This is a genomic window from Sulfurospirillum sp. MES, from assembly GCF_000789415.1.
In the GTDB taxonomy this organism is placed as follows: Bacteria; Campylobacterota; Campylobacteria; order Campylobacterales; family Sulfurospirillaceae; genus Sulfurospirillum; species Sulfurospirillum cavolei.
The window spans coordinates 1-44,417 of the sequence record NZ_JSEC01000012.1 but is presented as its reverse complement, the minus strand read 5'-3'; the positions used below and the strand labels follow the sequence as shown (position 1 = coordinate 44,417).

Here is a 44,417-nt window from a genome sequence, read left to right as displayed (position 1 = left end):
GTATGCGCCCCGACCGGACAAATGGCGACACAGGCAGGATTTTCACAGTGATTGCACGCCAACGAAAAGTAAAATCGCTCGATCGGCATCGACACTTTAGGTGCTTTTTGATATGAAGTGAGTGTCGGTAAAATATTGTTATTGTCGATCAGATAATCTTCCGCACCGATCTCACGGACTTTTCGCCACGTGACGCCTTGGTCTTGATGGTATTGGTTTTTACACGCCATAGCACAAGTATTGCATCCAAGACAGATGCTTCCGTCGACTAAAAATGCTTTTTGCATCGTCCTCTCCTCTTATAGTTTTTTGAAGTTAACAAACGTATCGTGTAACGCAACGCCCGGCGCACCCGTTTTAAACGCACCCATATCCGAACTGGTGTCATCGACGAGTTCGTTGACGTTGTAGATAGTGTTATGATAGTACTGCTCGTACATCATAAGCGTTCCTTTTTGAACGTTATCCGTTACTTTTGCACGCGAACGTAAAATGCCTTGGCGGTTGAAAACGGCAACCATATCGTCGGTGAAGACCATCTTTTCTTCCGCATCGTCGGGATTGACGTACACGTAAGGCTCCGGATGAAAATCCTCCATCCATTCCAAATTTTGGAACTGAGAGTGCAAGCTCCACCTGCTATGCGGCGAGGTCATACGGAAGCGATCGTAGGGTTTACGCACTTCAAGATACGCCGGCAATGCGCTACCGAAAAGCTCCAACGCTTTTTCGGAGTAAAACTCAAACTTACCGCTAGGGGTTTTAAACTTACCGTCGGCATACGGAATGACCGCTTTGGCTTTAACCGGACCCTTTTTAAGCTCTTCCCATGATTGGATACCGAATTGCTCGTAAATCGCCGGATTGAACTCTTTGATCGTCATCTCTTTGCTGTCCACGCTTTGCGGGAACGTACACGAACCTTTGGAGAGCTGATTCATACGTTTGGAGAGCATCGCGGCAATTTCAAGGTCGGATTTGATCTCAAAAAGCGGTTTAATCGCTTGTTCGTTGATGCTCAACCAATAATGCCAGTAAGAGACGTTGACGTCGTACTCTTCAAACTGCGTCGTAACGGGAAGAACGATGTTCGCCCATTTGGCGGTTTCGTTAAAAAATTGATCGGCGACGACCACGAGATCGAGTTGCTGAAACGCGCGAATCAACTGGTTACGATCAAAATCTTGCGCGAAAACGTTTTTACATGCGACCCAAAGAAGTCTTACTTTTGGCTCTTTGGCACTCATCAGTTCACGCGCGGTTTTATTGATGTTTAAAAAACGATCGGTATACGCCGCTTTTTCGCCGCCCACTTGGGCAAACTCGCCTTTAGCACCTTCAGGTCCCGTGTATCCCACGCTACCTTCTGGTTTGGCTTGAGAAAGTGCCGCATAATTAAAACCCCATGTATTGAGATGACCGTAGCGTGCGCCGCCCGCGTATTTGCCGATGTTGCCGCTTACTGCCACCAACGCGTCGATCGCACGGATCATTGAACCGCCGTTGGTGTGGCGTTGCATACCGTATCCCATCCAAACGGTTGCAGGTTTCGCTTTGGCGAACGATAAAGCCAACTCTTTAATCATCGCTAAAGGAATACCCGTCACTTTGGAGACGTCGTCTAATTTCACCTCTTTATCGAGGTACGCTTTGTACTCTTTATACCCTTTGGAATGAGCGTCCAACCATTTTTGATCGTGCAATTTTGCATCGATGATGATTTTTGCCATTCCCAAAGCCAACAAGCCGTCCGTTCCCGTTTTGATTTGAAGGTATTGGCTCGCTTTGGATGCCGTTTCCGTAAAAATCGGATCGATCACGACGACCTTCGCCCCTTTGCTTTTGGCTTCATAAATGTACTTCATGGAGTGTACGGAGTTTGCGGCAGGATTGACGCCCCACAGAATGATGAATTTGCTCTCTTTCATCTCTTCAGGATCGTTACACCACATATCGCCCATGTCGAGGTTTTGCGCATCGATACCCGCAGGCCAGCACGGCGTTCCCGCAAGGCGCGTCGTATAGCCAATGGAGTTAAACATACCCTCGATACCGTAATGCGTAATGCCGAAATTACCGGAATATTTGGTCAATGCCGCACCCAGTAAGGTACCGTCTTCTTTTTTCATGTCCAAAAGTTTTTTAGCAATGATGTCGATGGCTTGATCCCACGAAATACGTTTCCACGTTCCGCTTCCCTTGCCGCCGACTTGCATCATCGGATACTTAAGACGTCGTGCCGAATAGACGCGCTTGACGTACGAGTTACCTTTAACGCAACATCCGCCTCGGGTATACGTCGATTCTTGCGCACCTTCGATAAACTGCATCACGCCGTCTTTGACGTACGTTTTGATGCTACAGGTATCGTAGCAGTTTCTTGGACACGCATTACGGAAAGTTTGATAACTTTTTTCGCCTGAATAGGGGATTTTCGTATTCAAATCTTCGTTTGCCTCCAAAACGCCTCCGGGCAATGCGGATAAAACACCGCTTGCGGCAAGCCCTTTGAGAAAGCTCCTTCTGCTGATCGTGTTGTTGAGTATCTCCTCAACCTTTGCTTTGGAATAACTCATTCGTGACTCCTTGTTGTCGTTGTTTCTCTTATCAAGAATGATTTGAGCTCGTTTAAAATAAAGTGAATCGCATTGTCTCCTTCGCTTCGTCCATGCATCGCGCGTTCGATCAATTGCGGCATCCAAACCGCGATATGCTCGTGAAAAAAGTAGTAACGAAGTTCGCTTAAGTAAGCGACGTTTTTGACCTCTTCTAAATAAATCAATTGGTAATACGCATCCAGCTCCACGCCGATATGATCTTCGGGGACGATGTTTTTTAAGGGATAAAAAAAGCCCATCGTTTCGTAAAGCGATCTTACATGTAAGGTGCTTTGCGTCATCACGCTTTGAGGATCGTCGATATAGACCGAGGCAAAAGGATCGGCAATCGGTTCCATGGGACCCACGAAATAACGATTAAACAAAATTTCCAGTTCGTCCTCGTCGATCGAATGCTCGAGCGAAAACGCATCGTAAGCCTCTTTGAGCGTTTGAGAAGTGTGCGCGTTGAAAAAATCGCGCAAACGTTTGAGCGTCTCCAAACGCTCCGATCGAGGAAGAAGGTGATTTTGCATTTTAAACTCTTTATGTAATCTGTTTTATTTAGAAACGTACAAGAATGGTAAACGAAAAAAAGAGCAAAAAAATCGCAAAACAAGCAGAGAACGACGTAAAAAGTTAAATGTAGGGAAACGTTACATGTTAAGAAAAGTAGAGGAGTTTTGCCGCATACGCTATGCGGCAAAACGATAAAAGTAGAACTTAAACGTTAAATCTAAAGTGCATGACGTCGCCGTCTTGGACGACGTATTCTTTGCCTTCCAAGCGCATTTTACCCGCTTCTTTAGCGCCGGTTTCGCCCTGACATGCGATATAGTCGTCATAGCCGATCACTTCGGCGCGGATAAAACCTTTTTCAAAGTCGTTGTGAATGACCGAAGCGGCTTTGGGGGCGCGCCATCCTTTACGAATCGTCCATGCGCGTACCTCTTTGACGCCCGCGGTAAAGTACGACGCAAGCCCCAATTTTTCGAATGCCAAACGAATAATCTGTTTTAAGCCGGACTCTTGCACGCCCAACTCTTTTAAGAACTCTTCGGCCTCTTCTTCTTCGAGTGCGACCATCTCTTCTTCGACTTTTGCACACAACACGACCACGTCCGCACCGACGGTGCTAGCATGGGCTTTGACTGCTTTGACAAAATCATTTTCCTCTAAAAGTCCCGCTTCATCGACGTTTGCGCCGTAAATGACGGTTTTGTTAGAGAGGAAACGAAGCTCTTTATCCAAAGCTTCAAAGTGCGCATCGTCTTGTTTGGCAAACGTACTCACCGGTTTGAGCTCGTCTAAATGCGCTCTTAACGCTTCTGCGATCTCTAAGACTCCTTGCGCGCTTTTATCGGCTTTGGCTTGACGACGCAAACGATCGAGTTTTTTATCGAGCTGCTGCACGTCGGCTAAAATCAGTTCCGTTTCGATAATTTCGATGTCGCGTAGCGGATTGACGCTGTTTTCCACATGCGTGATGTTTTCGTCTTCAAAACAACGTACCATGTGCAAGATGACTTCGACTTCACGAATATTGGAGAGAAACTGATTGCCGAGTCCCTCGCCCGCACTCGCACCCTTAACCAAGCCCGCAATATCCACGAAATCAACGGTAGAGTGTTGAATACGCTCGGGATTGACAATTTTTGCAAGCTCTTCAAGCCGCGGATCGGGTACGGGTACGATGGCTTTATTGGGCTCGATCGTACAAAAAGGATAATTCGCTGATTCTGCATTTTGCGCTTTGGTGAGCGCATTAAACGTGGTAGATTTTCCGACATTGGGGAGTCCTACGATACCGACACCTAAACCCATAGATTGACCTTTTTAATTAACTTTTAAGGGCGATTTTACCCAAAAGCGTCTTAAAAACGCTCAAACAGGTACGAAAGAGCTTCGCCTTTCGTACCTACGGGATTCAAGCGTTTACTCTTGAACGCAGATCTCGCCTCGTTTTATATGTAAAACCGTCTGATACGCCACAACGGCTATCACGACGCTCGTTACCGCAACCATCGCATAAGAGAGTCCCCGTAAAACGAAGTCTTTGGTCTCGTGGTACATCAACATCGTGCTAATCGCCATGGCCGCCAAAGGAAACACGAATGCCCACCATGAGATAAAGAATTTGATTTTGACGAAATTTTTGTACATAAACGCCAGTAAAAGCGTAAAGAAAAGAGCAAGATTAAACAAAATCGTCGAAAAAGCGTCGATCGTTCCGTACATCTTAAAGTACGCGATAAATCCTACCGCCGGCGGCGCGATGAGAATAAACATCGTCGGCATAAATTTGACGACCAATTGATGGTGGAAAATAATGCGGTTGAGTAAAATCGCGAACAAAACGATCCAAAAGAAAAGCCCGCAACTAAAGAAGTACATCAAAATACCGTGGCTCGCAAAACCGACGCCGCCCACGGGAACCAACAAATTTCCGACGATCGGGATAAACCACGCGGGATTGGAGTGTTCCAACTCTTGATTGCGGTTGATCCAAAACGAAACGGTGTACATCGTCAAGTAAAAATGAAGCACCGTTCCGGGATACCAAAACAGTGCGGCAACCGGAGGATACACTTCTTTATACACGATGGCTAACATCAACATCGAAATCGAAATCGCCGCAAAAAAGTTAAGCCGAATCGGATGTGAAAACTCTTTTTGAACCGCGGGCGCGTATTTAAGGTATTTGAGGGCATAAATCAACGTAATAACGCAAAAAAGTAAGGTCGAAATTCCCATAAGCACCGTACCGATCCACGCACTCATCGATAACCACAATGCCGCTTTTTGGTACATAATCGTAAGACCGCTCATACCCATCACGATCGCATACATCATAATCGGAAAAAACTTGATCCTATTTTGCTCGCATGCACTTTTTTCTTCCATTTATTTCACTCCTAACTATAATATTTATTAAATATAATTATAAGAATAAACTCTTATCGATTAGAAAGCTCTAAATAAAATAATCTAGCTTTGCGAATTAATAGTCTGCTCGTAAAATCCATGGAGCGTGAAGCGTTAGAAAGGCGTCTTTTGCTTAACATGTAAAGCAAAAAAAGAGAGGGGTTTGATGAAAACCCCTGAGAAGAAGCCGTATCGAAACGGACAAAAGCGGTTTTAGTGAATCTTCTTTTTCAAGTCGCCGCGGTAGACGATATCTTTTAAAGCGACCGTGTCGTCGTTTAAAATAGGCGGTACGACGTCAGAACGCTCCAGCTTCGCTTTTTCCGCGTCCAACTCGTCTTCGCTGTACGCCATCATCATATCGGCGCAGATGACGTGCGGCAAACTTTCGATTTTTTTCATTTTCGCCATCTCTTCGTCGATATTTTCACCCTCGACCGTCACGATGATTTTACCCTTTTGGGTGTCGTGAAAATGGTATTCGCAAAAATCGCTCTTTTGGCATAAAGCGATAATCTCTTCCACATACTCGGGTTTGGCTTGAATCACAATGCTTGAAATATTCACGGTAAACTCCATATCATAATATAAGGATCGTCGCTACTGCTCACCACGCGATGATCGTCGATAAACATGATCGTATTCAGCGTACTTTTTTGACCGACGAGCGTGTGTAAACGGCTCTTTTTCGTCACGTCGAAAATCACGATGTGATTTTGTTCGTTAAACGCGAATGCCGCCAAGGTTTCATCCGCGCTTAACGCGCCCGCATACATCAAAAAATCGCCGTCAAATCGCTCAAAACTTCCGCTCAAAAGATCGTACACCACACCGCGCCTGTCTTGCCCCGCACCTAAGATTTTTTGTCGGTGAAAATCGACGTCGTACACGTTATCGACGTTGCCGCCTTTAAAGACTTTAACGATTTTTCCGCTTGCGACTTCCAAAAGACTCAACTCTCCCGACTCACACGAGCTTGCCGCTTGCGTTCGTGTTTGATTTAAAGCGATGTCGCTAAAATGCGAAGGATTGGCCTGAACGCGATAGACTTCTTTGGCGTTTTGAATATCCCATAACACGATCTCGTTACTTAAAAGTGCTATCAAAAGATGTCCTTTGTCGACAAACTTCGCTTTTGAAACAAACCAATTGCGCGAAGCATCGATCACGACTTTCGTTTGGCCGTTTTGCACCGTATAAACGCTTCGCGCTCCGTTTTCGGCTTGCACGACCGCAACATAACGTCCCTCTAACGCATCGATGGAAAACACTTTGGGAGCGACTTCTTCGCCCGTAAAATCTTTGATTTTAGGAAAAACGATTTGCGACGTTTTAACGCCGTCATTGAGGCGAAACGTCTCGATCGTTCCGACACTTGTCGCGGTAACGATCTGTTCGTTCTCAACAATCAACGCTTGCACGTTTCCGCTTGCTTGTATCTGTAATTTAGGATTGAGCGTCGCGGCACATACCAGACTCGCAACCATGATTAAACACCCGACGATACGCATTTACGCCTCCTCTTTTGTATGCATGACGATCGCCTCGCAAGGGCACACCTTAACGCATCCGCCGCACCCGTTGCACGCGTCGGCATCGATCGTCGGTCTAAACAACCCTAAAAAGCGAATAGCCCGAACGTCGCACCCGTCCAAACAACTGTTGCACAAGCTTTGATGCCATGCCATACAGGCTAGTATATCGATTTTGGCGCGTATCGGCAATACGTTAGTGCCGGTTTGTGCATTTAAAACATCCTTCGGACACGCCTGAGCGCAGGCCTCGCAAAAGCTACAACCCCCTTTTGCGAAGTCTAAGCAAGGCGTATGTGCGGCATCGAGGAGGATAATCTCCGTAGGACATGCGTTCACGCAGGGCGTATCCTGACATGTAACGCATTTTCCTTCGAACAAGGTACTATCATTGCAATAAGGCGGGCGAACACACAACGTTTTTAAATTTTTTTCGCCTTTCTTACCCAATAAAGCACCGAGTATCCCTCCTCTGCCGCTCATCATTACTTCACACCTTCATTCAAGCTGTCCAAAAGATGTGAGCGCGATTGCGCGTCTTTTGCGCGAAAATCCGGTTTGAACTCGTTTTTGACCAACGGTTCGTTGTTCGATTGCGGCGCATGACACTGAGAGCAGTTAAAACGCGCTTGCGAAAGTTCATTCAAGACCTTTTGCGTTCGCATATCGAAAAAGTGCGATTTGGGAATCGGCGTTGCTTTAACCGCTTCGGCGACTTCGGGAAGGTGACATCCAAGACACGCATTATTGTCTTTACTCATGTCTAACATTCCCTCGACGTCGTGAGGAATCATCGGAGGCGCATTCTCGTAAGAGCGCTCAAACACTTTAGATTCTCCTGCCGCCGCCGTCGAATATGCCGTATTGTCCGCAACAACGTTTTTTTCGCTGTAGAGATCGACTTTTCGTAGTCCCAATTCTTCCTCGCTGTAAGTTTGAGACACCGCACATCCGCTACCGATAACTATGCCCGCTACTAAAAGGGCAATGACTTTTTTTTGCGTTATCATTCTTTTTCTCCAACATTGATGTAATTTCTCACGCCAAACGAAAGGGCATTGCCTTCACATACGTCGATACATCTGCCGCAATTGGTACACTCTCCGAAAAGAATCGCTCCGCTTTGCTTAGAGACGATACCCAAAACGTGCTTTTCGGGGCACACCGTTTTGCATGCCATACAAGACGTACATTTCGTATGATCGTGTTTGACGCGAATGAGGCTTAAACGCCCCACCACCGAGTAAAACCCGCCTAAAGGACACACATGTCCGCACCAACCGTTTTTAACGGCGAAAAGGTCAAATAAAAAGAGTGCCAGTATCGCGGCAACGCCCATACCCATACCGAAAATGATGCCTCGATGCAACATCCCGATCGGGCTTACGATCTCAAATGCGGCAACGCCGGTAAGGAAACTTAGGACTAAACTGAGCCCTAAAAGCCAGTAACGCACACCTCTTCCCAACCAAATTTTACGCTCCGTTTGCTCTAAAAAGAGCTTTCTTCGCGTCCAATTCGCCGCATCGGTCACGATATTGACCGGACAGACCCACGAACAAAAAGCGCGTCCGCCGAAGATCGTATAAAAAAGCCAAACGAGCACGCCGCCGACAAGCACGTTAATGCTCACCGTCGCACCCGCCGCGAAAATTTGCAACAGTGCAAAAGGGTCCGCCAAAGGAATCACGCCCATTATCAGCGACGCACTGAGGTTTCCCGTTAACACACGAAAACCGTAGACGTTACCGAGCGTAAAAAGCACCAACAAAGAGAGTTGTACCAAACGTCGTGCGATTAAAAAGCGGTGTGTTTTGATCCATGATTTCATTTGAATAAATCCTCCCCGCTGTTGAGATAATCTTCAACCTTCTTTTCGCTACGTTTCGTATGCGTGGTCACCTCTTGGCTGACGTTTTCCAGACGTTTTTCGTCCGCTTTTTCCCATCCTTTGATGTAGTGTGCGCCGAGTTTTCCCTGCGCTACTTCATTCGGCAAAACGTGAATCGCCGCTTTTTCGGTAACGCAAGCGCGTTCGCATAAACCGCATCCGGTACACGTATCGGAACTCACGATCGGAATTAAGTATGCATGCTTTCCCGTACGCGTATTGCGTCGGTATTCCAGCTTAATCGCACTGTCCATAACGGGACAGGCACGATAACACGCATCGCACTGAATTCCCCAAAACGCGATACACGACTCCGTATCCACAACGGCAAGTCCCATTTTCGCTTTAAAGATGTCCAGCTTCTCTTTACCTTCTTTAATACTCGATACACTGCTCTTATTCAACGCGCCCGTCGGACATACCGGCACACACGGTATATCCGTACACATATGACACGGTATCTCTCGGGGTATGAAAAACGGCGTTCCCAAAGGCTTATTTTCTCCGGGCACCGCTAAACGCAACGTATCGTAAGGACACGCTTCGACACACTGACCGCATTTGATACACAAGCGCATAAAATCGTTCTCGTAAAGGGCTCCGGGCGGTCGTAGAATCAAGGGCGACGCTTTGGCTTCTTCAATGTAACCCGTCCATACCAAACCGCCTAAAGCACTGAGTCCTACGCTTTGCGCCATCAACGAAAGAAATCTTCGTCTCTCCGTGATCGTGGCTTTTTCATGGTTTAACTGGCTCACGACAATCCTTTTAGATCTATTTTTACACGCCGTTTGGGCAAAGCCCAACCGACTACGCTGCGCTATGCGCTAAAGCTTACCTCTTCGAGGTAGAATCTTTACATGTAACTTTTTGACGCTTTCCCTATTTCCGTTTGGGCAAAGCCCAACCGACTACGCTGCGCTATGCACAAAACAAGAACATTCATGTTCGATGTTTCTGTGAAAAGCTTACCTCTTCGAGGTAGAATCTTTACATGTAACTTTTTGACGCTTTCCCTATTTCCGTTTGGGCAAAGCCCAACCGACTACGCTTTATAAAGCTTAACGGCACACTTTTTATAATCGGTTTGCTTTGAAAGCGGACATGTCGCATCCAAGCAGACTTTATTGATAAAGACTTTTTCATCAAACCACGGAACAAACACCAAGCCTCTTGGCGTTCGGTTACGTCCACGCGTTTCGACACGCGCTTTTACGCTTCCGCGACGGCTTTCGACCCAAATCAAATCGCCTTGTTTAAAACCTTTGGCTTCGGCGTCGCTTGGGTGCATGTAGCATAACGCTTCGGGAACCGCACGGTAAAGCTCTGGAACCCGCATCGTCATCGTTCCGCTGTGCCAGTGCTCGAGTACGCGTCCGGTACACAACCACGTGTCGTATTCTTTATCGGGCATTTCGCACGGATCCATGTACGGTCTGAAGAAAATTTTTGCTTTGTTTTTAAGCGGGAACGTCTCTTCGGTGGTCGGTTTTTGCAAGTTACCTTTTTTCAAGGCTTTGGCAAACGTGCCGTAAAATGCGAAATCGCCGTTGTTCTCTTTTGCCGCATACGGATCGTATTTGGCATTGAAACGCCATTGCGTCTCTTTACCGTCCACGACCGGCCATTTTAGACCTCTTACTTTGTGGTACGTATCAAAATCCGCCAAATCGTGTCCGTGACCGAGACCGAATTTTCGATACTCTTCCCAAATCGCTTTTTGGATAAAAAATCCGTATCCCTTCCACTCTTTACCGTCGCTTCCGGCAACGCCTCGGCTATCGCCGAATACTTCGGTATTGTCAAAACCTTCGCCGATAGCGTCTTTGGCTTTGAACGATTTGAAGTAATCATTGGCAAATAAAACGTCGAAAAGCGTGTCGGTCTCTTTATACCCCATCGCTTTTGCCGCTTCGATGACGTTTGGTAGTTTACCGCCCTTAATCGTTTGTTCGCCCCAGACGTCTGCGATCGTAAAGCGTTTGGAAAGCTCGATCCATTGCCACGTATCGCTCATCGCGTCGCCTACAGGGAGGACTTGTTGTCGCCAGTGTTGCGTTCTTCGCTCGGCGTTACCGTATGAACCCCATTTCTCGTAAATCATCGCCGAAGGTAAGATAAGATCGGAAACCTTCGCAGAAATTCCCGGATACGCATCGGAACAAACGATGAAGTTATCCAGTTCGCGCGCCGCTTTGATCCAATGGTTCGCGTTGGCACTGTCTTGGTAAGGATTGCACACGTTGACCCATGCGAATTTAATCTTACCGCTTTCGATTTGGCGGTGGATATTCATAATGTGTTGGTATCCCATCGGATTGAGCGTGCCGGCAGGTAAATTCCAAATTTTTTCACTGATTTCCCTATGTTTTGGAATGGAAACGTCCATATCCGCCGGTAGACGATGCGTAAACGTTCCGACTTCACGCGCCGTACCGCACGCACTCGGCTGTCCCGTCAACGAAAATGCGCCCTCGCCCGGTTTGGCTTGTTTGCCTAAAAGGAAGTGAACCATGTAAGATTGTTCGTTGACCCACGTACCTCGTTGGTGTTGGTTAAAGCCCATCGTCCAGAAACTAACGACTTTGCGATTTTTTTCGATGTACAAGTCGGCCAATTGTTTTAATTTAGCTTTATATGCGTCAAGCGACTCGTTTGGATCGCCTTTAGCGATTTTTGCGACGTAATCTAACGTATACGGCTCTAATGCCTTTTTAAAATCTTCAAAGCTAATTTCCCAATGCAAGATCGCTTTGTCCGCGTTTTTCATCTCCATAAGATCGCCCGCTTTAACGCCTAAATGCGCTAATCCCGGAGCTTCTTTTTCGCTGATGACTTTGGCGTCTTCTTTTTTAATAATCTCCAACTCTTTGGCACTGTAGCCGAGTTTTTTTGCTTCGGCTTCGGTTCGCATCCCGTAACCGATGTTTGCAAAACCCGTTGCGAAAACAATGTTTTTCTTCACAAAATCCCAATCGATCGCTTCGGGGTGATTGTAAACGATTTCGCGTGCAATATAGTTCCAAATGGCAAGATCGGTACTCGGAGAAAAAATAATCTCAAGGTCGGCTAAATCCGAACAGCGGTGCGTGTAGGTGGAAAGGTTGACGACTTTAACGCGATCGGGCGCGGTTAATTTGCGATCGCTGACGCGTGACCATAAAATCGGGTGCATTTCCGCCATATTGGCGCCCCACGTAATAATCGTATCGGTCAACTCGATGTCGTCGTAGCAGCCCGCAGGTTCGTCGATACCGAACGTTTGCATAAAGCCGACGACCGCCGAAGCCATACAGTGGCGTGCGTTGGGGTCGATGCCGTTGGCACGGAAGCCCGCTTTCATCAATTTTGCGGCGGCATAGCCTTCTTGAATCGTGTATTGACCCGATCCGAAAACGCCGATTGCCTCAGGTCCGCCCGCTTTAAAGGCGGCTTTGATGTGTTTTTCCATCTCGTCAAACGCGCGCTTCCATGAAACGGGTTTGAATTGACCTTTTTTATCGAATTCGCCTTTATCGTTGACGCGAAGTAGCGGTTGTTTCAATCGATCCGCACCGTACATGATTTTGGCGTTAAAATAACCTTTGATACAGTTCAGTCCGCGATTGACCGGAGCGGCAGGATCGCCTTTAACGGCGACGATTTTTCCCTCTTTCGTCGCAACCATAATACCGCAACCGGTACCGCAGAAACGACAAACGGCTTTGTCCCATCGCCAACCGGCCTCTGCTTGCTCGCTCGCCGCTTTAAGCTCGCTTGGCACGCTAATGCCCACCGCGGCGGCGGCACTCGCGGCAGCCGTTGTTTTTAAAAAGTCCCTTCGTGAAAGTGACATCGTGATACCTCCTGATTTGAGTTTCGGAGTCATTCTATCACTAAGCAAAAATCCAATCTATGACTTAAGTCAATACGTTAATTGTATAAATTTAATTTTTGAGGAGAAGGCGGCTTTACATGTAAGGAAAATTTTGATAGGAATTTAGATGCTAAAGGTAGAAACGACGGCATTTCTGCCGCCGTTTTAAAGATGCAAACGCGTGCAAATTAGAATTTATAGTTAGCTCTAAAGCGCATCTCGTTAGAGTTTACGGTTACCGTATCATCTTTTTTAGCATCTTCGTACTCTAAAGACAAGGTCAAGCCTTTGAGGGAAGGAATGTCGTAAGCGATTTGACCGCTCCAAAATTTTGATTCCGTATCAACAGTAACACTGTTCAACACGGCTCCCGTAATCGTTTTGGCGTCTTGGTTAACTTTGGTGTATTGACCCAAAACTTTAAGTCCCGTAACGCCGATTTTTGAGAAATCGTAACCGACTTCGATTTTATAGGCATCCGTATCGGCACCGGAAGTGACTTCCGCACCTTTGATGAGCGGAGCCGTATACGTGGTAGGACCGTTACCCGCACCTAAGAGGACGGATTGGTTGCTAGAGACGGTACTGTAAGCAAAAGAAGCGTTAAAACCTGCTAGCTCGCTAAATCCGATACGTCCTTGGTACATATCACCCTCAACGTGGAAACTATCAAACGTAGGATTGGACGTTCTTGAACCGCGATACGTTGCATCAAGAAGTACTTTCATCGCACTAAGAGGTACGACGTAATTACCTTCGGCATAGAATACGTTGGCATCACCGCCTTGTGTTAATTCAACATCGTTAACAAACAAGTATTGACCCGTTAACGTCAAGTTGGTGATCGACTTGTTAATCGCAGCCGCCGTGTAAGCTCCGTCAAATCCGAAAACATTTGAGCCCCCGTTTGCCGCACCCGTTCCGTAAAATACCGCTTCTTTTTTAAAGCTAGGCATCTCGGAATCTCCACCGGCTACGGTTTTGTCATAATCGGATGTTCGACCTTGAAATTTGTCGGAGTAACCGGCAACCAATGTCGTATCTGGAAGATCCGTATTGACAAGAACTGCCGCTTGAAACGCTTCTTTGAACATACGTGAGCCGGAACTGTTAACCAATGGACTCGAGATGAATTGGCGACCTACTTTTGCCGTTGTTTTACCAAGCGTATACGTTACGTATGCTTCAGAAAGTACCGCGCCCGAGCCGTACATATCCGTTGCATAAAGATTTTTTGCGTCTTTATCGGCAAAAGGAGAATAGCTTCCCTGAAATGTCGCTCCAAAACCGAAGCCGAATAACGGATCCGTGATATAACCAAGTACGACGCCCGTGGTAAAGATATCGGCATCGCCTTTACCGAGTGTTCCCGATGCACCCGGTGTCGAAACGGTCGGATTCGCAGCACCCGTATCTCTATCAAAATACCAGGCGCGTAATTCACCGCTGACTTTACCGTTTTTAAACGCATCGGCAAGTGTATCCGCCGCAAATGAACCGGACGCGAGTCCGGCAACAACCATAGCCACCAAGCTAAGTTTAGCTAACTTCATAATTCCTCCTTTTAAAAAGTGTGAAGCTTCTTACCTAATTTAACATGCCCTATCCGTTAAGTTATGAAAGAAGCTCAGTAGCATCTTACATTAGTTGTATAGCATGAAAATAGCATAAATTTTTAAGATTATTTTAAAATAAACGAGAAAAAACACCGGTTGGTCGTTTACGCTTTATCCTTACATGTAAAGATAAAAGTTTCTTTTTGCGACAGCAATACCATTGTCTTTTTGGGTAAATACGTAACAGTAGAAATTGATTGGCAGAAGCAAAGAGAGGAGTGAAAGGCATTTGAACGCATCAACACTAAAAAAGAGTCTTATGATGCTTTACATGTAAAGTATTTTCATCCTCTCTTGCGACTTCACTAAAACACTTTAACGACTCTTCTTAAGCAAAAACTCCCGCCCTACTTTTACCCTTGGCACACCGCCGTAAGCGATGATGTCGGCAGTCGCATTGGTTTCACTCCATTTATCGGGTAGAAATGAACCAGTCCCGATGATATCGATGGGCGCTTTTGCCCATGCCATTGAGCGGCACTTTTGCGGTGTAAAGCCTGAAGAGGCGATGATGCGCACTTTTGAAAATCCTGCGTTGTCGAGAGATTCCCTCATACTCCATATCGCTGCGGCTGAAACGCCTGTGCCGATGAGATCATGCAGTTCCGCTTCGGTGCGATAATCTCTCACGGCATCAGGAGCGTGGCGTCCGAGCACGTCATAGCTTTTTTGGGTATCAAGCCCCTCTAAAAAGCGTCCGCCGTGGGTGTCGAGACGCACGGCGATCTTGCCCTCGTGCGCTAACGCAGGAAAAGCGTTACAGACTTCTAAGGTATCGGTGATTTCACGTCCGAAATAGTCCGCCAAGATAGGGATGTTTTCATCGGGAAAACATTCATGGAACATTTGAGCCGCTTTTAACGTTGAGCCGGCATAACCGATGAGCGCGTGAGGAACGGTGCCCAACCCTTTTTCACGCCCAAAAAAATGCGCCGTCGCATCGGTCGCGTTGCCGATAAATCCTACCGCTCCAAGTTTGCGTTGCGCCGCTTTTGAGCCGACCGATGCTCCATACGCCATGATCTCCGCCATTTGCGTCCCAGCGCAATGCCTTGCATCCATCGCTAAAAAGGCAACATGCGGAAGGATTTGGCACATCTCGTAAGCATTGTACGCCGCAACGCACGCCGAGCCCAATTTTTGCAAGATGAGCGTTTCATGTTCTGCTAAAAATGCAAACGAACCCGACAGGTAAAACAGCGGCTCGCCCGCACCCACCCATTCGCCCTCCTCGTGCAGCACTTCAATGCCGATCGTTTGCCACGCTTTCTTGGCTTGCTCTTTGATATACACCGTGGAAAGGCGCACCGCTGAGAGAACGGGACGGCGTAAGAAGAAAGCGTACGTGACTTCCGTGTCGCCGAAACGTTCGACGATCGTTTTGGTGTTGGAAAAATATTTATCGGTCCATGCCGATACGTCATTGCATGCATATTGATTACGTGGCATACGATTCCTTTATCGTTTCATAGCGACCTTATAGTCTTCTTTTGCTATACAATCGCTTAGAAAACTTTTTAAACAAGGCATCTTTTGAGAGGATTGCCTTTAAATTTATCGCCTACATGTTATACTTTTCGAAAGGATTTTACGATGCGATATTTGCTTTTAACCACCTTTATTTGGGCGTTTTCGTTTAGTTTTATCGGTGAAATTTTAGCCGGTCGGGTCGATAGCTATTTTGCGGTGCTGGTACGCATCGGTCTTGCATCGCTGGTCTTTTTACCTTTTACGAAATTTCGAGGCATAGATAAGGCGTTAAAAGTTAAAATCATGCTCATCGGCAGTGTGCAAATCGGTTTTATGTATATCTTCTTCTATCAATCGTTTTTATTTCTCAGCGTTCCGGAAGTCATTCTTTTTACGATTTTTACGCCTATTTACGTGACGTTGATTTACGATGGACTGAAAGGACAATTCAACCCGTTGTATCTTGTCAGTACGGGAATGGCAGTTTTGGGGGCGTATATTATCCGTTACCAAAACGTCGATTCCGAATTTATTACGGGTTTTTTGATGGTACAAGGAGCCAATATCTGTTTTGCCCTCGGACAAAGTGCTTATAAAAAAGTAATGGAATCCAACCCAAATATCATACATAGTGATGTATTCGGGTACTTTTACTTCGGTGCATTGCTTGTCGGTATCGTCGCTTTCGCTTTATTGGCCGATCATAGCAAACTCTCGCCCACGCTTTTACAGTGGAGCGTCTTGCTTTGGCTAGGAATCGTCGCTTCGGGGATCGGCTATTTTTTATGGAACAAGGGTGCTTGCGATGTCGATGCGGGAGTTTTAGGTATCATGAACAACGCATTGGTTCCGGCAGGGTTGGTGATGAACCTTCTGCTTTGGAAAACACCCGTCGATTACGTTTCACTGTCGATCGGAAGCGGCATTATCCTCTTTTCGTTAGTTTTGCATTACCGCTTGATCAACCGCAAGCACGCCCTATAGCAGTCTTTTTTTCCTCACGTTTTCATTCGTAAAGAAATTCGTGCTAAACTACTACTAAGGTCAGAAAAAACCGATCTTTTGATTGAAAAACCTTTTATCTTTTGTTAGTTTTTAATTAAGATTTTGAATTAGTTTATTTACTCAGCTATTTTCATGCTATGAACTTAATGTAAGATTTCTTCGAGGGAAGATTTAGGCATTTAAGGTCTTGGTAGGTCTAAATCAATCTATCATAACGAAGTCATTCGAGTATGATATATTGGTTTAAGAAGTATAGTTAGTCTATACATAGAGCTCTTTGATAATCCATATAAATACTAAAGAGTTTGCTTAAGAGTTGATGCACTTTTAAGGCAACGGCCAAAAGCAATACTCTTTAATTTCAACAGGTTATCAAAGAGTTTTATTAAAAATTACACAAATCATAGAGGAACGTCTATGTCCAAAGTTCATAAATTTGTTATTACAAATCCGGATATCTGCATTGCATGTAACGCCTGCATGAAAGCTTGCGTGAAACATGCTTATATACGTGGGAAGCTCTCCAAAGCAAGGCTCGACGTGCTCAGCTTAGAGAGCGGTAAAATGCCCAATCAATGCCGTCAATGCGACGATGCGCCGTGTGCCAACGTTTGTCCGACGGGTGCGCTTCGCATTGACAATGCATGCGTTGAGCTGTGCGAGGAGATTTGCATCGGCTGTAAACTCTGTACGATTGCCTGTCCTTACGGAGCTATTCACGTCGATGCGGAATGCCCGCCTTCCGTTCGAGACGAATGGGAAAGCAACTTGGAAGCCGGTTGCGTCAGCGGGCTCAAAAGCATCGCAATTAAATGCGATTTGTGCGCGGGTATCGAAACCGGCCCTGCATGTGTCGGCGTTTGCCCGACGGGCGCGCTCGTTATGATCGACCCCGTGCTTGAAGAGTGCAAATTCGGCAAAAAAATCAAAGGCGATATGGCTCCGTTTTTAAAAGCCGTCGTTCCGAATGCGAATATTGAAAATATCCCGGCACCCGAAATCAAAAAGCCCAAAGAGCCCAAACCCGCACCGGCTCCGGAAACATCCGAATCCACTAAAGAGGAAGCCTAATGCAAACGATATACACTCTTTTTTTATTAACCTCGCTTGTCTCTCTCGCGCTGTATAAAAAACCGCTTCTTGCGCAAAAAATAGGATTTGGTTGTGCCGGTCTTATTTCGCTTTACGCAGCGGTTTTTTTCTTTTCCAACCTCGATGAAACGATGTTGTGGAAATTGCCGGGCAGTTTTATCAGCTTGCCGCTTTTTAAGCTCGATTCACTCGGAATGTTCTTTAGCTTCTTGGTCAGTTTCATCGCCTTTGCGGTTTCGCTTTTCAGTTTCGATTATGCAAAGTTTTACGAGAAAAAAGCCAATTTAGCGGTTTTTGCCTCCTTGTTTAACGCATTTATCCTCTCCATGCTTTTAGTCATCGCGAGCGATAACGTCTTTTCGTTTATGCTTTTATGGGAAGTGATGACGCTCCTTTCGGCACTCTTGATTCTCATCAACGACGAAGAGGGTGCGGGCAAACGCGTCATGATTTATCTCGGTATCGCACAAATAGGAGCTTCGTGTTTGATGGTCGCGCTGATTATTATGGCAAGCCTTGCCGGTACGTTTGAGTTTAGTCAATTTGAACATCTCGACATCGGTATGGGTATGAGCATAACGCTCTTTTCGCTTCTTCTTTTGGGACTCGGCTCCAAAGCGGGTATGTTTCCGTTTCACGTTTGGTTACCCGTTGCCTACTGCCAATGCCCCTCAAACGCTTCGGCTCTCATGAGCGGCGTTATGATTAAAGTTGCCCTTTTTGCGTTTATCAAATTTTCGCTTCTTTTACCTCAAGTCGTTTATTTCGGTTATATCCTGCTTGCAATCGGAGCACTAAGCTGTATCTTCGGTATTATCTATGCGTTAATTTCCAACGATTATAAAGCCTCTATCGCTTACAGTTCGTGCGAAAACGTCGGTATCATCTTTTTAGGACTCGGCGGTGCGTTTTACGGTTTGGGAACCGACTCGCCGATCATTGCGTTAATGGGATTTATCGCAGGGTTTTACCATATTTTAAACCATGCGGTTTTCAAATCGCTTCTATTTATGCTCAGCGGTAACATTTTTACCGAAACCCAAACACGCGATATGGACGCGCTTGGCGGATTGCATAAAAAGATGCCGATCACGTCCGTTATCTTTTTTGTCGCAGCACTTTCCATTTGTGCGCTTCCGCCGCTTAACGGCTTTGCAAGCGAATGGCTCATCTATAAAACATCCGTCATAGGCGGTATGGCAGAAGGCGGAAGTTCTCGCTTTTTCTTCTCGCTCGCCGTTATTGCGCTTTCCATTACCGGAGCAATGGCGATTATGGCATTTTCCAAAGTTTACGGCGCGATTTTCTTAGGTGTCGCACGGGATAGCAAAAGCATTGAAAACGCTAAAGAGGTTTCCGTCGGTAGACTCGCTCCGCTAGCCTTACTCGCAAGTCTTTGCGTCGGTTTCGGTCTCTTTATGAACGACATCGTAGGCATGCTCACGAAAATCGTTCTAACGATCATACCGCAAACCAGCGCCGGCGTCTCAGGGCTGATCTCCATGCCGCTTATCGTGGCAATCATGCTCTTATGTTCCGTATTGCCTTTTGTCTTCCTCTATTTCCTCAAAGCCAACAACAAAGAAGTACGCGTAAGCGACCCTTGGGCATGCGGCTTTTTATACAATAAAAACATGCAAATCGGCTCCAACTCTTTTACCGGAGACGTGAGGAAGGCGTTAAGTTTTCTGATCAAACACGAGCAAGAGATCAAATTGGACGGCTATTTTTCCAAAGCGGTCTATATCAAGAAAACACACGACTTTTTTTGGGAAAAACTTTACAAACCCGTCATTGATCTTGTGATGAACATTGCCGAAGAAATCGGTATTTTTCAAAACGGACGAACCAACCTTTACGCGGGTTATATTTTGATTTATCTTTGTTTGATACTCATTTTTGGGTACTACTACTTATAAGGAGAGGGCACGATGGATTTTATTTACCTACTATTACAACTGGTGTCAGCGATCATAGTGGCTCCTCTTTTTGACGGTATTTCACGAAAATTAAGAGCCAAATTTCAATCGCGTATAGGACCGAGCATTTTTCAAACCTATTACGACATTTTTAAACTCTTAAAAAGAGGACGCACCAAATCAAGCAGTACGAGTTACGTTTACCAAATCGCACCCTACTTGCTTTTTATCAGCGCGGCGGCGATGTTTTGTACCTTACCGATTACGTACGGGGCGAATTCAAGTGCCTTGACACACTTTTCGGACATTTTCGTATTGCTCTATTTTGGAGCATTGTTCCGCTTTATCTTTATCGTTGCGGGTATCGATACCGCCAATCCTTATGCGGGTATTAGTGCCAGCAGGGAAGGAACCATCGGTTTTTACACCGAAGAAGTTGCCGTCATTTGTCTGATCGTCGTGATGATGGGTACGGGAAGTACCGGTTTGCCTTTTATCTCTTCTTTGGTACAAACGGGAGAGTACGGTTATGCGATTCCTTCTTTTGCCATCGCTTCTACGGCTTTCTTGTGGGTCATGTACGTTGAGACGGGTCGAAAACCTTACGATTTGGCAGAAGCCGAACAAGAGTTGCAAGAGGGAGTGCTCGGAGAATTTTGCGGCAAAGATTTTGCGATCATCGATATAGCGATTTTATTGAAGCAAATTACGGTATTAGGCTTTTTCCTTGTCGTGTTTATGCCTTGGGCGGGACTTGTCGATAATCCGATTTTATCGTTGGTGCTTTTCTTGGTCGAAGTAGGCTTTTTATATGTGATGGGCGTTTTTATCGATAACTTCGGACCGAGATTTACGATCAACAAAGGAATGAAACGCACGATGCTCTTTGCGCTTGCGATTTCGTGTACTTCGTTAGTACTCTATATTATGGGGATTTAACTATGGCAACTATTAACCTAATCGATATTATCGCCGTCTTAATGATGGGAACGAGTTTTGCGGTCTTTAGTTTAAGACAATACCGACACAGCGTTTTGGCGTATGCCCTGCAAACGCTTTTATTGGTTGCGATCTTTTTGGCGTTGTACGACAAATACGATTCGCACGAACTGTTGGTTTGGTCCGTTACCGCTTTTATCATTAAAGTGGTCTGCGTACCGCTTTACCTCTTGCGATTGATCAAAAAACTAGGCGTTGTCGTCGAGGACGAACCCGTGGGCGGCTTTTTTATCTCGCCCGTCGTAGCACTTAGCTTTTCGCTGGCGGTTGCGATGATGTTTTACAAAGTGTTTGTTCACTTTTCGATTTTTAAAGACGTCTTACCGCTTTTTGCCGCTTCATTTATCTTTATGATGGGCATTTTCGGCTTTATTTTACGAACTTCTTTTCTTAAACAGATCCTTTCGTATTGTCTGCTTGAAAACGGCATTCACTTAAGTTTGGCGTTGATGGCATACACTTCACATGAATTGGTCGAAGTGGGCATTTTAACCGACGCCGTTTTTGCGGTCATTATTATGAGTATTTTGGCAAAGCGATTTTACGCCTCTTACGGAAGTCTCAATACATCTAAAGCGGTCAATTTAAGGGGATAACATGGATCTTTTATTATTAATACTCACCGTACCTTTTGCTTTTGGCGTTATCATGTTCTTGATGCCGCTTCATTTTAAGTTTTTGCAGACGTTTCATATCCTCTTGAGCGTGATTGTTTCGTCGCTTTTATTGTGTGCCGTAGGCAAGGTCGTCAATAAAGAGGTGCTCTCCTTATTTCACGACTTTATCTTTTTAGATTCGATGGGGGCTATCTTTTTGTCGCTCATCGCCATTACGGGACTTCTTGCCAACGTTTACGCCACGACCTATATGAAATGGGAACTAGAGGGCGGACATATTAGCTTGCGTGAAGTCAAAAACTACTTTGCGCTCAGTTTTATCTTTACGTGGACGATGAGTTTAAGCGTCTTATGCAACAACATCGCGTTTATGTGGGCGGCTATCGAAGCTACGACGCTTGCGTCCGTATTTCTCGTCGCGGTTCACAACGATAAAAAATCGACCGAAAGCGGTTACAAATACATCGTATTGTGCAGTATCGGTTTGGCGTTTGCACTGTATGCAACCATTTTACTTTACTCTGCCGCCAACGGTAAAATCGACGGCGAAGCGATGCTCTATACCAACTTGCTTGCCAATGCGGCAAGTCTAGACCCTATGGCGTTAAAACTGGTCTTTATCTTTGCGTTAATCGGTTTTGGAACCAAAGCCGGATTGGCACCGACGCATACGTGGCTTCCCGACGTTCATGCCGAAGGACCCGCACCGACATCCGCATTGCTCTCGGGCGTACTTTTAAAATGTGCGATGTTAGGATTGATTCGCTATTACGCGGTCGTTGCTAACGGCGTCGGATTTGATTTTGTCGAAACGGTTATGGTAGTGAGCGGTACGTTAACGCTTTTCGTCTCCGCCTTTTTCTTGATTCGCCAACATAACGTCAAACGTATGTTTGCGTATCACTCAATCGCGCATATGGGCGTTATCGCGTTTGGTTTGGGCGTGGGCGGTGCTATCGGATTGTTCGCGGCCTTGTTTCACTGTGCGGCGCACTCGTTTACCAAAGCCTTAGCCTTTTGTTCAACCGGCAATATCGCCAGAATTTACGGTACGAAAGATATGACCAAAATGGGTAGCATGATCCGCATCGCGCCTCTAACGGCGGTACTCTTCGGTATTGCGATCTGTTCATTGGTCGGTGTTCCGGGATTTGCCATTTTCGTCAGCGAATTTTTAATCTTTAAAGCCGCTGCCATTGACGGTAAATACATTTTAATGGGTATCTTTGCGGTTGCCTTAGCGATTATTTTTATCGCCGATTTTTCACACTTCTTTTTAGCATCCTTCGGTAAAGTGGAAGGTAAAGTAGAGCATAACGGCGAAATGAAGCTCAGCGAAAATTTACCGTTGATTGCTTTAGCCGTTTTGATCGTAAGCTTCGGTGTTTGGCAGTTCGATTCCTTTACGTTCTTACTTGATCAGAGCGTTAAAACCATACTAAAACAATAGGACTTTCTAATGAAATGCGATAAATTTATAGAAGCGCTAGGACAAAGAGTTAAAATTTTAGAAGTCACGAGGCAGTACGAAGATCAAGTGACCGCTTTAGTGGAGCTAAACGACCTTCCCGAAGCGGTACGTTTCTTGTATTACGATATGGGCGGTTATCTCTCCACGATGATTCCCAACGACGAGCGAAGCATCAACAAACATTATGCGCTTTACTACGCGCTTTCGATGGAAGGCGGCAAAATGTTTGAGGGAGACGAAATCGCACAAGACGAAAAATGTTTCGTTACCGTTAAAGTGCTTATCTCTCCCGAATCATTGGTTTTCCCGTCCGTGACGCCGTTGGTGCCGGCTTGCGTCTGGTATGAAAGAGAAGCTTACGATATGTTCGGTTTGATCGCCGAGGGCTTGCCCGATAAAAGACGCTTGGTCTTAAGCGACGACTGGCCGGACAATCTCTTCCCGCTTCGAAAAGACGCGATGGATTACCGCTATCGTCCCGATATGAAAGAGCATTATATGGAGCCCGAATACGACTTTTTACGTCCTGAGGGTTCGGGGATGATCGACGTACCTTTGGGACCTTTGCATATTACGGCGGACGAACCGGGACACTTTAGACTCTATTGCGACGGCGATACCATTATCGATGCGGATTACCGACTCTTTTACCAACACCGCGGTATGGAAAAACTTGCCGAGAATCGTATGAACTACGATCAAATGGGCTATTTAGCGGAACGCGTATGCGGTATTTGCGGTTACGCCCATGCGATTGCGTGTATCGAGGCGGCGGAAAAAGCGATTAACTTGGAAATTCCAGCTCGTGCGCAAGCCATTCGTATCGTCTGTTCGGAGATCGAAAGACTTCACAGTCACCTTTTAAATATCGGTTTGGCATGCGAAGTGACGGGTAACTACAACGCGTTTATGCACATTTTTAGAATTCGCGAATACTCGATGAAACTTGCCGAACTGGTCACCGGCGGACGTAAAACTTACGGTAACGTCGTTATGGGCGGACTAAGACGCGATATGACGGGTCATGAGATAAAAGAGAGTTTACGCATCTTGCATATCATCGAAACGCAAGTCGAAGAGGTTTGGGATGCCGTGATGGACGATCAACGCCAAATGAAACGTTGGAAAGGTGTGGGAATTCTTGATAAACAAGTCGCACGCGACTTTTCGCCCGTCGGTCCGAACATCAGAGGTAGCGGTATTAAACGCGACACCCGTTACGACCACCCGTACGACTTTTTCAAACAAGTCAAATTCGATGTTGCGGTTGTCGAAGGCGGCGACGTATTTGCCAGAGAGATGGTGCGTTATATGGAACTCAAAAGCTCCGTTTCCATCATTCGCCAATGCTTCGAGTTGATGCCTCAAACCGCGATCATCGTCGATCCGAAATTTCACGTTAAACCCGAGAACTACTCTTTGGCGTACGTCGAAGCACCCAGAGGCGAGAACGTTCACTGGATCATGCAAGGCAGCGCGCAAAAAGTGTATCGCTGGAGATGCCGTGCCGCAACGTACAACAATTGGCCGAGCCTTCGTTTTCAATTCCGCGGTAATACGATTGCCGACGCCGCCCTCATCGTGTGTAGCTTAGATCCGTGCTATTCATGTACGGAGCGTGTAACCGTCGTGGACGTTCGAAGCAAAAAAAGCAAAATTTTGACGCACAACGATTTGAAAGCGTTTTCGCAAACCCTTAAAAACAGTCCTATGAAGGATCTCAAATGATGAAACTTCTCGATATTAGTAAAAAATACGGCGAAATTACCCATAAGTACCCGTTTGAGCCTTATAAAGTCGCCGAAAATTTTCGCGGCAAACCCGCTTATATTTACGATCTTTGTATCGGTTGCGCGGCATGCGGCGTTGCCTGCCCGTCCAATGCGATTACGGTACAATTGAACGAGAATAAAAGCAAATTAATATGGGAATTCGACTGCGGACGCTGTATCTTTTGCGGAAGGTGCGACGAAGTGTGCCCGACCGGTGCGATTAAGCTAAGTGAAGAGTTTGAACTGGCGGTTAAATTCGATAAATCCGCGATGATTCAAAGGGGAGAACTGGAAGTACAATGTTGCAGCGAATGCGGCAAACCTTTCAGTGCCAAACGCTTGGTCAAATACAGTTTAGAGTGTTTAAGTAAAGCCAATTTGGGCGAAAAACGATTGGAAGAGGCAAAAAGTTACGTCAGCGTTTGCCCTACATGTAAAAAAACGGCTACGGTAGCAAACTTTACCGCCGGCAAAGAGATGGTGATAGAATGAAAACGTATGAAGTTCCTCAAAATATTCAAGACGCCAACGACTTAGAGCAAAAACTGGAATTGCTCAAACACATCGGACGTAGTTTTAGCGTTTATCGCATCGACTGTGGAAGCTGTAACGGCTGTGAAATCGAAATTTTTGCCGCCATTACGCCGCTTTGGGATCCCGAACGCTTCGGTTTCAAACTCGTCGCCAACCCTCGTCATGCCGACATTTTACTCTGCACGGGTCCCGTGACGCGCCAAATGTACTATCCGCTACTTCGCGCCTACGAAGCCACGCCCGATCCTAAAATCGTCGTAGCACTTGGAGCATGCGGTGCTACCGGAGGCATTTTTTACGATGCCTATAGCGTGCTCAGCGGCATCGATAAGATTATTCCGGTCGACGTTTACATTCCGGGGTGCCCTCCGCATCCGGCGAGCATCATCTACGGGCTGACCACCGCTCTTGGCGTTATGGATCAAAGACTGCAAAAAACAAGCTTTGAACACGATAACGAAATGCCGCCCGCGGTCGAAGATTCCGTTTTAGGCAATACCCTTTTCGAGAGGGATTTGTTGGTGCACTCCAAACGTCTTATGAGCTATATTTTCGGACGCAAACTGTACGACAAATACCTTGCGGCACTCGTCAAAAGCGGCAATATCAAAGACACGAAAGCGACCAAAGCCGCGATTACCGAAGCGATGAAAAAAGAAGACGACCCGCGCTATGCGGAGTGTTTGGGTATTTTGCATAACGAGATTTATACCCAATACGTTCCGTGTCAAGAAGAGGATAAAATCAGCCTTCATCGCGTGAAGTGGGGACGCTAATGGTTGAAGTCTATAAACTGATGCAACGGCATCTCGACGGCGCAAAATCGGGCGACGCCAAACTCGACCAGATCAAAATCTTTTCGACATGTATCGGTCATGGCGTCGGAACGATTGATTTTAGTGAGAAAGTGTTGGAAATACCCGAATGTGAATTCGACGAGATCGTGGCACACGGCGGAGAATATCTCAAATTCAAAATCGGTAATCTAAGTCGGTATTTTGAAATCGAAATTTTCCCCGAACATGCCGCGCAATTGGTTCCTCAAATGCTCGAATGCCCTTTAAAAGAGATTCTTGCAAACTTAAAAGAGGGCTATTTGGTGTTGCGTAAAGATTTTCAAACATCCAGAGCATAGGAAGCGACGTGAAAAAAGCACTATTATGCATCGGAAACGAACTCAGAGGCGACGACGGCGTCGCCATTGCTCTTGGGAGGCTTGTCGAACAACGCCTCCCCTCGTGGACGGTCTTCTTCGGCTACGATACGCCCGAAAACGAATTTGCCGCTTTGCGCGAATTTCAACCCGACGTGATCGTCGTAGTCGATGCGATGAGCGGATTTAAAGAGGATAAAATCGAATTTATCGACCTCAGCGACGAGCGTACCTACGTCTACTCGACGCATAATCTGCCCACGCCGATTTTGATGAGTTATCTTCGAGAGATTTGCATTCAAACCATTTTTTTAGGTATTTGCGTGTTACTCGAAAACGTCTTGCATTTTAGCGAAGGGTTAAGCCAAAGTGCCCAGACGTCCGTTACCAAAGCGTTCGACAAACTTCAAGAACTCGACGCGATGCTTGAGGCTTAAAGCCTAGAGGGCTTTAGCCTCTTTCAAACGTCCCAAAATCGTTTCGTAAAGATGCTTGATTTTTAAGGAAGCGTTACGTTGTTCCTTGGGCGTTTGCGGCGTCACAACCTCTAAAATACGACCGGGTCGTCCGTGCATCAGCACCACTCTATCACCCAATAACAAAGCTTCGCGAAGCGAGTGCGTCACCAAAACCGCGCTAATGCGATTTTCGCTAAAAAAGCGCTGCATCGCTTCGTCCATCATCTCTCGTCCCACCTCGTCAAGCGCGGAAAAAGGCTCATCCATCAAAATGAGTTTAGACTCCATCGCAAGGGCACGTGCAAGTGCGGCTCGTTGTTTCATACCGCCCGAAATCTCTCGCGGATAGGCTTTCGCAAACGAAGCAATGCCCGTTTTTTCCATACATTCTTGGGCTTTTTCTCGCTTTTGATTTTTGGAAAGCGCGGTACGATGCAACGGTAAAATCACGTTTTCTTCGATGCTTAACCATACAAAAAGCCCCGAATCTTGCGGAATGAAACTGCGCGAATGATGCGGTGCGACAACGGCTTCGTCGCGGTGCAATACCGTACCGCTATTAGGCGTCTCAAACCCCGTAAACAGACGAAGCAAGGTCGATTTGCCGCAACCGCTCTCGCCTACGATAGAGATGCATTCTCCTACATGTAACGTCAGATCGATCTTTTGAACGGCAACGACGCAACGGTTTTCATGGGCTAAAAAATAGGCTTTGCTTAAACCTTCGGCTAAGAGTTCAACCATTGCCTACCCGCTGTAAAATTTTCTTTTCCAAAACCCTAAATCCCCATTTTTCCGCAACGATTCCCACCGCACAGATCAAGCCGATGGAGATAAACACGACTTCAAAATCAAGCGACCAACGCGATGGGATAATGGCATAGCCCAGCCCCACGCTACTGCCGACGACCATCTCCGCCGCGATCAATACGCGCCAACCGATAGCCAGTCCCAAACGAAGTCCCGTTAAGATCGGCAAAGCGCATAAGGGCAGGATGAGCGTAAAAAAAAGTCGAAACGAAGAGAGGTTCATCATCTTTGCCATGGAAAACGTTTGAGCGGGAATCGAATGAAGTGCTAATGCCGTGTGCATAAAAATCAGGGGAAACGCGCTCATCGCGATCATAAAAAGCGTCGCTCTCTCGCCGATACCGAACAAGAGCATCGCGAAAGGAATCCATACGCGCTACGCCATCTTAACCCACAATTATCCTAAAATATCGGGCACTTTTTGCCGTAGCAATACGCATTAAATTTCTTCTGGTCACACTTCGTCTGCTCTTCCGCCAAAAGCCTGACATGTAAGAAATTTTCCGACAAGGAAGAGGCGATCGTGAGTGCCGTCCAGACTTCTCGGTTGCAGCAGCGCGCCGCTTCGTATTCGGCAATTTTGCCCAAAACCGCATGCGTTACTTTTTGCGCTTGAGAACGTGCCGTTTTTGCCACGGGCGAGGCTTCCAGCAAAATCGCAAATCCGATTCCCACACCCGCCGCCGCGCCGCACATTCCTAAAAATCCGCACGCGCCTCCGATCACGCTTGAACCCCTCGAAAGAGCCGTTTTGAGCGCATTTTCGGGAAGTTTACCGCCGCTATTGCGATAAGCGGTCACAATGATGGCAGGTACCATCGCATGGTGTTCTGGACCGTGTTTGGGAATGCTCGGATGCGCCCTGATCTGCTTAAAAAGCTTTAACATGTCGCGTTCTTGAGAGCTTCGGCACAAATGCTCGATAACCGCAAGTGCGTCTTTAGCGTGGCAAGCGTCGCACACGTAGTGCCCGTTTTCACATGTCACGCTACTTAGATGTACGCTATGACAATAATGGCACGCGAGCTCTTGCTCCGTCGTTTCATAGTGCAAAGGTGCTTTACAGACCATACAATCGTGCGCGGCTTTAGGTGCTATGAGCCCAAAACTTTCCGCAGCAAGGCTTTCTAAAGGTCGTTTCGATTCCGGAGGGAGCGCACAGTTGCAAGCACCGCCTTCTTGATTGACGATGTTACCCTCTGCGTCGAAACAAAATAAAACGCTTTGCAATGCCTTTGCCGTACGGGCTCGAACTTTGGTTTTAACGCCTTTGTAAAGGACGATACCCTCTTCGAGGATCAAACGCTCTCCCTCACCCTTGTACATCACGTCGACGTACGTTTCATGCGAGGGTTTGTACGCTTCAAAACTCAACGAATAAAAAGGATGCCCTTGCACTTCGCGGTAAAAAAAGCGTTTCACTAAACGAACGTTCGTAAAACCGCTCTCGGCAAGTAAACCCGTTAAATGCGTTTGGCTCAAAGCGCCCGCGATGCACTCGCCGCCGAGTGTGGCGTCGTTTTTAATACCCGCACTCGCTTCTTCGTCGCACACGACGTCCGAAACGACGAGCCTTCCGCCCTCTTTTAAAACGCGAAAGATTTGTGCGAAGAGTTTGCGTTTGTGCGTAGAGAGATTGAGCACGCAATTGGAAGTTACGACGTCGACGCTGGCATCTTCTAAGGGTAAGGCTTCCAAATAGCCTTGATAAAACGATAGATTGTCGTATCCGAGGTTTTGGGCGACCGCTTTTGCGCCCTCTTGGGCGATACGCAACATCGAGGGAAGCATATCGACGCCGATAACGCGTCCGTTTTTTCCCACGAGTTTGGAAGCGATGAAGCACTCCACGCCTCGACCCGAACCTAGATCGAGCATCGTCTCGCCCTCTTTTAAATCGGCTTCGAGAATCGGACTGCCGCAACCGTAGCCTCGAAAGCGCAACGCCTCGGGAATATGTGAGAGTAACGCCGCATCGTAGCATACGGGATTTAAAATATCCTCTTTATCTTCCAACGCCGCATCATGGTAAAACGCTTTAACGATGCGAAGCGATTCGCTTTCTCCGGTGGCGATCATACAATTCGCATGCGTGTGCGCCACCCCCTCATGCGCGCCGCAAGTGTACAAAATGTCGCCCATTTCCAAACACAAACCGGCTTTTTTCGGTTCGTACGAAGCCGCCTCGGCAAGCATCATTTCCATCGCCAAAGCACGCATTAAAGGCTCATAAGGATCATCGCCCATCAAAGTTCGGGCATGATTGAAACTATGATCCAAATCGCCGCCTCCCAATAAAAACCGTAACGGCGTTTTCAAATCGACGACGGAACTTCGGGCGATGCGTTCGGCCGTCTCGCTTTTCAAAGCTTCGGCAATCGTATCGCCTCGCATCACCAATTCGCATTCCCCAACGGTTGCCGCACTCGGATAAAACCGTCCGTCATAGCCTAAAGCCACGGAACTGCGTCCGGAACTCGAACCGTCGTGAACCGTGCCTTTGGGGGCAAAAATTTGGGTTTTTAACGCTTCAAAATTGTCGATCGTAACGCCGTGTTCGCATGCGTACATGTAAGCTTTGAGTAACGCTTCCAACAGTACGTCCGTCGGCACGATAGGAGTGTCACTCCCGCGTCCGTGCACAAAATACCATAACAGATGCAGATGCGTCGCTCCCGCATTTTTCGTCGTATCGATCAGGCCTAAAAGCGTATGAAGGTTTTGGGGATGAACGCAAAAAGAGAACGAAAACGCATACGCGTTGTCTCGAAGCCATGCCGCGTTACGCAAGACCTTGGCAAACGTACCTTTACCTCGAAGCGCGTCGTGTTCGGCTTCCAGTCCGTCTACGCTGATTTGAAACAAAAGACGTTTGGAATCATACGAAGCGGCTGAAAAAACTTTTTGCACCAAAACGCCGTTTGTAAGGACAACGACGTTCGTCGCTTCGTAGTTCAAAATCGTCTCGATCAGCTCTAAAAAGCGCGGATGCACCAAAGGTTCGCCGCCGGTAACGATAAACAAACGACACCCGAGCGCATACGCTTCTTGCAGATGTTTTTGAATCGTTTCAAAGGCTAACATGTCACTCTCTTCGGGCGAAGAACTAAACAGACAATGCTTACATGTCAGATTGCATCGGTTGGTCAGGTGAATCCAAAATTCCGCTAGAGCGGGGGCTTTCGTTTCGTACTTAGGACGATAAACGCGCGGATTGGGTAGGGCGATACGTTTTTGAAAATGCACGTCGCCTTGTTGCAGTAAAAAGTCGGCTTCGGCATTGGGAATAAACCAATCGGCACCGTGCTCGTAGACGTAGATCGCACGGTTTTTATACGCAATTTTTTGCCATGAAGCCTTAAAATCGTTCATCTCTTCACGGATCGTTTCAGTGTAACTCACGGGTCTCATACCTCTTCACTCGTTTTTGAACATAGCCTCGAAGGAGCATCGAGACAATGACTAAAAGAACCATCAACGCGATACTCATCCAAAAATCCGTCGTACCGAACGCTAAAGTTTTTGCGCCGATATTGGCATAGACGAATACGCCGGGCATCATACCTAAAAATGTCGCAAAGAAAAAATCGCGGTAGCGAATCGTCGAAAAACCCGCCGAATAGCTGATGATGTTAAACGGAACCAATGGCACCAAGCGCAACAGTAAAATCATCAAAAAACCGTGAGACTGTACACTGCGATGAAAATGAATCAGCTTCTCGTTCGAGAGCTTTTCATGCATCTTTTTGCCGTACCAACGGGCAAGGAAAAACGACAACGACCCGCCGCAAAGCGCACCGACGATAATGTAAACGCTGCCTATCGTAAAGCCGAAAATGAGTCCGCCCGCCAACGCTAAAATCCCGTCGGGAAAAAATACGAGCGGCGCTAACGTAAAGAGTACAATAAAAATCAGCGGCGCATACATACCGAAGCTCAAAACGAACGCCTTAATCGCTTCGACTTGTTCAAACGAGAGAATACCGCTTCGGTAGAAAAAAAACATTAAAAGCCCGAACGCCAAAAAAAGAAGTGCTTTTTTCATGGAAAATCCTTTTCAAAACGCGCTTACAAGCGTTCGATCATACGACGTGAACGGTAACGGTTGTACCACTTTTTAAGAACGCCTTGCTTGGCTTGACGCTTGAGGCGATGCGGCATAAAGATAAAGTCCAACAGATGAAGCCCGTTTTTGCCGCCTTTGCTCATCGACTCGGCGCAACTTTGGCAGTAGCTCACGATGCTTTCGCATTGCGTTTGAGCGGCTCTGCTTTGCATCTGCGCTTGGGCAAGATGCGGCGCGCTCAGTTCCATCATACCTCCGCTTCCGCAACACTGCGTTTTATCGCGGTTAAATTTGAACTCTTCAAACGAAAGACCGATCGTATGCATTAAAGCCCTCACGTCCTCTTGTAATGCGCTCTCAAAGCGCGTGGGACAAGGATCGTGCAGAGCAACCGCATCGTACGAACGGTAGCGATCGATCGCGGTTTTGGGAACGCCGATCTCGTTTAAAAGCGAATAGAGCGATACGATCGTGATATGCGGCGAATGGTTTTTGATACTCATATAGCAATTTTCGCATGCCGTGACGACCGTCGTCGCTCCCATTGCGGCAAGGTCGCTCTCCAAGCGCGATCGGTAGATGTGAAACTGTGCCGTATCGCCCATCATCCGCGTGGGCGTACCGCAACACTGTTGAATGATGCCGATACCGGGCAATTGTGAACGCAAATAATCGAAAACCGTATAAATCAGCGAAGGCGAGTACGAAGCAAGGGCGCATCCGGGCATAAACGCCATATGCCTATACGCTCCAGCCGTAAACGATTTGAGCGTTGAAAAACGTTTTGAAAAACTCTGTTTTTGGTGAAACATGACCGCACCGTAACCGTATTTTTTCAAAACCTTTTGATCGGCGGCGTAGTGTTCTTTCGTGCCTTGAAAGAGTGCCCCAAAATCAATATCTTTCGGGCACACGTGCGCGCACAAACCGCACGACGCACACGAAAATGCCGTTGCTGAGCTCGGTTTTTCGCGCGTAAAGCGAAGCAGTAAATTTTTAGGCGAATCGGTGTGCGCGTACAGCATCGGACACCCTTTCATGCACGCCTTACAGTCCAAGCACGTTTCAAGATACTGCGCAATCTTAGCGTCCACGATACACCCGTTGGATGAGATAGACCAAAATCGTCACGGAAAAAAGAATCAACAAGCCGTACACGAACGTTCTCGCCCCGCCCGTTAACATCTCTCCGGCATACGAATACACGAGCGTCGCCGGTAATTGCCCGATGCCCGTAGCGATCACAAACGAGCTAAGGCGCATCGACGTCAACCCCGCGGCGTAACTGACCACGTCAAAAGAGATAAACGGAAGCAATCGCGCAATCAAAATCGCGTACACGCCGTGTTTTTCAAAAAAAGCGTCCACGCTTTCCAACGCCATCTTCGAGGTTAGTTTTTCGACGACTTCGCGCCCTAAAAATCGAGCGATGTAAAAACACAAAAGCGCGCCCGCCATCGCACTCGTCCACGAAAGTGCCGCACCCCAAAGCCAACCGAACAACGCCGCATTGGCAAAGGTAATGAGAAACGCCGGCAAAGGTGCCATGACCGATTGAAACACCATCAGCGCAAACGAAATCAACGGTGCCCAAACCCCGAACGATAAAATATACGCCTTAATCACTTCCAAATCGAGCCCTTGAAAAAGCGCGATCCAGCCTAAAAACAGTGCACGAGAGCTGGGAAGCACTATTAAGGCGATGAGAACGATACCGCTTAAAAGCAGTACCGCCCGTTTGTGCATTCGCGTCATTATTTGTCTAACACGTCTTTAATTTTATCTCTCGGCCATTCGTATTGACCGCCTTTAAGCGTAAAGAGTTGCTCTTTTTTGAGCCCTTTTTCCAAGTAAAAATCATACGCTCTATCGGCTCCTCCGCCGCCTCTTGGGCAGACGATGACCACTTTTTGATCGGGTTTAATGTTCGGCAAAAGCTCCGCTAAACGTGCTTTTTCCGCATCGGTTTTAACCGGATAGGCATACGTTGAAATAGCACCTTTGAGATGTTCCTCTTCAAAATCGGGTTTTTCTTGAATGTCGACTAACACGAGTTTGGAAGCGTCCTCACGCATCAACTTTGCCGTTTCGTCGGCGGTAATGTAGTTGTATTTGGCATTTTCTTTGACTTTACCGCCGCAACCAAGCGTCAACAAAGCCGTCAATACCACTGCGCTTATCGCGAGTATTTTCATGGATTACTCCTTTAGGAAATGACATGTAACGAACCTAAAGTGGGAAGTATGACAAAGAAGAGCACAAAGGAGGTCATGTCTTTTTTGATGTACGCTTAAGCCTTAAGCCGTTACATGATGTGGTACAATGATAAACTTTTGTAACTTACAACGAGGTTAAATCGGTCAACGTTTCTTGACTGATTTAAAAAGTGCCGTTGTTTTAAAAGGAGCGTTCTCTCGTATGACAGTTGAAGATATTGCGCGTTACGTAGCCGCGCAAAGCGTTTTAGGGAAAGTATTAAAGCACGATCGTTACGATGTTTATGAAATCGGCGGAGGTAATTTAAATTTTATCTTTCGTGTACAAGGCGTATCCGGAAATTCGTTGATTATCAAGCATGCGCCGCCTTACCTTCGTATGCTAGGAGAGACGTTTGCCTTGACGCAAGAACGTATCTGCGCGGAGATGCATACGATGCGTTATTTTCAAACCGTCGCGCCTTCGTACGTACCGCACGTTTACCTGTGCGACGAGGAGCGTTTCTGCTTTGCCATGGAAGATTTGCGGGAGTTTCGTTTGATGCAAAACCGCTCCGACGTGCCGCTTTGCATTTACGAAAAACTGGGCGATTTTTTAGCTTTGCTTTTTTTAAATACGCCGCCGCCTCGTTTGGAGGGTTATTACGAGAACGCGGCGTTGAAGCGTATCAGCGACGAGTATATTTTTTGCTTTCCCCACATCGCCGATCATCCCGCCCTCGTTCGCGTTCCCTACTTCACGCCGCGCCCGAAAAGTCGGCATTTCGAGGCGACGATCGCTTGGCTTAGGACGCGTTTTTTAGAAGCCAAAGAGCACCTTTTACACGGTGATTTGCATACGGGATCGGTCATGAGTGATGGCTGCGATCTCAAAATCATCGATGCGGAGTTCGCCTTTTTCGGTCCTTTGGGATTTGACGCGGGTGTTTTGATCGCACACATTCTTTTTGACGAGATTCATGCCTATTGTAGCGATCAAGCAGTGCACTACACAAAACGCATACAAGCCTTGTTTCGCGGTTTTGAGGCGCGTGCGCACACCGTCTCGTTAGCGTTTTTACGCGAAAGCGTCGGTTTTTGCGGTGCGGAACTGTACCGTCGCTTGCTCGTTCCGGCGAAAGCCAAGCCGCTCGAAGCCTTACCGAACGTATCGCAAAAAGCCCAAGCGTATGCGTTAAGCGAAACCTTGGCGATCGATTTGGTCGAAGCATGCTTACATGTAGAATCGCTTGAAGATTTTCTCGCACGCGTGGAGCGTCGTTTATGCCCAAAAACGCGCTAATTTATTTTCTCAAAGCCCCCAAGGAAGGCGACGTCAAAACGCGCCTTGCGAAAAGCATCGGCACCCAAGCGGCGACTCGATGCTACACGCTTTTGTGCGAACGGCTTTTAAGGCTTGAAGTCGACGGAACCGTCGATCGTTTCATCGCTTACGGCGACGCACAGCACACTATGCCTCCGTTTGAAGGCTCTTTCGGTCTTTTTTTTCAAGAAGGCGAAGGCTTGGGAGCACGCATGCAAAACGCGTTTCGGCACTGTTTTGCGCAAGGCTACGAGCGCGTCGTTTTGGTCGGAGCGGATATTCCCGACGTCGACGCGCCGCTTTTAAACGAAGCGTTTGATGCGCTTTCTTTACACGATGCGATTTGCTCACCGACGTATGACGGCGGCTATTACCTCATCGGCTTTCACGCAACGACCTTCACGCCCAAAGCATTTAAGCATATCGTCTATTCGCAAAGCGACGTTTTTGCCAAAACGCTCGATGCGCTTTTTCCTCTTGTGGTCGCTCAAGGCAAAACGCTTCACGACCTCGATACCTTGGACGACCTCAGAGCCCTTGCCTTTAAAGCCTCTTTTGCGTTTCATACCTACGCGCAAACGCTCTTAAAAACACTCCCGCGTATCAGCGTCGTCTTGCCCGTGTATCGCGAAGATGAGCGGTTACGAAAGATTATTGCTCAAACGCGTCAACGAGCGCAAACGGCTTCCGTCGAAATCATCGTCGTCGACACCGATGAGAGAACCACCGTCGATGCCGTGGCATTGGAAAACGTTCGCATCGGACTTAGCCGACAAGGGCGTGCCGCGCAGATGAACGAAGGGCTTTTAATGGCACAAGGAGAAATCGTGCTGTTTTTACACGCGGACACGCTGCTTCCCGACGCTTGGGATCGTTTGGTCGAAGAAACCTTACATGTCGTTTGCGCGGGAGCGTTTTCATTGGCGATCGACGATGCGCATCCGTGGTTTCGTTTCATCGAAAACGCCGCCAATCTCCGCGCAAAGCTGACACGCGTTCCCTACGGCGACCAAGCCCTCTTTTTTTCGACGCCGTTTCTACGCGAACAAGGCGGTTTTGCCGACATTGCGTTGATGGAAGACGTGGAGATCATGCGACGCCTCAAAAGGCAACATGTACCGATCGTCATACGAAGCGAAACGGTGTTGACCTCTTCGCGAAGATGGCATCAAGAAGGCTTTGTGTACACGACGCTTCGCAACCGCGTTTTAAGCTTTTTATTTTGGCTAGGCGTCTCTCCGAAGCGTTTCATCAAACGCTATCAAGCACATCGGGACTAAATTTTGTATAATAATCTTTTTTCATACCACCCTTTAGGAACGCCATGTTACACGGTATCTTGACCCTTTTGCTCTTTCAATTTACGGGAGAGTGCATCAGCAAACTTTTTGAGCTTAAAATCCCAGGCCCTATCATCGGTATGGTCTTACTCTTGCTTTTTTTAGTCATCCGCAAGGGAAGCTTTCACGCGCTTGACAATGCCGTATTTTGGTTGTTGCGCTATTTGCCGTTGTTTATTATCCCAGCCGCGGCGGGCATCATCACACAGGTCGAGACGATTTCAAACGAACTGTTTGCCATTCTGGCTTCCTTGATTGTAGGCACGTTTTTATCGCTCGCTTTTAGCGTGAAACTGATGGATATGTTAATTTCAAAAAAGGAAGAGCGATGAATGTCGATGCGCTCATGGCGTATATCACGAGTACGCCTTTAACGTGGATTATCGTCACGATGAGTGCGTATAAAGTGGGGATTTTGATTTACGAAAAAACGGGTAAACATGCGTTATTACAGCCTATTGTGATCGCGTATGTCATTATGCTTCCCATTCTGATTATCGCGCACATTCCTTACAAACAGTATTTTGAATCGGTCAGCATTTTGCACTTTTTTCTAGGACCTGCTACGGTGGCACTTGCGCTTCCCTTGTACAAAAATCTCAAACTGATTCATGCATACCTTTTGCCTATTTTCATCACGCTTTTTGTCGGTGGGATTTTTACGATTTTAAGTGCTGTGGGTATTTTATGGCTTTTGGGTGCTTCCAAAATTACGATGCTCTCGATGACCACCAAGTCCGTCACCGCTCCCATTACGCTCATCACCGCGCACGACATCGGAGCCAATGCCTCTTTAGCCATCGGATTTGTCGTCATCACGGGACTTTTGGGAGCCCTTTTTGGCACGTTTATTTTTAAGCTGTTGCGCATCAAACATGACGCCGCCAAAGGCTTCGCGCTCGGACTCATCTCCCACGCCGTAGGAACGGCTAGAGCCTTTGAGATCAGCGAAAACGCCGCCGCCTTTTCCGCCTTGGCGATGGGACTCGTGGGCGTTTTTATCGCTGTTTTCTTGCCGATCGTGACCCAGTTTTTATAGCTTACATGTAAGCATTAAGCTTACTCGCTTTTTTTGCCCTCCGTCGTGCCGTTTTCGACCATTTGGTTGAGGCTACGTTTGAGCTTTTGAAGCATTTTATTGACGTGAATGAGGTTTTCCGCCGATTGGATCGCGATGTCTTCGGTGGCGTTGACGTTTTTATCGAATGTCTTTTTTTCGTTTTCGTCGATGCCCATACCCTCAATTGCATCTTCGACCTCTTCGGCGATTTGCTGGAGTTGCGACACGGCGTTTTCGGCTTTTTTAAGCGCGTCTTCGCTCTCTTGCATCGCGAGGTTGACCTTTTGCACGAATTGGGAGATGTGCGTGGAAGCTTCTTGAAGCTCGTCTTCGCTGTTGGAAGAGAGGTTGAGATGGTGTTTCGTGACGACGTTAACGTCGCCTTGCGCCAACTCTTTGGCTTTTTGCACAAAACCTTCCAGATGCTCGATGACCTCTTTGGTCATCACGAACGCATAGAGGATAATCACCAAACCGATCAACAAGCCGATGTATTGGAACTTTAAGAAAAGATCGTTTTTATGTTCGCTATGGTCGGTATAGAGCCATACCGCCTCGTCCATCGCGTTTAAAAGCTGAATATTTTTTTCGTAAATATACGCAAGGTGTCGGTTGATCTGTGTCTCTTTTTCGATCAAACGATCTAAAAAGACGACGTACTCTTCCCAATACGCGTTCGTCTCTTTCACGACTCCGTAGACTTTCGGATCGTTTTGCACGGCAGGATCGTTCAAAAAGCCTTTGATCGTCTTATCGTACAAGGCTTTGGCGTCGGCGTAAATAACCAAGTCTTGCGCGTTTGCCATTCGCAAATAGCGGTTGGCGTACAGTCCCATACGTTGAGAGAGCATACGTTGGCGACCCGAAAGATCGATATGCACGTTACTCAAATTGGCAGCGACCATACGTTGCACGACCGCATCGGAGAGAAACAAAAGTTTTTCGATGCGCGGCGTTAAAACCTCGGTATCCAAACGAATCGACTCAATGCCGCTTTTCAAGGCTTCGACCTCTTGTTTAAAAGGCTTCCAATACGCCATCACCTCTTCGAGTTTGGCTTGGATTTTCTCGTTTTGCGGCGCGTAAATGCCTTTGGCGTCGTTGCCGTAAAGCAGATCGTTCAGACTGTTTTCAAAAAGCCCGACCGCGGTGTTGAGTTCACGAAAATCATTCCCTTGACGATGCACGATAAAGAAGACTTCTTTGCTCATTTTTTGCGAAAGCATACGCTGTTTGCCGGCGATGTTGATGATATAAGAGTCTTTTTTGCTCATCTGATTCATCATCACGGTTAACGAGATAATGGCGATAATGACGAACGAGAGCAGGCCTCCGGCGAGCTTCATTTTGGTGCTGATGGTTTTAGGTTTGATCATCGTTTTGCCTATTCGTAAATGTCTTTAAGTTCTTGAGCGTTCAAAATAACGACGTTGTTTTTGTCGATTTCGATCACACCGTTACGCGTCAGTTTGTTTAAAATACGCGAAAGCGTTTCGGGTTGAATGTGCAACATGTAAGCGATTTCATGCTTTTTGAGGGCATTGAACGTCTCTAGATCGTTGATCAACATGTGCGCGACTTTCGCCGTTCCGTCAAACACGACGTCGCGGCTAATAATACACTGCATTTGCTGAATCATCTTAAAGGACTCTTCGAGGATTTTGGTCATAAGGCGATGGTTCGTGTAGATCATCTCGCGAAACGGCGCGCTTTGAATGCTTAAAACCGTGCTGTTTTCTAAAAATTCGGCATTGGCGTAACAACTGATAAAAAAGCTATCGATGAGTTTTGAGACGTTGAAAATCAACGATTTGGAGAAAAGTTTGTACAAGAAAATCTCGTTTTCGAAACGATCGACTTTGTAAAATTTAACCGACCCGTCGATAATATAATACACCGCGTCTTTACTGTCTTTCTCGTAAAAAAGAACGTCGCCTTTTTGGTACTGCTTGACCCCGCTAAACTGCGCGATTTTTTCGATGTCGCCCTCTTCGAGCGACTGAAAAATCGGCAAATGAGCGATTAAGGCGGCATGTTCGGTTAATGCCATCTGCGACTCTTTGGGTGTTATTTTGTAAACGTTGCGTTTTCAACGATTATCTTATAAATATACCCCGAACCGAAATTTTTGTCAACGGCAACCATACCCGTCGCGGTCACGATATCACCGACTTTGGGCAATTCTTGAGACGTAAAAACGATGCGTCCGACTTCACGGTTCACGCCCGTACCGTCTTGGATGTGAATCCAATTGCGTCCTAAAATCGCGGAAGAGGCTTTGACGACTTTGCCACGAATCGTAACGCTTTTACCGCTCAATTGCGTTCGTTGTTCCCACGCCTCTTTCACGCTGAGCGTACCGTTTTGCCGATAAGGCGATACTTCGACGTACGCATTGATCAACGCAAGATTCCCCGCTTCTTGAACGTGGGTGCGGTATTGAAGATTGGAAGCGAAGACCAACTCGTCAAACGTTCGACCCAACGCCTTACTTTCAAAATTTTTAGCCTTCATCTCCTCTTGGAAACGGACTTCCGTACCTCTCTCGAGCGAAACGCCCTCAACCGCGATCCAATACCGTTTTTTCGTATCGTCGATCTGCAAGTAGGTGTAACCGCCGCCTTGCATCACGTCGACGACGACGCCTTCGTAAATATCGCCCGCGTGGAGTCCGACGCAACAGGCAAGTGCGGCTAAAATGCTATACAATAGTTTCATGATCTTCCTTCTTTAAAGTTTTATGAGGATACGACGCGACGATCAACGCTAAAATTCCCGCAAGGCAGGCGTACACCCAAAAGGGCACGGGAACCGGATCGCCCGAAGCGTACGAATGTTTGCCCGCCAAATAAAAATTGACGCCGAAATACGTCATCACGATCGCGCTAAATCCTAAAAGCGATAAGACGGCAAAGAGATACGGTGAGTAGAGCTTGGGAAGAAGCCTGACATGTAAGATGATCGTATAGACGATAATCGAAATATACGCCCACGTCTCTTTAGGGTCCCAACCCCAATACCGACCCCACGATTCGTTCGCCCATACGCCGCCTAAGAAATTGCCGATAACCAAAAGGCTCAACCCGATAATCAAGGTAATTTCGTTGATCAGCGTGAGGTGTTTGATGTGGCGAACAATCGATTCGGAAGGCTTACATGTAAAGAGAATGAGCGTGAAAAAACCCAGCGCGCATCCCAAAGCCAAAAAGCCGTAACTAGCGGTAATGATCGACACGTGAACGGAGAGCCAAAAGGATTTTAGCACCGGAACCAAGTTCGTAATTTCCGGGTCGATGTGCCCCAAATGCGCCGTAAACATAAAAATCGCCGCCATCATTACCGATCCGGCAAGCGCGAACATAAAGCGGCGCAAAAAGAGCATGCAAAACAGCAGACACGACCACGCGATGTAAACGATGGATTCGTACGTATCGCTAAAGGGCGCGTGCGCACTGACGTACCAGCGCAACGCCAAGCCGAGCGTATGCAAGACAAAGAGCGCGACAACGACGCCAAAAAGCACGCGATCAAACCGACATGTAAAGAATTTCGGCGCAAAAACGCGACCGAACGCAACGCATAACAACAAACATCCCACCGCCATATACGCAAGCGTTAAACGCTCGAAAAGCATCAGTTTATTGTAAAAAATTTCCACGTTGATGTGCGTCTTTGAGGGCATGACGTCCGCGCCGTATCGGTTTTGAAACCGCGTAAACGTGTCGACATGTAAAAGTGCTTTGTCGTAATCGCGCGCAAACAACGCTTCGATAAAGGCGGTCGAACTCTCCTGCAAAGCCTGTGATTCTTCGACGTTAATTTGCGCAAACATCTGCTCAAAAGCAACCCACGTACGGTGTGCGTCGTTTGGAATCGGGAAAATCTTAAACAAAACGCCTTGGTAAAGCATAAAAGCGATGCTCAAACGCTCGTCCGTTTTAATCAAATCGTTCTCGTAAACGCCCCGATGCGAAGGTTTCATCTCCAACGCTTTTTGAAGTTCGGTTTCGAGTTTGTAGCGGTATCCGTCAAAAAAATCGTCAAAAGACGCCAGTTTTTGATCGCTCGCAATCCCGATCAATGCACGAAGTTTAGGCGTTTTTGTTTGAATCATCGCCTGTTTTTTCCATAAACTCGGATGCGAGAGCATGCCTAACGAAATTTGCGTCGGGCTCATACCCTCAAGCGTACTTTTACCGCTTAGTTTGTAGAGCACTTCTTGTGCCAAAGTATCAAACGGTTTCATGCGTCCCATGCGCGACTGCACGACGACTTTCCCAAAAGCGTTCGCGACCTCAAGGCTCTTTTCTCGATGCTCGTTCAAATAGTTTTGCACGTAGTCGCTTTGCGAAAAAAGCGGTATTTGAGTGCTTAGAAGCAGCAAAACGAGGCTTAACATACTTTTTTGGGCGTGTGCGATGAGGATTCTAAAACGCGATTTGGGATCGAACAAATTTAAAATCAAACCCAAAAACAACAAAGCGTATCCGATGTAAGTCACTTCCGTGCCGGGGTCTTTGGTCACCGAGAGGATCGTTCCTTTTTCGTCGGGATCGTAAAAAGTTTGAAAAAATTTGTAGCCTTTATAGACCAACGTACGGTTCATCGCAATCGTATCGTCGAAGCGTCGATCGCCGTCGATTACCGTGACGTTGCTCTCATACGACGAGGGCGCGGAGCTTCCGTAGTAACGTTCCAAAACGAAATCGTTGAGTTTTAAAGCAAAAGGAAGTTGGATGATGTCGCTTTTTTCATTCGAGACGATAAAATCGACCGTGGCGTTTTCACGAATTTTCATCACCCCCTCAACGCCGAAATAGCGCGTCAATCCCGCACCGAGGAGAATCACGATCAACGCAACGTGAAAGAGAAATTTGGCACGATGCACAAGGTACATTCGCGTACGCGCTAAGACCGACGCGAGGTTTAAACACGCCGCGGCAAGCAACGCTTCGTACCACCACGTATTGTAGACGTACATGCGTGCGCTTGCCGTACCGAAATCGTTTTCGATAAACGTCGCCGCCGCCGCTCCCAACGCAAGAAAGCTTAAAAGAAAAAGCATGGTTTTGTACGAGCCTAATATCTTCATCAACACGAATTTGCCTTTATGGGATACGAAAATAGCTTCGACGTAAGCGGCTTTAGTATAACATAAAAGACGAAGGGGAAGACCCCCTTCGTTTCAAAAGTCGAGTTCATTAAGAACTCTCTCATACGCTCTGAAAGCAAAGCTTCCAGAACTACGTTAACACTGGGTAATCCTTGGCGGAAAGCCCTCGCACCTACGGTGCTTTTCTGTTGATGCTAACAGAGTATTACTTCTTATTCCACGAAGATTTACCGTTATCGATCGTATCGACATCTTTGTAAAGCTCAGGGTTGGCTCTACCTTTGGCTTTCGCCTCTTTTTTCCACTCTTGTTCCAACGTTTGTTTGAACTTCATTTTTTCGGCTGAAAGTGCTGCCATATCGACTTTTGCTAAAGATTGCGCTTTGGCTTTGGTATCGAAATCCGGAGCGATATAGTCCATCACGCCGTGTTTAGCAAGTACGCCGACCAATTTGATGCGCGCTTTTTGAGCATCGTCGCTACCTGCGGCAAGTAAACGTAAGGTCTCTTCGGGAGCGTGGAAGAAGTTTCCGTGACCCGCGATCGCCATATCGACTTTAAATTGACCGTGGCGAATGAGTTTACGAATCTCTTTAAGCTCGTCGTCATTAGCACCCGCTTCGATCGCTTTTGCCGTTTCAAGGTGTGCTTTTGCCAAGTTGTCCAATGCGACTTTATTGAGGAACTCTTTACGCTCGTATTTTTGATGAACGATGCCTTTAAGTTTCTCTTCGCTCTCTCTATGGCAGTTCATACATGTACGATCCATCGCTTTAAGCGGGTTCATCAAGACTTGGTGATCGGAGTATTTAACCGCACCTTCTTGCGTATAAGGCATATGACAGTCTGCACATGAAACGCCTTTTTGTCCGTGAATTCCGGTTTTCCAGAACTCGTAATCGGGGTGTTGCGCTTTGAGCATCGGTGTTTTAGAAAGGCTATTCGTCCAGTCGGAGAAGCCGATTTTGTCGTAGTATTCGATCATCCCTTCAACGCCGGCATTTCCCTCTTTACCGATACCGTTATGCCATGGATAAGTCACGACCATCGCCGTTTTTGCATCGCCTTTAGCGTCTTTCCACTCTGTTTTTTGGAAGTAATACTCAACGTGGCATTGCGCACAAACGAGTGAGCGTTTTTCTTGATGCGTTGACTCTTCAAAAGTTTTTAACCCAGCGGCTTGAAGTGCACGATTGAGTTGAGGAACACGGACTTTGAGTTGCGCCGTTTTGTCGTCATGGCAGTTGGCACAACCAATCGTGTTGACGATTTGTGAACCGTATTTTGCCCATTTACCCGTAAAGAACTCCAATTCGCCGTCTTCTTCGATCAAACGAGGAACGTCCGGAGATTTACATGTCCAACATGCCGTAGGAAGCGGTCCTGTTTTAGCATCCACAGGAGCACCCGTACGAAGGGTATTGATATTGTCTTGCAACGCGTAATAGTGACCGCGCGGTGAATTATAGTCTTGTGAGCCACTTGCAGATTCCCACAAACAACCCATAATTTAAGCTAATTTAAATTTTAAAAAGCCTTTTGAAATCATGTAAATGTTATAATTTTTTACCACAAAAATAATACAAAACATCAATCAAATAG

41 protein-coding genes are annotated in these 44,417 nt (G+C 46.9%); 15 read left to right on the top strand and 26 right to left on the bottom strand.

The annotated features are described in order from the left end of the window. The 14 genes from OA34_RS11630 to OA34_RS11565 all read right to left on the bottom strand — a co-directional run. The coding region (locus OA34_RS11630; RefSeq protein ID WP_039675533.1) for a 4Fe-4S dicluster domain-containing protein at positions 1–287 on the bottom strand (287 nt) is incomplete at its 3' end. 12 nt (positions 288–299) lie between these two features. Next, positions 300–2,576 (bottom strand): molybdopterin-dependent oxidoreductase, encoded by a 2,277-nt coding sequence (locus OA34_RS11625; protein ID WP_286683019.1) that lies wholly within the window; start codon positions 2,574–2,576, stop codon positions 300–302. Continuing rightward, entirely contained in the window at positions 2,573–3,133 is a 561-nt protein-coding gene (locus OA34_RS13800; RefSeq protein ID WP_286683018.1) for a molecular chaperone TorD family protein, read from the bottom strand. Before OA34_RS13800 ends, OA34_RS11625 begins: the two co-directional genes overlap by 4 nt. A gap of 187 nt (positions 3,134–3,320) precedes the next feature. Then, positions 3,321–4,421, bottom strand: coding sequence for a redox-regulated ATPase YchF (ychF, locus tag OA34_RS11615; protein ID WP_039675532.1), 1,101 nt, complete (start codon positions 4,419–4,421; stop codon positions 3,321–3,323). A gap of 111 nt (positions 4,422–4,532) precedes the next feature. Then, on the bottom strand, positions 4,533–5,501 hold the full coding sequence (locus tag OA34_RS11610) for an SLAC1 anion channel family protein (protein ID WP_039675530.1): 969 nt from the start codon (positions 5,499–5,501) through the stop codon (positions 4,533–4,535). A gap of 234 nt (positions 5,502–5,735) precedes the next feature. Continuing rightward, positions 5,736–6,089: a chaperone NapD gene (locus OA34_RS11605; RefSeq protein ID WP_039675528.1), complete on the bottom strand. Its 354-nt coding sequence runs from the start codon at positions 6,087–6,089 to the stop codon at positions 5,736–5,738. After that, positions 6,086–7,033, bottom strand: coding sequence for a WD40 repeat domain-containing protein (locus tag OA34_RS11600; protein WP_039675526.1), 948 nt, complete (start codon positions 7,031–7,033; stop codon positions 6,086–6,088). Before OA34_RS11600 ends, OA34_RS11605 begins: the two co-directional genes overlap by 4 nt. Further along, entirely contained in the window at positions 7,034–7,540 is a 507-nt protein-coding gene (locus OA34_RS11595; protein WP_286683017.1) for a ferredoxin-type protein NapF, read from the bottom strand. Beyond that, the gene (locus OA34_RS11590; RefSeq protein WP_039675524.1) at positions 7,540–8,064 is read right to left on the bottom strand and encodes a nitrate reductase cytochrome c-type subunit; all 525 of its coding nucleotides are present in this window, start codon (positions 8,062–8,064) and stop codon (positions 7,540–7,542) included. Before OA34_RS11590 ends, OA34_RS11595 begins: the two co-directional genes overlap by 1 nt. Then, positions 8,061–8,885, bottom strand: coding sequence for a quinol dehydrogenase ferredoxin subunit NapH (gene napH, locus OA34_RS11585; protein ID WP_039675522.1), 825 nt, complete (start codon positions 8,883–8,885; stop codon positions 8,061–8,063). Before napH ends, OA34_RS11590 begins: the two co-directional genes overlap by 4 nt. Then, positions 8,882–9,703, bottom strand: coding sequence for a ferredoxin-type protein NapG (napG, locus tag OA34_RS11580; protein ID WP_039675520.1), 822 nt, complete (start codon positions 9,701–9,703; stop codon positions 8,882–8,884). The genes napH and napG overlap by 4 nt, the downstream gene beginning before the upstream one ends. Before the next feature lie 287 nt (positions 9,704–9,990). Continuing rightward, positions 9,991–12,780, bottom strand: coding sequence for a nitrate reductase catalytic subunit NapA (gene napA, locus OA34_RS11575; RefSeq protein ID WP_039675518.1), 2,790 nt, complete (start codon positions 12,778–12,780; stop codon positions 9,991–9,993). A 209-nt stretch (positions 12,781–12,989) separates the two neighbouring features. After that, on the bottom strand, positions 12,990–14,354 hold the full coding sequence (locus OA34_RS11570; RefSeq protein WP_039675516.1) for an OprD family outer membrane porin: 1,365 nt from the start codon (positions 14,352–14,354) through the stop codon (positions 12,990–12,992). Positions 14,355–14,732: 378 nt separating this feature from the next. Further along, a complete protein-coding gene (locus tag OA34_RS11565) occupies positions 14,733–15,866 on the bottom strand; it encodes a nicotinate phosphoribosyltransferase (protein WP_039675514.1) in 1,134 nt (377 codons plus the stop codon). Between the two features lie 144 nt (positions 15,867–16,010). Here OA34_RS11565 and OA34_RS11560 point away from each other — a divergent pair, with 144 nt between their 5' ends. From OA34_RS11560 to OA34_RS11510, 11 genes are all read left to right on the top strand, one after another. Next, a complete protein-coding gene (locus OA34_RS11560; RefSeq protein WP_039675512.1) occupies positions 16,011–16,871 on the top strand; it encodes an EamA family transporter in 861 nt (286 codons plus the stop codon). A gap of 438 nt (positions 16,872–17,309) precedes the next feature. Then, positions 17,310–17,963, top strand: a complete 654-nt coding sequence (locus OA34_RS11555) for a 4Fe-4S dicluster domain-containing protein (RefSeq protein WP_039675510.1) — start codon at positions 17,310–17,312, stop codon at positions 17,961–17,963. Beyond that, a complete protein-coding gene (locus OA34_RS11550) occupies positions 17,963–19,903 on the top strand; it encodes a proton-conducting transporter transmembrane domain-containing protein (protein ID WP_039675508.1) in 1,941 nt (646 codons plus the stop codon). The genes OA34_RS11555 and OA34_RS11550 overlap by 1 nt, the downstream gene beginning before the upstream one ends. Before the next feature lie 12 nt (positions 19,904–19,915). Continuing rightward, complete coding sequence (locus OA34_RS11545; RefSeq protein WP_039675507.1) at positions 19,916–20,842, top strand: respiratory chain complex I subunit 1 family protein; 927 nt, start codon at positions 19,916–19,918, stop codon at positions 20,840–20,842. A 2-nt stretch (positions 20,843–20,844) separates the two neighbouring features. Continuing rightward, a complete protein-coding gene (gene hyfE / locus OA34_RS11540) occupies positions 20,845–21,498 on the top strand; it encodes a hydrogenase 4 membrane subunit (RefSeq protein ID WP_039675505.1) in 654 nt (217 codons plus the stop codon). Position 21,499: 1 nt separating this feature from the next. Next, on the top strand, positions 21,500–22,969 hold the full coding sequence (locus OA34_RS11535; protein ID WP_039675503.1) for a hydrogenase 4 subunit F: 1,470 nt from the start codon (positions 21,500–21,502) through the stop codon (positions 22,967–22,969). Between the two features lie 9 nt (positions 22,970–22,978). Beyond that, positions 22,979–24,718 carry a hydrogenase large subunit gene (locus tag OA34_RS11530; protein ID WP_039675502.1) on the top strand — a complete coding sequence of 580 codons (1,740 nt, stop codon included), beginning with the start codon at positions 22,979–22,981 and terminating at the stop codon, positions 24,716–24,718. Next, positions 24,715–25,254, top strand: coding sequence for a formate hydrogenlyase complex iron-sulfur subunit (locus OA34_RS11525; protein WP_039675500.1), 540 nt, complete (start codon positions 24,715–24,717; stop codon positions 25,252–25,254). The genes OA34_RS11530 and OA34_RS11525 overlap by 4 nt, the downstream gene beginning before the upstream one ends. Continuing rightward, positions 25,251–26,072: an NADH-quinone oxidoreductase subunit B family protein gene (locus OA34_RS11520; RefSeq protein WP_039675498.1), complete on the top strand. Its 822-nt coding sequence runs from the start codon at positions 25,251–25,253 to the stop codon at positions 26,070–26,072. The genes OA34_RS11525 and OA34_RS11520 overlap by 4 nt, the downstream gene beginning before the upstream one ends. Next, complete coding sequence (locus tag OA34_RS11515; RefSeq protein ID WP_039675496.1) at positions 26,072–26,431, top strand: formate hydrogenlyase maturation HycH family protein; 360 nt, start codon at positions 26,072–26,074, stop codon at positions 26,429–26,431. Before OA34_RS11520 ends, OA34_RS11515 begins: the two co-directional genes overlap by 1 nt. Positions 26,432–26,439: 8 nt before the next feature. Next, positions 26,440–26,886, top strand: coding sequence for a hydrogenase 3 maturation endopeptidase HyCI (locus tag OA34_RS11510; protein ID WP_039675494.1), 447 nt, complete (start codon positions 26,440–26,442; stop codon positions 26,884–26,886). A 3-nt stretch (positions 26,887–26,889) separates the two neighbouring features. On the opposite strand, the gene OA34_RS11505 is transcribed toward OA34_RS11510, so the two are convergent. From OA34_RS11505 to OA34_RS11475, 7 genes are read right to left on the bottom strand one after another with little or no spacing between them, the layout of a single operon-like run. Continuing rightward, positions 26,890–27,651, bottom strand: a complete 762-nt coding sequence (locus OA34_RS11505; RefSeq protein ID WP_039675492.1) for an ABC transporter ATP-binding protein — start codon at positions 27,649–27,651, stop codon at positions 26,890–26,892. Further along, on the bottom strand, positions 27,644–28,072 hold the full coding sequence (locus OA34_RS11500; RefSeq protein ID WP_254376495.1) for an ABC transporter permease: 429 nt from the start codon (positions 28,070–28,072) through the stop codon (positions 27,644–27,646). Before OA34_RS11500 ends, OA34_RS11505 begins: the two co-directional genes overlap by 8 nt. A gap of 47 nt (positions 28,073–28,119) precedes the next feature. Then, positions 28,120–31,128, bottom strand: a complete 3,009-nt coding sequence (locus OA34_RS11495; protein WP_286683016.1) for a DUF5714 domain-containing protein — start codon at positions 31,126–31,128, stop codon at positions 28,120–28,122. Further along, complete coding sequence (locus tag OA34_RS11490; protein ID WP_039675490.1) at positions 31,106–31,762, bottom strand: TVP38/TMEM64 family protein; 657 nt, start codon at positions 31,760–31,762, stop codon at positions 31,106–31,108. Before OA34_RS11490 ends, OA34_RS11495 begins: the two co-directional genes overlap by 23 nt. A gap of 23 nt (positions 31,763–31,785) precedes the next feature. Continuing rightward, complete coding sequence (locus OA34_RS11485; RefSeq protein ID WP_286683015.1) at positions 31,786–32,877, bottom strand: (Fe-S)-binding protein; 1,092 nt, start codon at positions 32,875–32,877, stop codon at positions 31,786–31,788. Further along, positions 32,867–33,538, bottom strand: coding sequence for a TVP38/TMEM64 family protein (locus OA34_RS11480; RefSeq protein ID WP_039675486.1), 672 nt, complete (start codon positions 33,536–33,538; stop codon positions 32,867–32,869). The genes OA34_RS11485 and OA34_RS11480 overlap by 11 nt, the downstream gene beginning before the upstream one ends. Beyond that, entirely contained in the window at positions 33,538–33,978 is a 441-nt protein-coding gene (locus OA34_RS11475; protein WP_052435265.1) for a rhodanese-like domain-containing protein, read from the bottom strand. The genes OA34_RS11480 and OA34_RS11475 overlap by 1 nt, the downstream gene beginning before the upstream one ends. A gap of 223 nt (positions 33,979–34,201) precedes the next feature. On the opposite strand from OA34_RS11475, the gene OA34_RS11470 reads away from it, so the two are divergent. From OA34_RS11470 to OA34_RS11455, 4 genes are read left to right on the top strand one after another with little or no spacing between them, the layout of a single operon-like run. Next, a complete protein-coding gene (locus tag OA34_RS11470; RefSeq protein ID WP_039675484.1) occupies positions 34,202–35,281 on the top strand; it encodes a phosphotransferase in 1,080 nt (359 codons plus the stop codon). After that, positions 35,263–36,582: a TIGR04283 family arsenosugar biosynthesis glycosyltransferase gene (locus tag OA34_RS13795; RefSeq protein ID WP_286683014.1), complete on the top strand. Its 1,320-nt coding sequence runs from the start codon at positions 35,263–35,265 to the stop codon at positions 36,580–36,582. The genes OA34_RS11470 and OA34_RS13795 overlap by 19 nt, the downstream gene beginning before the upstream one ends. 44 nt (positions 36,583–36,626) lie before the next feature. Continuing rightward, positions 36,627–36,974: a CidA/LrgA family protein gene (locus OA34_RS11460; protein WP_039675482.1), complete on the top strand. Its 348-nt coding sequence runs from the start codon at positions 36,627–36,629 to the stop codon at positions 36,972–36,974. Further along, positions 36,971–37,681: an LrgB family protein gene (locus OA34_RS11455; protein ID WP_039675480.1), complete on the top strand. Its 711-nt coding sequence runs from the start codon at positions 36,971–36,973 to the stop codon at positions 37,679–37,681. Before OA34_RS11460 ends, OA34_RS11455 begins: the two co-directional genes overlap by 4 nt. 20 nt (positions 37,682–37,701) lie before the next feature. Here the strand turns inward: OA34_RS11455 and OA34_RS11450 are convergent, their stop codons facing one another. From OA34_RS11450 to OA34_RS11430, 5 genes are all read right to left on the bottom strand, one after another. Then, positions 37,702–39,078: a type IV pili methyl-accepting chemotaxis transducer N-terminal domain-containing protein gene (locus OA34_RS11450; RefSeq protein WP_039675478.1), complete on the bottom strand. Its 1,377-nt coding sequence runs from the start codon at positions 39,076–39,078 to the stop codon at positions 37,702–37,704. A gap of 8 nt (positions 39,079–39,086) precedes the next feature. After that, on the bottom strand, positions 39,087–39,752 hold the full coding sequence (locus OA34_RS11445; RefSeq protein WP_039675477.1) for a Crp/Fnr family transcriptional regulator: 666 nt from the start codon (positions 39,750–39,752) through the stop codon (positions 39,087–39,089). A 17-nt stretch (positions 39,753–39,769) separates the two neighbouring features. Beyond that, the gene (locus tag OA34_RS11440; protein WP_039675475.1) at positions 39,770–40,420 is read right to left on the bottom strand and encodes a hypothetical protein; all 651 of its coding nucleotides are present in this window, start codon (positions 40,418–40,420) and stop codon (positions 39,770–39,772) included. After that, positions 40,404–42,794, bottom strand: coding sequence for a cytochrome c biogenesis protein CcsA (locus OA34_RS11435; RefSeq protein ID WP_039675537.1), 2,391 nt, complete (start codon positions 42,792–42,794; stop codon positions 40,404–40,406). Before OA34_RS11435 ends, OA34_RS11440 begins: the two co-directional genes overlap by 17 nt. Positions 42,795–43,020: 226 nt before the next feature. Then, positions 43,021–44,322, bottom strand: a complete 1,302-nt coding sequence (locus OA34_RS11430; protein ID WP_286683013.1) for an ammonia-forming cytochrome c nitrite reductase subunit c552 — start codon at positions 44,320–44,322, stop codon at positions 43,021–43,023. Positions 44,323–44,417 lie beyond the last annotated feature (95 nt).

What these genes read in the sequence shown, in the direction of transcription:
- OA34_RS11625 (WP_286683019.1), bottom strand. Translation starts at nt 2,576, where the DNA reads ATGAGTTATTCCAAAGCAAAGGTTGAGGAGATACTCAACAACACGATC.
- OA34_RS13800 (WP_286683018.1), bottom strand. Translation starts at nt 3,133, where the DNA reads ATGCAAAATCACCTTCTTCCTCGATCGGAGCGTTTGGAGACGCTCAAA.
- ychF (WP_039675532.1), bottom strand. Translation starts at nt 4,421, where the DNA reads ATGGGTTTAGGTGTCGGTATCGTAGGACTCCCCAATGTCGGAAAATCT.
- OA34_RS11610 (WP_039675530.1), bottom strand. Translation starts at nt 5,501, where the DNA reads ATGGAAGAAAAAAGTGCATGCGAGCAAAATAGGATCAAGTTTTTTCCG.
- OA34_RS11600 (WP_039675526.1), bottom strand. Translation starts at nt 7,033, where the DNA reads ATGCGTATCGTCGGGTGTTTAATCATGGTTGCGAGTCTGGTATGTGCC.
- OA34_RS11595 (WP_286683017.1), bottom strand. Translation starts at nt 7,540, where the DNA reads ATGATGAGCGGCAGAGGAGGGATACTCGGTGCTTTATTGGGTAAGAAA.
- OA34_RS11590 (WP_039675524.1), bottom strand. Translation starts at nt 8,064, where the DNA reads ATGATAACGCAAAAAAAAGTCATTGCCCTTTTAGTAGCGGGCATAGTT.
- napH (WP_039675522.1), bottom strand. Translation starts at nt 8,885, where the DNA reads ATGAAATCATGGATCAAAACACACCGCTTTTTAATCGCACGACGTTTG.
- napA (WP_039675518.1), bottom strand. Translation starts at nt 12,780, where the DNA reads ATGTCACTTTCACGAAGGGACTTTTTAAAAACAACGGCTGCCGCGAGT.
- OA34_RS11570 (WP_039675516.1), bottom strand. Translation starts at nt 14,354, where the DNA reads ATGAAGTTAGCTAAACTTAGCTTGGTGGCTATGGTTGTTGCCGGACTC.
- OA34_RS11565 (WP_039675514.1), bottom strand. Translation starts at nt 15,866, where the DNA reads ATGCCACGTAATCAATATGCATGCAATGACGTATCGGCATGGACCGAT.
- OA34_RS11560 (WP_039675512.1), top strand. Translation starts at nt 16,011, where the DNA reads ATGCGATATTTGCTTTTAACCACCTTTATTTGGGCGTTTTCGTTTAGT.
- OA34_RS11555 (WP_039675510.1), top strand. Translation starts at nt 17,310, where the DNA reads ATGTCCAAAGTTCATAAATTTGTTATTACAAATCCGGATATCTGCATT.
- OA34_RS11550 (WP_039675508.1), top strand. Translation starts at nt 17,963, where the DNA reads ATGCAAACGATATACACTCTTTTTTTATTAACCTCGCTTGTCTCTCTC.
- OA34_RS11545 (WP_039675507.1), top strand. Translation starts at nt 19,916, where the DNA reads ATGGATTTTATTTACCTACTATTACAACTGGTGTCAGCGATCATAGTG.
- hyfE (WP_039675505.1), top strand. Translation starts at nt 20,845, where the DNA reads ATGGCAACTATTAACCTAATCGATATTATCGCCGTCTTAATGATGGGA.
- OA34_RS11535 (WP_039675503.1), top strand. Translation starts at nt 21,500, where the DNA reads ATGGATCTTTTATTATTAATACTCACCGTACCTTTTGCTTTTGGCGTT.
- OA34_RS11530 (WP_039675502.1), top strand. Translation starts at nt 22,979, where the DNA reads ATGAAATGCGATAAATTTATAGAAGCGCTAGGACAAAGAGTTAAAATT.
- OA34_RS11525 (WP_039675500.1), top strand. Translation starts at nt 24,715, where the DNA reads ATGATGAAACTTCTCGATATTAGTAAAAAATACGGCGAAATTACCCAT.
- OA34_RS11520 (WP_039675498.1), top strand. Translation starts at nt 25,251, where the DNA reads ATGAAAACGTATGAAGTTCCTCAAAATATTCAAGACGCCAACGACTTA.
- OA34_RS11515 (WP_039675496.1), top strand. Translation starts at nt 26,072, where the DNA reads ATGGTTGAAGTCTATAAACTGATGCAACGGCATCTCGACGGCGCAAAA.
- OA34_RS11505 (WP_039675492.1), bottom strand. Translation starts at nt 27,651, where the DNA reads ATGGTTGAACTCTTAGCCGAAGGTTTAAGCAAAGCCTATTTTTTAGCC.
- OA34_RS11500 (WP_254376495.1), bottom strand. Translation starts at nt 28,072, where the DNA reads ATGCTCTTGTTCGGTATCGGCGAGAGAGCGACGCTTTTTATGATCGCG.
- OA34_RS11495 (WP_286683016.1), bottom strand. Translation starts at nt 31,128, where the DNA reads ATGAGACCCGTGAGTTACACTGAAACGATCCGTGAAGAGATGAACGAT.
- OA34_RS11490 (WP_039675490.1), bottom strand. Translation starts at nt 31,762, where the DNA reads ATGAAAAAAGCACTTCTTTTTTTGGCGTTCGGGCTTTTAATGTTTTTT.
- OA34_RS11480 (WP_039675486.1), bottom strand. Translation starts at nt 33,538, where the DNA reads ATGACGCGAATGCACAAACGGGCGGTACTGCTTTTAAGCGGTATCGTT.
- OA34_RS11475 (WP_052435265.1), bottom strand. Translation starts at nt 33,978, where the DNA reads ATGAAAATACTCGCGATAAGCGCAGTGGTATTGACGGCTTTGTTGACG.
- OA34_RS11470 (WP_039675484.1), top strand. Translation starts at nt 34,202, where the DNA reads ATGACAGTTGAAGATATTGCGCGTTACGTAGCCGCGCAAAGCGTTTTA.
- OA34_RS13795 (WP_286683014.1), top strand. Translation starts at nt 35,263, where the DNA reads ATGCCCAAAAACGCGCTAATTTATTTTCTCAAAGCCCCCAAGGAAGGC.
- OA34_RS11460 (WP_039675482.1), top strand. Translation starts at nt 36,627, where the DNA reads ATGTTACACGGTATCTTGACCCTTTTGCTCTTTCAATTTACGGGAGAG.
- OA34_RS11455 (WP_039675480.1), top strand. Translation starts at nt 36,971, where the DNA reads ATGAATGTCGATGCGCTCATGGCGTATATCACGAGTACGCCTTTAACG.
- OA34_RS11450 (WP_039675478.1), bottom strand. Translation starts at nt 39,078, where the DNA reads ATGATCAAACCTAAAACCATCAGCACCAAAATGAAGCTCGCCGGAGGC.
- OA34_RS11445 (WP_039675477.1), bottom strand. Translation starts at nt 39,752, where the DNA reads ATGGCATTAACCGAACATGCCGCCTTAATCGCTCATTTGCCGATTTTT.
- OA34_RS11440 (WP_039675475.1), bottom strand. Translation starts at nt 40,420, where the DNA reads ATGAAACTATTGTATAGCATTTTAGCCGCACTTGCCTGTTGCGTCGGA.
- OA34_RS11435 (WP_039675537.1), bottom strand. Translation starts at nt 42,794, where the DNA reads ATGAAGATATTAGGCTCGTACAAAACCATGCTTTTTCTTTTAAGCTTT.
- OA34_RS11430 (WP_286683013.1), bottom strand. Translation starts at nt 44,322, where the DNA reads ATGGGTTGTTTGTGGGAATCTGCAAGTGGCTCACAAGACTATAATTCA.